Annotated in this window: 45 protein-coding genes and 3 pseudogenes; 19 read left to right on the top strand and 29 right to left on the bottom strand. The window is 69.6% G+C overall.

The window, feature by feature from the left end:
- Positions 1-210: 210 nt before the first annotated feature.
- Positions 211-795: a TetR/AcrR family transcriptional regulator gene (locus FGF04_RS31920; protein WP_149514855.1), complete on the top strand. Its 585-nt coding sequence runs from the start codon at positions 211-213 to the stop codon at positions 793-795.
- Positions 796-816: 21 nt separating this feature from the next.
- Here FGF04_RS31920 and FGF04_RS31915 read toward each other — a convergent pair whose 3' ends face one another.
- From FGF04_RS31915 to FGF04_RS31905, 3 genes are all read right to left on the bottom strand, one after another.
- Positions 817-3,537: an MGH1-like glycoside hydrolase domain-containing protein gene (locus FGF04_RS31915; RefSeq protein WP_149514854.1), complete on the bottom strand. Its 2,721-nt coding sequence runs from the start codon at positions 3,535-3,537 to the stop codon at positions 817-819.
- Between the two features lie 79 nt (positions 3,538-3,616).
- Positions 3,617-4,813: a cytochrome P450 gene (locus tag FGF04_RS31910; protein ID WP_149514965.1), complete on the bottom strand. Its 1,197-nt coding sequence runs from the start codon at positions 4,811-4,813 to the stop codon at positions 3,617-3,619.
- Positions 4,814-4,870: 57 nt separating this feature from the next.
- Positions 4,871-7,846: an AAA family ATPase gene (locus FGF04_RS31905; RefSeq protein WP_149514964.1), complete on the bottom strand. Its 2,976-nt coding sequence runs from the start codon at positions 7,844-7,846 to the stop codon at positions 4,871-4,873.
- A 181-nt stretch (positions 7,847-8,027) separates the two neighbouring features.
- Between FGF04_RS31905 and FGF04_RS31900 the strand changes: the two genes are divergently transcribed.
- Complete coding sequence (locus FGF04_RS31900; protein WP_149514853.1) at positions 8,028-11,051, top strand: LuxR family transcriptional regulator; 3,024 nt, start codon at positions 8,028-8,030, stop codon at positions 11,049-11,051.
- 57 nt (positions 11,052-11,108) lie between these two features.
- On the opposite strand, the gene FGF04_RS31895 is transcribed toward FGF04_RS31900, so the two are convergent.
- The gene (locus FGF04_RS31895; protein ID WP_149514852.1) at positions 11,109-12,065 is read right to left on the bottom strand and encodes a hypothetical protein; all 957 of its coding nucleotides are present in this window, start codon (positions 12,063-12,065) and stop codon (positions 11,109-11,111) included.
- Between the two features lie 658 nt (positions 12,066-12,723).
- On the opposite strand from FGF04_RS31895, the gene FGF04_RS41905 reads away from it, so the two are divergent.
- Positions 12,724-13,500, top strand: coding sequence for a helix-turn-helix transcriptional regulator (locus FGF04_RS41905; RefSeq protein ID WP_328596424.1), 777 nt, complete (start codon positions 12,724-12,726; stop codon positions 13,498-13,500).
- Positions 13,501-13,522: 22 nt separating this feature from the next.
- On the opposite strand, the gene FGF04_RS31880 is transcribed toward FGF04_RS41905, so the two are convergent.
- The gene (locus FGF04_RS31880; RefSeq protein WP_149514851.1) at positions 13,523-14,353 is read right to left on the bottom strand and encodes a hypothetical protein; all 831 of its coding nucleotides are present in this window, start codon (positions 14,351-14,353) and stop codon (positions 13,523-13,525) included.
- Between the two features lie 364 nt (positions 14,354-14,717).
- Positions 14,718-15,032, bottom strand: a complete 315-nt coding sequence (locus FGF04_RS31870; RefSeq protein ID WP_149514849.1) for an SH3 domain-containing protein — start codon at positions 15,030-15,032, stop codon at positions 14,718-14,720.
- Positions 15,033-15,175: 143 nt separating this feature from the next.
- Between FGF04_RS31870 and FGF04_RS31865 the strand changes: the two genes are divergently transcribed.
- A complete protein-coding gene (locus FGF04_RS31865; protein ID WP_149514848.1) occupies positions 15,176-18,145 on the top strand; it encodes an nSTAND1 domain-containing NTPase in 2,970 nt (989 codons plus the stop codon).
- Between the two features lie 169 nt (positions 18,146-18,314).
- Here FGF04_RS31865 and FGF04_RS31860 read toward each other — a convergent pair whose 3' ends face one another.
- The gene (locus tag FGF04_RS31860) at positions 18,315-19,088 is read right to left on the bottom strand and encodes an SDR family NAD(P)-dependent oxidoreductase (protein ID WP_149514847.1); all 774 of its coding nucleotides are present in this window, start codon (positions 19,086-19,088) and stop codon (positions 18,315-18,317) included.
- A gap of 46 nt (positions 19,089-19,134) precedes the next feature.
- Positions 19,135-19,578 carry a Rossmann-fold NAD(P)-binding domain-containing protein gene (locus FGF04_RS31855; RefSeq protein ID WP_149514846.1) on the bottom strand — a complete coding sequence of 148 codons (444 nt, stop codon included), beginning with the start codon at positions 19,576-19,578 and terminating at the stop codon, positions 19,135-19,137.
- Positions 19,579-19,662: 84 nt separating this feature from the next.
- Between FGF04_RS31855 and FGF04_RS31850 the strand changes: the two genes are divergently transcribed.
- The 4 genes from FGF04_RS31850 to FGF04_RS40325 all read left to right on the top strand — a co-directional run bounded on the left by FGF04_RS31850 (position 19,663) and on the right by FGF04_RS40325 (position 21,278).
- Positions 19,663-20,106: an SbtR family transcriptional regulator gene (locus FGF04_RS31850; protein WP_149514845.1), complete on the top strand. Its 444-nt coding sequence runs from the start codon at positions 19,663-19,665 to the stop codon at positions 20,104-20,106.
- 111 nt (positions 20,107-20,217) lie between these two features.
- On the top strand, positions 20,218-20,451 hold the full coding sequence (locus FGF04_RS31845) for a type II toxin-antitoxin system RelE family toxin (RefSeq protein WP_149514844.1): 234 nt from the start codon (positions 20,218-20,220) through the stop codon (positions 20,449-20,451).
- 477 nt (positions 20,452-20,928) lie between these two features.
- Positions 20,929-21,114, top strand: a complete 186-nt coding sequence (locus FGF04_RS31840; RefSeq protein ID WP_149514843.1) for a hypothetical protein — start codon at positions 20,929-20,931, stop codon at positions 21,112-21,114.
- Entirely contained in the window at positions 21,111-21,278 is a 168-nt protein-coding gene (locus FGF04_RS40325) for a hypothetical protein (protein WP_188114320.1), read from the top strand. Before FGF04_RS31840 ends, FGF04_RS40325 begins: the two co-directional genes overlap by 4 nt.
- Positions 21,279-21,410: 132 nt before the next feature.
- On the opposite strand, the gene FGF04_RS31835 is transcribed toward FGF04_RS40325, so the two are convergent.
- Positions 21,411-21,884, bottom strand: a complete 474-nt coding sequence (locus tag FGF04_RS31835) for a hypothetical protein (protein WP_149514842.1) — start codon at positions 21,882-21,884, stop codon at positions 21,411-21,413.
- A 243-nt stretch (positions 21,885-22,127) separates the two neighbouring features.
- Between FGF04_RS31835 and FGF04_RS31830 the strand changes: the two genes are divergently transcribed.
- Entirely contained in the window at positions 22,128-22,655 is a 528-nt protein-coding gene (locus FGF04_RS31830) for a hypothetical protein (protein ID WP_188114319.1), read from the top strand.
- Here the strand turns inward: FGF04_RS31830 and FGF04_RS42160 are convergent.
- From FGF04_RS42160 to FGF04_RS31810, 4 genes and pseudogenes are all read right to left on the bottom strand, one after another.
- Positions 22,568-22,864 (bottom strand): transposase domain-containing protein, encoded by a 297-nt coding sequence (locus FGF04_RS42160; protein ID WP_149514840.1) that lies wholly within the window; start codon positions 22,862-22,864, stop codon positions 22,568-22,570. The genes FGF04_RS31830 and FGF04_RS42160 overlap by 88 nt on opposite strands.
- A gap of 3 nt (positions 22,865-22,867) precedes the next feature.
- The gene (locus FGF04_RS41900) at positions 22,868-22,963 is read right to left on the bottom strand and encodes a transposase domain-containing protein (protein ID WP_149514839.1); all 96 of its coding nucleotides are present in this window, start codon (positions 22,961-22,963) and stop codon (positions 22,868-22,870) included.
- Positions 22,964-23,518: 555 nt separating this feature from the next.
- Positions 23,519-24,196: pseudogene (locus tag FGF04_RS31815) on the bottom strand (nucleotidyl transferase AbiEii/AbiGii toxin family protein).
- Positions 24,193-24,531 (bottom strand): hypothetical protein, encoded by a 339-nt coding sequence (locus FGF04_RS31810; RefSeq protein WP_188114318.1) that lies wholly within the window; start codon positions 24,529-24,531, stop codon positions 24,193-24,195. The pseudogene FGF04_RS31815 and the gene FGF04_RS31810 overlap by 4 nt, the downstream one beginning before the upstream one ends.
- Positions 24,532-25,073: 542 nt before the next feature.
- Between FGF04_RS31810 and FGF04_RS31805 the strand changes: the two genes are divergently transcribed.
- The 5 genes from FGF04_RS31805 to FGF04_RS31785 all read left to right on the top strand — a co-directional run bounded on the left by FGF04_RS31805 (position 25,074) and on the right by FGF04_RS31785 (position 29,296).
- Positions 25,074-25,988, top strand: coding sequence for a hypothetical protein (locus tag FGF04_RS31805; RefSeq protein ID WP_149514837.1), 915 nt, complete (start codon positions 25,074-25,076; stop codon positions 25,986-25,988).
- Between the two features lie 86 nt (positions 25,989-26,074).
- Complete coding sequence (locus FGF04_RS31800) at positions 26,075-26,533, top strand: peptidase inhibitor family I36 protein (RefSeq protein WP_149514836.1); 459 nt, start codon at positions 26,075-26,077, stop codon at positions 26,531-26,533.
- A gap of 418 nt (positions 26,534-26,951) precedes the next feature.
- On the top strand, positions 26,952-27,737 hold the full coding sequence (locus FGF04_RS31795) for a hypothetical protein (protein ID WP_149514835.1): 786 nt from the start codon (positions 26,952-26,954) through the stop codon (positions 27,735-27,737).
- 103 nt (positions 27,738-27,840) lie between these two features.
- Complete coding sequence (locus FGF04_RS31790; protein ID WP_149514834.1) at positions 27,841-28,410, top strand: F-box protein; 570 nt, start codon at positions 27,841-27,843, stop codon at positions 28,408-28,410.
- 424 nt (positions 28,411-28,834) lie between these two features.
- On the top strand, positions 28,835-29,296 hold the full coding sequence (locus FGF04_RS31785; RefSeq protein WP_149514833.1) for a hypothetical protein: 462 nt from the start codon (positions 28,835-28,837) through the stop codon (positions 29,294-29,296).
- Positions 29,297-29,397: 101 nt separating this feature from the next.
- On the opposite strand, the gene FGF04_RS31780 is transcribed toward FGF04_RS31785, so the two are convergent.
- From FGF04_RS31780 to FGF04_RS31765, 4 genes are all read right to left on the bottom strand, one after another.
- Positions 29,398-29,604 (bottom strand): helicase associated domain-containing protein, encoded by a 207-nt coding sequence (locus tag FGF04_RS31780; RefSeq protein WP_149514963.1) that lies wholly within the window; start codon positions 29,602-29,604, stop codon positions 29,398-29,400.
- A 96-nt stretch (positions 29,605-29,700) separates the two neighbouring features.
- Positions 29,701-29,904 (bottom strand): hypothetical protein, encoded by a 204-nt coding sequence (locus FGF04_RS31775; RefSeq protein ID WP_149514832.1) that lies wholly within the window; start codon positions 29,902-29,904, stop codon positions 29,701-29,703.
- Between the two features lie 36 nt (positions 29,905-29,940).
- Positions 29,941-30,480: a GNAT family N-acetyltransferase gene (locus FGF04_RS31770; RefSeq protein WP_149514831.1), complete on the bottom strand. Its 540-nt coding sequence runs from the start codon at positions 30,478-30,480 to the stop codon at positions 29,941-29,943.
- Entirely contained in the window at positions 30,465-31,727 is a 1,263-nt protein-coding gene (locus FGF04_RS31765) for a helix-turn-helix transcriptional regulator (RefSeq protein WP_149514830.1), read from the bottom strand. Before FGF04_RS31765 ends, FGF04_RS31770 begins: the two co-directional genes overlap by 16 nt.
- A gap of 159 nt (positions 31,728-31,886) precedes the next feature.
- Between FGF04_RS31765 and FGF04_RS31760 the strand changes: the two genes are divergently transcribed.
- Genes FGF04_RS31760 through FGF04_RS31750 form a run of 3 tightly spaced genes read left to right on the top strand, consistent with a single transcriptional unit; the run spans position 31,887 to position 32,823 of the window.
- Positions 31,887-32,309: an ATP-binding protein gene (locus tag FGF04_RS31760; RefSeq protein WP_149514829.1), complete on the top strand. Its 423-nt coding sequence runs from the start codon at positions 31,887-31,889 to the stop codon at positions 32,307-32,309.
- Positions 32,310-32,332: 23 nt separating this feature from the next.
- Complete coding sequence (locus FGF04_RS31755) at positions 32,333-32,521, top strand: hypothetical protein (RefSeq protein ID WP_235882604.1); 189 nt, start codon at positions 32,333-32,335, stop codon at positions 32,519-32,521.
- Positions 32,518-32,823: a hypothetical protein gene (locus FGF04_RS31750; RefSeq protein WP_149514827.1), complete on the top strand. Its 306-nt coding sequence runs from the start codon at positions 32,518-32,520 to the stop codon at positions 32,821-32,823. The genes FGF04_RS31755 and FGF04_RS31750 overlap by 4 nt, the downstream gene beginning before the upstream one ends.
- 90 nt (positions 32,824-32,913) lie before the next feature.
- On the opposite strand, the pseudogene FGF04_RS31745 reads toward FGF04_RS31750, so the two are convergent.
- The 8 genes and pseudogenes from FGF04_RS31745 to FGF04_RS31710 form a co-directional block, all read right to left on the bottom strand.
- Positions 32,914-33,378, bottom strand: a pseudogene (locus FGF04_RS31745) (transposase); the annotation flags it as partial.
- 430 nt (positions 33,379-33,808) lie between these two features.
- Positions 33,809-34,219, bottom strand: coding sequence for a hypothetical protein (locus tag FGF04_RS31740; protein WP_149514826.1), 411 nt, complete (start codon positions 34,217-34,219; stop codon positions 33,809-33,811).
- Positions 34,216-34,890 carry a hypothetical protein gene (locus FGF04_RS31735; RefSeq protein ID WP_149514825.1) on the bottom strand — a complete coding sequence of 225 codons (675 nt, stop codon included), beginning with the start codon at positions 34,888-34,890 and terminating at the stop codon, positions 34,216-34,218. The genes FGF04_RS31740 and FGF04_RS31735 overlap by 4 nt, the downstream gene beginning before the upstream one ends.
- A gap of 92 nt (positions 34,891-34,982) precedes the next feature.
- Complete coding sequence (locus FGF04_RS31730; RefSeq protein WP_188114317.1) at positions 34,983-37,010, bottom strand: hypothetical protein; 2,028 nt, start codon at positions 37,008-37,010, stop codon at positions 34,983-34,985.
- The gene (locus FGF04_RS31725) at positions 37,007-37,825 is read right to left on the bottom strand and encodes a hypothetical protein (protein WP_235882603.1); all 819 of its coding nucleotides are present in this window, start codon (positions 37,823-37,825) and stop codon (positions 37,007-37,009) included. Before FGF04_RS31725 ends, FGF04_RS31730 begins: the two co-directional genes overlap by 4 nt.
- 117 nt (positions 37,826-37,942) lie before the next feature.
- Entirely contained in the window at positions 37,943-38,578 is a 636-nt protein-coding gene (locus FGF04_RS31720) for a Crp/Fnr family transcriptional regulator (RefSeq protein WP_268893793.1), read from the bottom strand.
- Between the two features lie 60 nt (positions 38,579-38,638).
- A complete protein-coding gene (locus FGF04_RS31715) occupies positions 38,639-39,151 on the bottom strand; it encodes a Pycsar system effector family protein (protein ID WP_149514823.1) in 513 nt (170 codons plus the stop codon).
- A 915-nt stretch (positions 39,152-40,066) separates the two neighbouring features.
- A complete protein-coding gene (locus FGF04_RS31710; RefSeq protein WP_149514822.1) occupies positions 40,067-40,957 on the bottom strand; it encodes a replication-relaxation family protein in 891 nt (296 codons plus the stop codon).
- A gap of 1,106 nt (positions 40,958-42,063) precedes the next feature.
- Here FGF04_RS31710 and FGF04_RS40320 point away from each other — a divergent pair.
- Together FGF04_RS40320 and FGF04_RS31705 are read left to right on the top strand one after the other, a co-directional pair.
- On the top strand, positions 42,064-42,303 hold the full coding sequence (locus FGF04_RS40320; RefSeq protein ID WP_188114316.1) for a hypothetical protein: 240 nt from the start codon (positions 42,064-42,066) through the stop codon (positions 42,301-42,303).
- 35 nt (positions 42,304-42,338) lie between these two features.
- A complete protein-coding gene (locus tag FGF04_RS31705; RefSeq protein ID WP_149514821.1) occupies positions 42,339-42,650 on the top strand; it encodes a hypothetical protein in 312 nt (103 codons plus the stop codon).
- Between the two features lie 335 nt (positions 42,651-42,985).
- On the opposite strand, the gene FGF04_RS31700 is transcribed toward FGF04_RS31705, so the two are convergent.
- The 4 genes and pseudogenes from FGF04_RS31700 to FGF04_RS40705 form a co-directional block, all read right to left on the bottom strand.
- Positions 42,986-43,657, bottom strand: a complete 672-nt coding sequence (locus FGF04_RS31700) for a hypothetical protein (RefSeq protein WP_149514820.1) — start codon at positions 43,655-43,657, stop codon at positions 42,986-42,988.
- A 508-nt stretch (positions 43,658-44,165) separates the two neighbouring features.
- The gene (locus FGF04_RS31695; protein ID WP_149514819.1) at positions 44,166-45,128 is read right to left on the bottom strand and encodes a S46 family peptidase; all 963 of its coding nucleotides are present in this window, start codon (positions 45,126-45,128) and stop codon (positions 44,166-44,168) included.
- Between the two features lie 172 nt (positions 45,129-45,300).
- On the bottom strand, positions 45,301-47,874 hold the full coding sequence (locus FGF04_RS31690) for an NACHT domain-containing protein (protein ID WP_149514818.1): 2,574 nt from the start codon (positions 47,872-47,874) through the stop codon (positions 45,301-45,303).
- 34 nt (positions 47,875-47,908) lie between these two features.
- Positions 47,909-48,194 (bottom strand): annotated as a pseudogene (locus FGF04_RS40705) (helicase associated domain-containing protein); the annotation flags it as partial.

The following is a 48,194-nucleotide window of genomic DNA, read 5'->3' as shown; positions in this document are numbered from 1 at the left end:
GAGGAAGACGGCGCCGTGCGTAGCGGCGGCGGCCCGGAAGCGTGCAGGATGCAGGCAGGGCGGGCCGCTGCCTGCGGGCACGGCTGTCCGCGCGGGACGTCAGCCGGTAAGGTGCACCTAACCGGACAACTGTCCGCTCCCCGAAAAACGTAGTGGACACCTGTCCGCTTAGCAAGGACGTTATTCGGCCACACCCCACGAGGAGGACGAGTGCAGCAGAAGAAGGACGCACCGCTGCGCTCCGACGCGCAGCGCAACCGCGAGCGCATCCTGGAGGTGGCGGTGGCCGAACTGACCCGCTGCCCGGACGCCCCGCTCAGCGTGATCGCCAAGAAGGCGGGGGTCGGGCAGGGCACGTTCTACCGCAACTTCCCCAACCGCGAGGCGCTCGTCCTGGAGATCTACCGTCACGAGATGCAGCAGGTCGCCGACGCCGCGGCCGAGCTCCTCTGCACCCACGAGCCCGACCGGGCCCTGCGCGCGTGGATGGACCACCTCGCCCGGTTCGCCATGACCAAGGCGGGCCTGGCGGACGCGATCCGGCAGGCCACCAGCGCGCCGGGCGGCCCCGCCAAGCCCGGCCACACCCCGGTGACGTCCGCGGCGGAACTGCTGCTGCGGGCCAACGAGGAGGCGGGCACCATCCGGCCGGGGCTGACCGGGGACGACTTCCTCCTCGCCATCGCCGGCCTGTGGCAGCTCGACCCCCACGGGGACTGGCAGGGGCGCGCGGACCGCCTCCTGGACCTCGTCATGGACGGCCTGCGCGCGGGGGCTCCCGGTCCCGGCCGCTGAGGGCCGGGACCGGCGGCGCCGTCAGGACAGGGGCTCCTCCCGCAGGGCGCCCCAGTCGTCGGCGCCGACCAGGTGGAAGAGGGTCGCGGTGACGGCGGCGAGGCCGGTCCAGCCGGTCTGGTGGGAGGCACCGAGCCCCGCGCCGTTGTCGCCGTGGAAGTACTCGTAGAACAGCAGCAGGTCCTTCCAGTGCGGGTCCTTGGCGAACTTCGCCTGGGCCCCGTGCACCGGGCGGTGCCCGTCGGGGCCGCGCAGGAACGTCGCGGTGAGCCGGTCGGAGAGCTCGTGGGCGACCTCGTAGAGGTTCATCCGGCGGCCCGAGCCGGTCGGGCACTCCACGGTGAAGCCCTCGCCGTGGTAGGCGTGCAGGTTCAGCAGGGCGCGGATCAGCAGGATGTTGACCGGGAACCACACCGGGCCGCGCCAGTTGGAGTTGCCGCCGAACATGCCCGAGTCCGACTCGGCGGGCAGGTAGCCGACGCCGTACGTCTGCCCCCGCACCTGGAAGGTGTACGGGTGCGCGGCGTGGTGGCGGGAGAGCGAGCGGATGCCGTACGGGCCGAGGAACTCCTCCTCGTCGAGCAGCCGGGCCAGGACGCGCCGCAGCCGGTCCTCGCCGAACAGGGCGAACAGGTGCCGGCCGCGCACCCCGGGACCCGCGGTGTTCGAGGACACGACGGCCTGCACGGCGGGGTGGCGGTCGATGAACTCCCGGGCTCCTTCGATCAGTTCGGGGAAGCGCACGTCGGTCCAGCCGCCGACCACACTGGTGGCGGCGAGCGGGATCAGCCCGACCAGGGAGCGCACCTTGAGCCGGACCGCCTCGCCGTCGGGCAGCCGCAGGACGTCGTAGAAGAAGCCGTCCTCCTCGTCCCAGAGGCTCTCGTTGTCCTTGCCGACGCGGTTGGTGGCGACCGCGATCCACGCGAAGTGCTCGAACAGCGCCTGCGCCTGCTCCACGTACACCGGGTTGTCGGCGGCCAGTTCGATGGCGATCTCCAGGAGGTTCTGGCAGTAGAGCGCCATCCAGGCGGTGCCGTCCGCCTGGTCGAGGTGCCCGCCCGTCGGCAGGGGCGCGCTGCGGTCGAAGACGCCGATGTTGTCCAGGCCCAGGAAGCCGCCCTGGAAGACGTTGTTGCCGTCGACGTCCTTGCGGTTGACCCACCAGGTGAAGTTCTTCATCAGCTTCTGGAAGGCGTTCTCCAGGAAGGCGCGGTCGCCGTGCCCGGTGCGGTGCTTCTCCAGCTCGTAGACGAAGAGCGTCGCCCAGGCGTGCACCGGCGGGTTGACGTCGCCGAAGTTCCACTCATAGGCGGGGATCTGGCCGTTGGGGTGCAGGTAGAGGCGGCGCAGCAGCAGGTCGAGCTGGCCCTTGGCGAACCCGATGTCGACCATGGCCAGCGCGAGGGTGTGGAAGGCCAGGTCCCAGGCGGCGAACCAGGGGTACTCCCAGGTGTCCGGCATCGACATGATCTCGTCGTTGACCATGTGGTACCAGGCGCTGTTGCGGATGCGGGGGTCGGCGCCGAGCGGGTCGACGCCGTGCTCGGCCAGCCAGCGCTCCACGTCCAGGTGGTAGTACTGCTTGCTCCACAGCATCCCGGCCAGTGCCTGCCGCACCAGCCGGCGCTCGTCCTCGCCCATCCCGTCGGGCGCGATCCCTTCGTAGAAGGCGTCGGCCTCCGCCCGGCGCGCGTCCATCACCGGCCCGAACTCCGCCCAGGGGTCGGCGAGCTCGCCGTCGGTCAGCCGCAGCCGCAGGCGTACGCTCCCGCCGCCGGGCACGGTGAGCACGCTGTGCAGGGCCGCCTTGGTGCCGGTCCCGGCGGGGTCGACGGCCGACGTGTCCCCGTGGACGACGTACCGGCCGATGCCGTCCTTGACGTACGGGGAGGAGTTCGGGGTGCCGAAGATCCGCTCGTCGTTCGTCTCGTTGCCGGTGAACAGCGCGGGCGCGTCCGCGTCGCAGTACAGCCGGCGGGTGCCCAGCTCCTCGTGCTCGGCGAGGATCCCGCCGGGCATCCGCCGCAGCTCCGGTACGGCCGTGCCGCCGGCCCACGACCAGGTGTGCCGGAACCAGAGGGTCGGCAGCAGGTGGAGCGCGGCCTCCTGCGGGCCGCGGTTGTGCGCGGTGATCTCCACCAGCAGGTCCTCGGGACCGGCCTTCGCGTACTCGACGAACACGTCGAAGTAACGGTCCGCGTCGAAGACGCCGGTGTCCAGCAGCTCGTACTCGAAGTCGCGCCGGCCCCGGGCCCCGTTGGTGGCGACCAGGTCGCCGTAGGGGAACTCGTCCTGCGGGTACTTGTAGAGGAACTTCATGTACGAGTGGGTGGGCGTGTTGTCGAGGTAGAAGTAGTACTCCTTGACGTCCTCGCCGTGGTTGCCCTCGCTGTTGGTCAGGCCGAACATCCGCTCCTTGAGGATCGGGTCACGGCCGTTCCACAGGGCCAGGGCGAAGCAGAGCCGCTGCTTCTCGTCGCTGACACCGGCGATGCCGTCCTCGCCCCAGCGGTACGCGCGCGAGCGCGCCTGGTCGTGGGTGAAGTGCGACCAGGCCTCGCCGTCGGGGCTGTAGTCCTCCCGGACCGTCCCCCACTGGCGTTCGCTCAGGTACGGCCCCCAGCGCCGCCAGGGCGCCGTGCCCTCGTCGGCCTCGGCCAGCCGCCGCCGCTCGGCGTCCGGAGCGCCACCGGCGCCGTCGCCGCCGCTGCCACTGCCACTGCCACTGTTCGTCGTCATCGCCCGTCCTCCCCAGCCGTGCGGAACGTACGACCAGACTCGGACGATTCGCACCAGACCGCAATGAGCCGGACGGAGATCAACCGGGCGGCGCCGCCCGGTGCCCGGAGCGGTCCCACCGGACGTGCAGGGCCGGGGGTTTGCGGAAGACCAGGCCGTGCGCGGCGGCGGGGCGGTCCGGGTCCAGGCGCAGGGCGGGGAGGCGTTCGAGCAGGTGCCGCAGGGCGATGCGGGCCTCAAGGCGGGCCAGGTGCGCGGCGAGGCAGTAGTGCGGGCCGTGCGCGAACGCCAGCTGCAGACGCGCGTTGGCGCGGCGGACGTCGAACCGGTCGGGGTCCGGGAAGACGTCCGGGTCGCGGTTGGCGCCGCTCAGGGAGACGGTGACCAGGTCGCCCCGGCGGATCGCGGCCGGGCCGAGGACGGTGTCCCGGGTGGCGTAGCGGTCCACGACCGCCGCGCCGGGTTCCAGCCGCAGCGACTCCTCGATCGCGCCGTCCAGCAGGTCCGGATCGGCCTGCACGAGGGCCAGTTGGCCGGGGTCGCCCAGCAGGTGCAGCAGCGCGTTGGTGATCATGCCCTCGGTGGTCTCGATGCCGCCGAACATCAGGATCGCGGCGTTGGAGGCCACCTCGGGCACGCTCAGCCGCCCGGCGGCGGAGCCGAGGAGCGAGGAGGCGTCCCGGTCGGCGACGGTGGCCTCCACCGCCGCCCGCAGCTCGGCGTACGCGGCGGTCCCCGCGGGCCCCGCCGCGTGTCCGGCGGTGATGTCCGAGACCGACGCCACGATGGAGTCGTACCAGGAGAGCACCGTGGCCGTGCTCGTGCCGGCCAGGCCGAGCGCCTCGGTGACGACGGCGACCGCGAGCGGCCCGGCGAACGCGCGCCGCAGGTCGGCGGCGCCGGCCGGTGCCAGGTCGGTCAGGAGGCGGTCGGTCTCCTTCTCGATGAAGGCCGCGAAGCCCTCGTGCACGGCCCGGGGCCGGAAGGGGGCGGTGAAGGGCTCGCGGTGGCGGGCGTGCGCCGCGCCGTCCAGGGACAGCATGCTCGGGCCGACGACCTGCGCGGTGGAGAAGCGGGGGTCGTCGYCCGTGAAGGCCTCGTCGTCCCGCATCACGCTCAGTGCGAGGTCGCGGCGGGTCACCAGCCAGCCGCCCAGCTCGGGCAGCCAGGAGACGGGCTCGTGCGCGCGCAGCAGCGCCAGGCGCGCGTGGGGGTCCCGGGTGAGTTCGGCGAGCGTGGTCGCCGCGCCGAGCGGGAAGGAGCCGGCGGCGCTCATCGCGCGGGCCGGGCGGGGGAAGGGCAACCGGTCACGGCACAGGCTAACCCGGCCGCCTCAGGAGCCGTCCGGGCCGTCCCTGAGACCGACCGGGTGGTGCGGGGTGAGGACGGCCGTGACGACCTCGGTGCGGGAGCGCAGCCCGGTGCGGGTGAACAGCCGGGTGAGGCGGTTGGCGACCGCGTCCTCGCTGAGCCGCAGCACCGCGGCCACCTGGCGGTTGGTGAGCCCTTCGGCGATCAGCGTCGCGAGCAGGCGCTCGTTCTCCACGGTGGCTTGCCGGCGCCCCGGCACCGCGGTGCCGGCCTCCCGCATCGCGGCCCGGGTGCGGAAGCGCGACAGCGCGGCGCCGGCCGTCCCGAACAGCTCGTACGCCTCGTGCAGCAGCCCGGGCGGGCCCGCGCCCGCACCGGCGGCGGCGACCAGGGTCACCGCCGTCTCGAACGGCTGGCGGCGCGCGCGGGCCAGCTCCACCGCCTCCCGCAGCCTCCGGTGCGCGGTGGCGGGGTCGTCCGGCCGCAGCACCCGCGCCGACGCCAGCAGGTACGTCAGCCGTGTCCTGCCCCCGTCCGGCAGTCCTGCGAGCCGCTCCAGCCGGCCGAGGCAGGCCGCCGCCTCCCCGGGGCGCCCCTCCTCCGCGTGCACCTCGGCCAGCGAGGCCCACAGTTCGCCGGTGCCGGCGACGTGTCCCCGGGCGTCGGCCGCGTCCAGGCCGCGGCGCAGCGCCCCGGCGGCGCCCGCCGGGTCGCCCAGGGCCCGCAGCACGTCGGCCTCGACGGCGTCCAGCGCGTACTCCAGCGGGCCTCCGGGGCGGCCCCGCGCGGCGTCGAGGAGACGGCGGGCGCTCGTGGGGCGGCCCCGGGCCAGCAGGACGGCCGCGGTCCGCGCGGGAACGAGGTGGGCGGCCGCCGTGGGCGTGGCGGTCCGGTCGTTCGCCAGCATCCAGCGGGCCGGCTCCAGTGCCTCGTCCCACCTGCCGCGCAGGTGGTGCCAGAGGAACAGGCTGTGCGGGGCGAGCACGTCGGCGGTCAGGCCCCGCTCGGCCAGCAGGGCCTCCGCCGCGCGCAGGTCCCGGCCGCTGAGCAGTTCGTCGACCATGGTGGTCGCCAGCGCGTGGACGTGGCCGGGATCGAGGTACGGCGCCTCCGGGAGGGCTAGCGCGGCCCGGAAGCGCTCCGGCCGGCCCAGCGCCAGCTCCGCGACGGCCCGGAAGTAGGCGGGCTTCGCCCGGGTACGGGCTTCGGCGCCCCACACCGGCTCGGTCCGCGACAGCAGGTCCAGTACCTCGTGCCACCTCTCCAGCCGGCCCAGGGCGAGCGCCCGGCCGGTCACCGCGACCAGGTCGGGCAGCGGCAGCTGCGCCCACCACCGCTCCGTGGTCAGCCGGGACAGCGCCCGCCGGTCCAGGTCGTCGGCCGTCGCCGCCGTGAAGAGGACGGCGACGTCCTGCAGGGACAACGGGTCCAGGACGTCCGCCAGGTCGCGCAGGACCGACTCCGCGATGGTCCGCGCGGTCCGGTGGTCCCCCGCGTTGTAGGCGGCCTTGGCGTACCGGTGCAGGGCCGTCACACGGTCGGCGGGCCGCTCGACGAGGTGGCAGACCGCCCGGCACCACCGGAGCACCCCCCGGCCCTCGGGGTCCGGGTGCAGCCGCCGCGCCGCGGCCGTCAGTTCGGCGACCGCGCGGTCGCGGTCGACGAGGGAGCCGGCCTCCGCGACCCGGTCCGCCAGGTGGGCCACCGCGTCCGGCTCGTCGAGCAGGTCCACCACCGGCGGCCCCTCCCCGTACGTGCCGCCCGCCGCGTCCCGGGCCGCCCACAGGGCCTCGGCCGCGGTGGCGGACAGCCGGCCGCGCTCCAGGGGCCCGAGCCGCTCCCGCACGGCGTGCGCTACGAGGGGGAGACGGTTGCGCCCGCCCGGTCCGTCCGGTTCCGGTCCGTCCGGTTCCGGTCCGTCCGGTCCCGGTCTGTGCGTTCCGTGCGGTCCGTGCGGTCCGTGCGACCTCGGTCTGCCCGGTTCGCCCGGGGTGGGAGCGGGTCCGGGCAGGTGCTCGACGATCTCCGCCGCGACCAGGTCCCGGAGTCCGTCGCCGACGGCGCCGGCGGACAGCCCGGTCGCGGCCGCGATCAGTTCCGCGGTACGTCCGCCGAGCGGCCACAGGATGCTCAGCGCCCCGGCCACCGTGCGGCACGGCTCGCCCAGCGCCTCCAGCGCCGTCACGAACCGGTCGTCGTCCGGCAGGACCGGCGCCGGGGTCCGCGCGCCGACGAAGGCGTGGCCGTCGGCCACCCTGACCGCTCCGTCCCGCATCCAGCCGGTGAGCAGCGCGTCCACCGCCCCGGGGACGCCGAGGGTCAGCTCCCGTACGCGCCGGGCGAGACCCGTGTCCGGCGTGGCGCGCAACCGCCGGGCCACCATCGCGGTGGTCGCGTCCGGTCCGAGGGCGGGCAGGACGATCGTGTGGGCGTCCTGCAGGCCCGGCCCGCCGCCGCGTCCCACTGCGGTGGCCAACAGGCTTACGCCAGGAGGCAGTCGGGGGAAGTCGGTCTCCTGGAGCAGGGCGAGGGACTCGGCGTCGGCGTGCTGGAGGTCGTCCAGCACCACGACCACGGGCACCGCTCCCCCGGCCTGCGCCAGAGCGGCGCGCAGCAGTCCCGCCATCGCCGCTCCGTCGTGCTGCTCGGCGGCCCGTACCGCCTCGGTGACGGTCCTGGCCTGCCGCCGGTGCTCGGTCAGCGCCATGACCAGCCGCAGCGCGAGCAGCAGCGGCCGGGTGTCGTCGCCCGGCACGCAGTCCAGTGCGAGCACGGTCGCCCCGGCGGCCCGCAGCCGTTCGGCGACGGCGTGCGCGAACGCGGTGCGCCCCACGCCCCGTTCACCGCGTACGAGCACGAGACGCGGCCCGTCCGGATCGCTCAGGCGGCGGTGGGCCTCGTCCGACTCCCGCTCACGGCCGACCGGTCGGGTGTCGGCGTGGTCCGGGCCCACGGCCACACCCCCGTGGAGCGAGGGTGATCCGGGCGGGACGGTCATGTCCACCGTGCTCTCTTCGACTCGTGCGCCGGGCGGGCGACGGCGCACCGCGCACCGGGGCGCCGTCGGCCGACCCTGTGTTCGAACCTTCGACCGGCGACCGTCATTATGGTCGACGGCCTGCGGCCGTTCCCTCACGGCCGACCGTTCGCGGGCGGGCCCCTGACCAGGAGGAGCGGGCGTGCGGGACGGCGGACCTGTCGGCGGACCTGTCATCGGCAGGGACAGCGAACTCCGGGAGGTGGCGAGGACGTTGCGGTCCACCGGCGCCGGGGCCCGCACCCTGCTGGTCGTCGGCGCGGCCGGGACGGGCAAGACCGCCCTGCTGGAGCAGGCCCGGCGAGCGGCGGCCGAGGAGGGCGCCAGGGTGCTGCGGCTGCGCTGCCACGACGACGGGGGCACGCCGCCCGGTGCGGTCGCCCTGGCGGAGGCCGTGCACAGCGCACTCGGGACGGTGCACGGCCGTCGGGGCACGGCCCCCGGCGGTCCCGGGACCGCCCGCCGCACACCGCCGCCGCAACGGCAACGGCACGGCTCGCGCGGGTCTTACGGCTCGCACGGGTCGAACGGCTCTCAGGGCGAGTTGTCGCTGCTGTCCGCCCTCGGCGAGGTGCTCGCGGACGCGGCGCGCGACACCCGCTTCGCGCTGATGGTCGACGACGTCGAGCGGCTGCCGGTGCCCACGGCATCCGCGCTCGGCCTGCTGTTCCGCGTCTTCCGTCCGGCCGGCGTACCGATGGTGGCGGCCGGGCGGCCGACACGCTCCGGGACCGGCGGTTCCTCCCAACTCCCTTCAGCCGTCGACCGGTTGCTCACCCTGCCACCGCTGCGCCCCGCCGACGTCGAGGCCCTGGTCGTACGGCGGCTCGGCCGCCCGGTCGAGCCCGCGCTGGTGACGGCGATCCTGGGCGCACTGGGCCCGATGGCGGGCGTCCCGGAGGCCGTGCTGTCGGTACTGGACTCCCTGGACGAGCACGGCGCCCTCCTCGAACTCGGCGGCCACGTGTGCCTGACCGGCCCGGAACAGGCGCTGCGGCTGACCACGGACGTGGCCCGGCTGGGTCGGCTCTGCCTGCCGGGCGGCCCGCCGGACCGGGCCTCCCTGGAGGCGGCCGCCGCGGTGGCCCGCACCCTCGAACACGCCGAGATACGGCTCGACGACCTGCACCGGCTGAAGCCGGGAGGTCCCCGGCGGGCGGGCCTCGTCGACCGGGCCGTGACCTCGCTGGCCGGCGACGGCATCCTGACCGTGGACGGGGACGGCCGGGCGTCGTTCGCCGTCCCGGCGCTCGCGGCGGCCCTGCGCGCGCTGCCGACCCACCACGACGTGTCGGCGCTGCACGCCCTCATCGTCCGCTCGCTGACCGACCGGCTCGGTGCGCGGGCGGCCGGGGGCGGCCACCCCCGCCTGGCGGAGCACGTGACGGCCGCCGGGTCCCTGCTGGACGACGCGCTCGCGGTGGACGTCCTGCTCGCGGCGGCCCGTACGGACGCCAGGTCCGACTGGCCGCGCTCGGTGCGCGCCTACGCCTCGGCGCTGCGGCGGCTGGCGCCGCACGATCCGAGGACACCGCATGTGCTGTGCGAGTCGGCCGAGTTGAGCCTGCGGCACAGCGACCACCCCGGTGCGCTGGCGCTGGGCGGACCGCTGCTCGCCCGGCTGGACGCCCGGCTGGATGCCGCACCCGTTGGGGAGGACCGGGACCTGTCGGCGTACGTCACCGGGGTGTGGGCGCTGGCGGCGCTGCACGAGCACCGGTTGCCGTACGGCCCGGGCGGCGGTGCCCGGGGCCCGCGTGCGCTGGAACGCCTGCCGGTCGCAGCCGGGTTCGCGGCCCTGGGCGTGGCGTACGGGACCGGTGCGGGGACGTTCCGTCCGGGGAGCGGGGCCGGGACCGGTCCGGCTCCGGCATTGGCCTCGGTCCCGGTCGCGGCATCGGCATCCGTACCGGCTCTTGGACGCGTCTGCGGCTCCGGGCCGCTGCCCTCGCCCGCCGAACTGCGGCTGGCGGCCGCCGCCGCGGGCGACCGGGCCGGCCTGCTGGACACCTTGCGCGCGCTGCCGCCCGACGCGTACGGCGTACACGACCTGGACCGGCTGCGGAACGCGGCCGCGCACGCCGACCTGGCCGACGCCCTGGCCACCGTGCTCGGCGACCGCTACGCGGGGGCGGGTGACAGCACCGCCGCGCGGTACCACGCCATGCTCGGCTCCTACCTGGCCGGTGACTGGGACGGGGCCCTGGCGTCCGCCCGCCGGATCGAGGCGCGCAGCCGTACGCGCGGCACCGGGGCGGGCCCGTCCCAGGCGGCCCGCGCGCTGGCGGCCGAGATCCACTGCGCACGCGGGGAACTGGGGCACGCCCGGGCCTGGCTGGACCTGGTCCCCGGCACCGTGGCCCACCCGCTGGTCGCCTGGGCGCGACTGGGCCTGCGGTACTGGTCGGGTCAGGGCGTGCAGGCCCTGGAGAGCGCGCGGGAGGACGTACGGCGGGCGCGCGGGAGCGGACTGCTCGCGGGCGTGGAGAGGGTGCTGCTGCGATGTCTGACCTACGCTCTGCTGGAAGACATGCCGCGGCTCATGCGGGAGGCGCTGGACGAACTGGAGTCCCTGCACGCGGAGGCGGACTCCCCCATGACGCGCGAGGCGGTGGTCCTCGGCCGGGCCCTGGTGCACGGTGACGCGGACCGGGCGCTGGCCGTCCTCGGGTCGGTACGGGAACGGGGCGACGTGTACATGGGACTGCTCTGCCTCCTGTCCCTGGTGGAGATCGGCGAGGACGAGGACGAGGACCGGCACCTGGCGGAGGCCTCCCGCATCGCGCAGGAACTGGGCATCGGACGCGCCACCCGTACGACGCTCGGGCACATGGCCCGGCGCCGCAGCCTCGTACTGCCCAGGCTCCGCCCCGCCGGGGAGCCGTTGAGCGAGGAGGACGTCAGGCTGACCGCGATGGTCAGCGACGGGGCGACCAACCGGCAGATCGCGGCGCGGCTGGCGTCGAGCGAGAAGACCGTGGAGCGGCGGCTGACGCGGTTGTTCCAGCGCGTCGGGTGCCGCTCACGGGCGGAGCTGACCGCGGCCTGGCTGGACGGGAGCCTCGCCGACCGCGGCCTGGTGCCGGCCGGGGCACTGGCCGGGGCGCCCGGCACGGACGCGCGTGCGTACGGCGCCCCCGAGCGCGGGCCGTCCGCGAGCCGGTGACGGAACGCACGCCGTCACCGGTCGGAGGGCTTTCGCGGGCGGGCTTTCGGGGGCGGGTCAGAGGTCGGCCGGGCCGGCGAAGCGGGCGGTGTGGGTGTCGACGGGTACGCCGAGCCGTCCGGTGTCCAGGGAGCCGTCGGTGTTCACCGCGAGGTGCCAGACCGCGTCGGTGATGTAACCGAGGACCAGCAGCACGTCGGTCGCGCGCAGCGGGGCGTCCGCCCATCTCTCGTCGCGGAACTGGGCGGCGGTGACCACGAACAGTCGTCGGCCGTAGGTCCCGGCGGCGTCCGCGTTCTTGCCGCGGTCCATGGCGCCGTTGCCGTCGTTCCTGTCACTCTTGTCGTTCTCGTCGTGGGTGAGCGCCTCCTCGCGGGTGGCCGCGGTGCGCAGGCGGGGCGACCGAGTGACCACTCCGTCCGTCACCGAGGGGGTCGTCGCCGAACCCACCAGGACGACCGTCGCCAGCCGCCCGACCGGTCCCGAGACGATCTCGCTGATGAGGGCCTGCGCCAGGCGCAGCACCTCCATGTCGTCGCCGGTCAGGGCGATCGTGCCCGGGAGCTGCGCGAGGTCGACCAGCACGCGGTCGCCCCGGTGCAGGCCGAGGGTGACCGTCAGGGAGTACGGGTGCGCGGGCCCGTCGCCCCCGGTGCCGGTGCCGGTGCCGGTGCGGCGCAGGTTCTCCGGGTCGAGCAGCCATTCCTTGCCGGAGACGTCCGACGTCCAGGGCGAGGGCGCCGCCGTGTCGGCCTGCGCGAGCTGCAGGGTCATCCGCCGTCCCGAGTGCACGACGGTGTGCAGGTCGGGCAGCGGGCGCCCGCTGCGCGCGCGTCCCTCGGCCACGGCCTGCAGCCCCAGGGCGACCGTGTCGAGCACCTTCCGGTCGGCCCCGGGCCCGGCGGTGCGGGCCGCCGGTGCGGCGGAGGGGCCGCGCCTGCGGCGGGTGAGCACGACGGCGGCGCCCAGCAGCGCCAGGCCCAGCACCACGAACAGGACGAGGAACGTGATCATGCGACTACCTTTGTTGCTAGAGGGTGGCAGGAGTGGCCCCGGGCCGAACCGCTGGTGAGCCGTCCCGAGGACCGGTCAGCGCTGTTCCCCGGGTCGCGCCGGACCACCGGTGGACTCCGCGCGGACCGGGCGCACGCGCTCCGCTCCTGCGCGGTGCGCCGGCCGGGTACGGAGGCGTACGGAGGCATGCGCGGCCGTCCGCCGGGACGGCCCACCAGCGGTTCGGCCCGACGCACACTCCGCATCCGGAGCACACCGGAACGCGCCGGAACGCGCTTCGCGGCCATGATCGTCCGGCTCCGCGTCGCCGTGAAGGGATCGCCGCGAACCTTGCCGGTCCGTACAGCGAGTTCTCGCGCACCTCCTTCGCCCGGGGCCTTCCGAGACCTTCGGGGACCTCTCCGGGATGCCCGCACGGCCGGACCGGCGGGCCGAGGGGGCAAACCCGCAGGCGGCGGACGCGCACGGGCGGGTCGGCGACTCGCGCCAGGTTTCCCTCGGTTGTGGGGCGTCCGGCCCGTGGCACGGAAGTCCGGGCCCCGCGGGTGGCACGATCGGCCCCGAACCGCGCGGACGGCCACATTCCTCATGGACGCCCACATTCCGTATGGGTGACGGCACTTCCCCACGGGCGCGCGGTCGGGAGTCGGGAGGGCGCATGCCTCAGCAGGTACTCAACGGGACCGTGCGCGTGGTCATCCACGCGTCCACCCCGCACGTCCGCGCCGGGCTGGCCACCTTCGTCGCCCTGGACCCGCGCCTCGACGAGCTGCCGCGGGACAGGATCCGGGAGGCCGACGTGATCGTGGTCGTCCTGGACGTGGCGGACACCTCCGCCCTGGACCTGCTCCCGCGCCTGTGCGACGAACCCGGCGCGCGCTTCCTCGTGGTGGTGGGCAGGCAGTGGCGGGCCGACGCCGCGGCCGCGCGAAGACGGGGCGTGCGTGCCGTCGTCTGGTGGGACTTCTGCAGCCCGGACGTCTTCACCCGCTCGGTCCTCGCGGCGGCCGGCCGCGCGGACCGCGCCGACCGCGTCGGCCGTACGGCTCGCACCGGTCGCCCCGGCCTTACCGGTCACTCCGGTCGCCCCGGCCTTGGCGGTCGTACCGTCCGCGAGACCGGGGCCCCGCCGGTGCGGCTCGCCGGGGACTCCGGGAACGCCCGGGACGCCGGGGATGCCGGGGACACGGACGGACGGTCCGTCGCCGCCCGGCCCCGGACCGCGCCCGCGCCCACGCCCGCGCCCGAACTCACCTCCCGCGAGGTGGACGTGCTGCGCCTGATCGCGGAGGGGAAGCAGGTGGACGAGATCGCGGCGGCGCTCTCCTACTCCGAGCGCACGGTCAGGTACATCCTGCACGGCGCGATGAAGCGCACCCGGACCCGCAACCGCGCCCACGCGGTCTCGTACGCGATACGCGCCGGTCTGATCTGACCGGTCGTCACTCCCCCGTCCCTCAGGCCGATCCGACCCGCTGGATGCTGTCGCCGTTGTTGCCGATCGCGACGTAGGTGGCGATGCGCCGGAAGTCGTTCATCACGCCGAACATGCTCTTGTCGGACGGCATGAGGACCTGGAGCGAGGTGGCTCCCGTCGACTGGACCTGGGCCAGGAACAGCTGCTTGTAGGCGTTGTAGACCTTCGCCGTGTAGCTGGGTTCCTTGGCCGCGTTCGTCCGGTGGTCGTTGGTCAGCGCGATCGAGGCCAGGTCCATGAGGTAGGTGTCGATGAGATCGGTGACGTCCTTGGCCTTGGCGCCCTCCTCGCCCGCCTGCACGTCCTGTTCCAGGATCCTGGCCATCTCCAGGACGATGTCCCGGTAGATGCGGTGCCGGGTGCTGCTGGGGAACGCGGCCATGATGTGGTCGGCCTGGCCCGCGCCCTCGGTGCTCATCATCCGCGGCTGCGCCAGATGCGTCAGCCCCGGCACGGCCAACGGCATCTCGGCGATCATGTTCTCCTCGTCCGGGATGCTCGTGTCCCGCGAGGCCAGGGGATGCAGGCCGATCTCGTGCGACAGCATCCCCATGATGTAACCGATGTCGTACTTCTCGAAGTAGTAGCTCGCGAGGTTGATGTCGACGCCGGCGTCGCCGTGGTCGATCACGTCGGCCGGGGTCTCCGTCGTCCGCACGTGCAGGGTGATGCGGACGGGGCGACCGCCGACGTAGTCCCGGATCGTGCCGTGCTTGCGCAGCAGGTCGATGATCCGCACCGCCTTGTCGCGGTACGCCTCGTTCGTGTGGTTGAGGTTGGTGAACTCGTAGTTCCCCGACGAGAACGGCACAGGGGCCGTCGCCGGCGCGGCGGGCGCCGCGTCCGGGAGCTGTGGGGCGGGGTCCTGCGGGAGGAGAGGAGAGGAGGGGAGAGGAGAGGAGAGGAGAGGAGAGGAGAGGAGAGGGACAAGGGCAGGGGCAGGGGCAGGACCTGGACAGCCGCGGTGTCCGTGAGTGGACATGCCGGCCGGTGCCTGCGCGACCGTGGGTGTGTGCCCTGCGGGAGCCGGAGCCCCGCGGCATGTGCTCCTTGTCCGGKAGCCACAGCCCGGACGGATCCGGATTCCGGCCCGTGGCACCGGCTGTCGGCTCCGGGAGGGCGGGGTGCCGCCACACACGGTGACGGCACCCCGCAGTACCTGTGGGACGGTCTCGTCAGCAGCCGTCGAGGTAGGTGGTGTGGATCCACACGCCGGTGCGCCCGTTCACCAGGTCTCCCTTGACCCAGTCGCCCTTCGTCTCGAGGTGGTTGAGCTGCTGGCCCTTGTTCACCTTGCCCAGAACCGCGTACTCGGGGCCGGGACCGCCACGGAAGTTGACCCCGTCGTCGTTGACGGTGCAGACGATGGCCCGCTGCACGGCATGGGCCGAGGTGGCGGACTCCGCGGCCTGCCCGGTCTGTGTGAGGGGTCCGGCAATCAGTGCCATCCCGCTGATCACGAGGGACGCGGCCAGCATTCGCTTCTTCATGGGATTCCTCTTTCCGTTCGTCCGGTCCTCGGTGCGGGACCTGATGCACCTTTTGTAGCCGCTAATCTGTTGTTCAGAACCGGTCGGCCGACGGTGAACAAACAGATGCCGAACAATCCTTTTTACCGAGCTGGGGTGGGCGTGTGCCACGGGGGGAAAGTCCTTTGGACCCGGACGGCGGTCCGCTGTTCGAATTCGCTGCACGTTTGCGGAAACTGCGGGAACAGGCCGGTCGTCCCACCTACCGGGATCTCGCACGGAACACGCACTACGGGATCGCGACGCTGTCCTCGGCTGCGGGGGGACGTCAACTGCCCAGCTTGGCCGTCACCCTCGCTTATGTCCGCGCCTGCGGCGGTGACGAGAGGGAATGGAAGCTGATCTGGCAACGGACAGCTGACGCGTGCACCGGCACGTACCCGTCGGCCGAGGTGGGCGCGCAGGACGGGAAAAAGGGCGCAGTGCAGCCTCCCTATGCCGGCCTGGCAGCGTTCCGGCAAGCCGATGCCGGCTTTTTCTTCGGCCGGGAGAAACTCACCGGCATCCTCGTCGAACACTTGAAGAAAAAACGGCTTCTTGTGCTGTTCGGGGCATCAGGCTCCGGTAAGTCGTCCGTGCTGCACGCAGGTGTGCTTCCCGCGTTTTCCGGTGCTTCCTCACTGGTCCTCACACCCGGCCCGCATCCGCTGGAGGAATGCGCCGTCCGGCTGGCCGCCCGGGCCGGCACCTCTCCTGAGCCGGTGCGCAGCGCACTCATGGCCGAGCCGCACGCCCTTCACCGGATCGTGCGCAGCATCATCGCCAAGCAGCAGGAGGCAGGCTCCGCAGCCGACGAACTGCTCCTCGTCGTGGACCAGTTCGAGGAAGTGTTCACCGTCTGCCGCGACGCGCGGGAACGGGAACGGTTCGTCGATGCGCTCCTGCACGCGGCACAGGCTCCCGACAGTCGCACGCGGGTCGCCATTGCCGTACGGTCCGACTTCTACACACACTGCACACGGCTACCCGGCCTTGTCGACACGCTGCCCCACACCCAGCATCCCGTCGGCCCGATGACCACCGAGGAACTCAGGGCGGCGATCGTCCAGCCCGCCGCCCGCTCCCGGCTCATCATCGAAAGTGCCCTGCTGACGGCCCTCACTGCCGACGCCCACGGCAGGCCGGGCGCGCTGCCCCTGCTGTCGCACGCGCTGCTGGAGACCTGGCGCCGACGGCGGGGCAACACCCTCACCCTGACCGGATACCGGGCGGCGGGCGGTTTCGAGGGCGCACTGACCCAGACCGCGGAGGAGTTCCACCGTCTCCTGAACGACAGCCGGCAGCAGGCCGCGAGGCGGCTGTTCCTGCGGCTCGTCGCACTGGGCGAGGGCACTGAGGACACCAAACGCCGGGTACCGCGCCGGGAACTCGACAGCAGTCCCGACACGGAGTATGTCTTCGAGCAGGCCACCCGTATCCGGCTGCTGAGCGCCGACGGCGACCATGTGGAGATCGCCCACGAGGCACTGATCCGCTGCTGGCCCCGGCTCGCGGGCTGGCTGGAGGAGGACCGCGACCAGGAACGCGTGCACCGCGCGCTCACCGAGGCCACCACGCTCTGGGAGTCCCTGGACCAGGACCCCGACACCGTGTACCGCGGAGTGCGCCTCACCGCCGCGAAGGACCTCCCGCCGCAGGCGCTGACCGCCCGGGAACGCGCCTTCCTCGACGCCGGCGAGTCGGCGGCACGGCAGACACAGCAGCGAGACCGCCACCGACTACGCCGACTACGCCGCCTGGTCACAGCGCTGGTCGTCCTTCTCGTGTCCGCCGTGGCAGCTGCCGGTTTTGCCGTACAGGCACAGAACACCGTCACCCGGCAGCGTAATGAGACCGTGGCCCTGCGGGCCGCCGACGAAGCCGTGCGCCTCAGCCCGTACAAACCGTCACTGGCCGTCCAGATCGCCCTGGCCTCCTACCGCCAGACCGCACAGAAAGACACCCGGGACGCCCTGCTCAGTGCCCTGTCCGTCGCGTCGATCGGCCCCAGGATGACCAGCCCCCAACAGATCGGGCACACAGCGGCCGACCACACACCGGCCGGGCACGCACCGGCCGTGACCGCCGACGGCCGCACGCTCGCCATGGCCGACGCCTCGCACATCGTCCTGTGGAACATGGAGAACCCACGCCGGCCCCGCCGACTCGGCGTCACCGACGCCGGCGCAGCCGGCCTCGGCCCGATCCAGTTCACCCCCGACGGCAACACGCTGCTCGGTGCGGACAGCAACCGTGTGCTCTGGCTGTGGGACGTGAGCGATCCCCGACACCCCACGCTGCTGTCGAAGCAGCCGACGGGGCACACCGATGTCGTCTACTCCGTCGCCGTGCGCCACGACGGCCGCACCGCCGCCACCAGCAGCTACGACGACACCATCCGGCTCTGGGACATCACTCACCCGGCACGCCCCCGCATGCTCGACAAGCTCACCGGGCACGCCCGCAACGTCAAACCTGTGGCCTTCAGCCCCGACGGAAAAACCCTGGCCTCGGGTTCCGACGGCCACGACGTCCGCATCTGGGACGTGGGCGACCCACACCACGCTGCCCTCATCGCCGTCCTTAAGGGGCACCGAGATGCCGTGGACGCCCTCGCCTACAGCCCGGACGGCCGTACCCTGCTGAGCGGCAGCGACGACCACACCGCAAAGCTGTGGGACGTCAGCGATCTTCCCCGCCACCGTGAGCTGGGCGAGCTGGCGAGACACGCCGACATCGTCACCAGCGTGGCCTTCGCCTCCCACGGCCGCACGGCGGTGACCGTCGGCGTGGACGGAGCGGTGAACGTCTGGGACGTGAGCGACCGCACACACCCCGCCCAGCTGGCCCACCTCACCAACCCCCGCGGGACGGTCAAGGAAGTGCGCTATCTCAAGACAGACGGCACGTTCCTGACCGTGACCGCTCACTACAGCGTCCAGATCTGGTACACCGACCTCGACCGGGCCCTCGCCGAGGCCTGCGACCACATCCATGGCACCATCAACCGCGCCCAGTGGGCCCGCCACTTCCCCCTTCTCGACTACACCCCGCRCTGCCCCGCCGCACGTGACCCGAACCGGCCGCAACCCTGACTGCGGACAGTGCGGCACCAATCCGACTGAGAAGCTGTGAACGAACCTCCGCCTCATCCGCTGCGCCGACGTCCTCGCCGCATTCGGCGACTTCTACCGCATCCACGCCCGCGACAAGTTCCCCGGACCACGGTCGTGGCACCGGGGACGTGCCGGGTCCGGGCGAGCGTCAGACGAACTCGGCCTGTCCGCTGGCGGCGCTCGCTCCGCCGTCGACGGGGAGGATGACGCCGGTGAAGAACCGGGCGTCCGCGGAGGCGAGGAAGGCGACCGCCGCGGCGACGTCGTCGGGGGTGCCGTGTCCGGGGAGGGCCTGACGCGTCGCGGCCTTGGCGAGCCATGCGTCGACGGGCGGGGTGTCGGCGAGTTCGTCGGCGACGGTGAGGGTGGGGGCGACGGCGTTGACGCGGATCTCGTGTCCGCCGAGGTCGAAGGCGAGGCCGCGGGTGAAGTTGACGACGGCTCCCTTGGCGGCGTTGAAGGCCGAGAACATCCGGTCCCCGCCGAGGCCGTTGGTCGCGGCGATGTTCACGATGCTGCCGCGGCTGTACTTGAGGTGGGGCAGGGCGGCCTGGGCGCCGAGGAAGGTGCTCTCCGCGTTGGTGGCCATCAGGTGGCGCCAGTCCTCGCTGGTGAGGTCTTCGAAGGCGCGGGGGAAGTTGTTGCCGGCGTTGGAGACGAGGACGTCGATGCCGCCGAAGCGATCAGCCGCCTCTTGCATGGCGGCGTCGAGGTCCTCGCGGCGGGTGACGTCGGTGGTCACGGCGAGGGCACGTTCGGGGCCGAGTTCGTCGACGAGCGCGTCGAGTAGGTCACGGCGCCGTGCCGCGGCGACGATGTTGGCGCCTTCGGCGGCGAAGCGGCGGGCGATGGCGCCGCCGATCCATCCGTTGGCGCCGGTGACGACGACGGTCCTGCCGTTGAACCGGGCGTGCGCGGTCATGGAATCTCCTGAAGGGGGTGTGCTCAGGTGCGGGCGCGCGGCCAGGTCAGAAGGCCTGGCGCAGGGTGTCGGCGAGGGGGCGCAGTTCGCGGTCGACGAGGCGGGCGAGGTCGTCGGAGTCGGTGTGCATCTCGCCGCGGGCGAGGGAGGCGTCGGACGCCGCGAACATCCGGGCGGAGTCGGGGTCCAGGCCGGAGCGCTGGAGTTCGGCGGCGTACTGGGCCTCGGTGAGGTCGCGGTGCACCAGGGAGGTGCCCGCCACCGTGTTGATGGTGTCGGTGAGCTCGGCGAGCGTGAAGGACGGCCCGCCGAGCTCGTAAGTGCGGGACTCCATGCTCTCGGCGGTGAGGACGGCGGCGGCCGCGGCGGCGAAGTCGGCGCGGGCGGCGCCCGAGATCCGGCCCCGCCCGGTGGCACCGGTCACCTCGCCCGCGTCGAGGTAGCCGGGCAGCAGGCGCGTGTAGAACTCGTGGTACCAGGCGTTGCGCAAGATGGTTGCGGGGATGCCGCTTTCGGCGAGGATCCGCTCGGTGGCCGCGTGCTCGGGGGCGAGCGGGTTGCTGCTCGTATCCGCGTGAAGGATCGAGGCGTACGCGATGTGGCCGACGCCGGCGATCTGCGCGGCCTCGATGACGTTGCGGTGGGCGCTGCCGGCGCCCGCGCCACCGCGCAGCAGGGCGACGCCTGGACGGCACTCGTCGACTACCTGGAGGAGACCATGCGCCTACAGGCCACCAACCGCGGCCTGCGCGCCCTGATGTGTCCCGCCGGCTCGGACTACTCCTCCGTGCAGGCGTGCAGGGCCGTCGTCGACCCCTGCCTGGAACAGGTGGTCGAACTCGCGCACCGGCAGGGAACCCTGCGTCCCGACATCACCGCACGGGACATCACGTACCTGCAGGTCGCCCTCGTCGGCATCATGGACGCCACCGCGGACGCCCCCGACGCCTACCGGCGCCACCTGGCCCTGTTCCTCGACGGCGCACGACTCCACCCGGCAGCAACACCCGCGTCGTAGCGAACGCACTTTCGCTGCCCCCTGTCGCAGGTGACGCGGACGCCGACGACGTTGCGGTACACAGTGCCGCGTTCGTCGTCGCAGAAGGGGCGCTCGCGCAGCGACAGTCCGATGGGACGAGCCGCCATCGACGCGGCCGCCCGGTTTCTCAAGGACGACACCGAGGGGCTGCGTCAGCCCATGGACGCCGTCGACCTGCTCGCCGACCAGCCCCGGCCCGAGGGCAGCACCGCCTACGGCTCTCCCGACCTGCGCCGGATGCACGTGGGGCGCTACCGGGTCATGTACGAGATCACCGAGGCCACCGTCACCATCGTGGTCATCCACATCGGCCGCCCCGGCTGACACCAGTAGCAGACGGTGAAGGGCCGGACCGCGCTCGGTCCGGCCCTTCACCGTCTGCCGCGCCGGGCCCCTGGCCGGTGCCTTGCTTTCGGCCGGTGCCCGCCAGTTGCTCCTGTACATCGCCGCCCCGGTCCGGTCTGTGACGCCGACCGGGCAGAGCGGGTTCGCGCGCCGACTGCTGGCCTGCTGAGCGCGCCTTCCCGCCGACGGCTCGGGATGGGAACCGACTGGTGGTCGAGGAGTTGCTGAAGGATGTGGTGGACGCCGGGCAGGCCGGTCACATGGTCCTGCAGGTAGTGCCGGAACGCGCGCGCACCACCCACGGCGTCGCCGCGGCTACAGGCGCCGGCTCGGCGCCCGCCGCGGCGCTGGCCGAGCTTGAGCTGGGGGATACGGCCGCCCGGCCAGGTGCTGATTGTCTGCCCGGCCGTGATGTGGTGCGTCTGCTGCGGGAGTTGGTGGCGACCGTTTGCCCCGGTGTCGCTGAGGGCGGTGCGGTTCCGGCGGGCCCGGGCTGTCCGGTATGCGCTGGCGGGGCTGCTGCGCCGCGACGTCGAGGCCATGGCGCTTGCGGCCCGGCTTCTGGTCTTCGACGTCGTCCTCACCGAGGTCCGCCTTGACGGCTCGGCGGTCTTCGCCGGACCGCCGAGCTGCGCGATGTGATGGACATCGCCGGCCGCGACCCGTGGTCCTTCCCGCCCTTCGACAGCCGCGACCGGGAAGGCGAGGACGTCCGTGCGGCCGCGGTCGGACACCTCACCGCTGTCTACTGGATCAACCGTGTGGCCGGGCGCCTGTACGTCATCGACATCATCTGGCTCGGCTGAAACGGACAAATGCCATAACAGCCAAGCTGTCTTGGCGCGCCGATGCTGAGGGCTGCTGACGACTTGGAGGCCTGCCCTGTAACGACCCGGCCCGGTTTCAGCGGGCTCTTGCAAAGAATCGAGACCAGGAAGTCAGGGCAGGAAGAACCAGGTATAGACGGATCCTGAGAGAGCGACCACGACGCTCAGGTACATCACCCATTTGGTGAAGTCGTGGCCAAGGTACTCGGGAGAGGCCGCCCGGCTCTCAAGCTCTCTTTGATGCAGGCGGATCTTCTCGGTGCCCAGTGCATCGGCGAGACGGTCCTGCAGTTCGGCGACTGCGTCGGCAGCCAGCGCCGCCGATCGATGGCACCGTGTGGCTTCCTGCTCAACCGCAATGAAGATACCTGCCGTCCCCGCGCTTACGAAGCCGGCCAAACCGAACATCTCCGCCTGGATCGCGGCGCCATACAAGGCCCCCGAAATGGCGAGACACAACACGAGAACTTGAAGCAGAGTCAACGCTCGGCTTCGGCGGTTCTCATACCAGCGCCACGCATGGTCCAGCGCGATGGCCAGAGTCTCGCGCTCCCCCTCGGTCATCACCACACGGTCCCAGAGCACGAAGGCACGGTCCACAAGGCCGAAAGGGATTGCTGCGGCCCATCCGACAGCCGTTACTCGGGATCACTCGACAGCATGCGAGCTGCGCCCGTGCGAAGCAGCGCATGAGGGCCGCTCCCCTTCAGGTCTGGGCACCCCATCGACCGGGTCCGCCCGATCTGTGCTTCGGCCTCGCCGCCAACACCCGCAGCTGCCAGGCCCCGGGATACACTGCCCCGCCCACCCCGACCGGAGGTCATCTCAGTGTTCCCCGCACGGGTATTCGCCGTTGCCCCGCTGGCTCTGGTGATTCTCGCCCTGTCCGGCTGCTCTTCCTGGGGCTGCACCGACACGCGGGCGGAGCGCGGTAAGGCGGGTGCCAGGGTGCAGGTCGTGGACACCGATGGGCAGCCTCTCGGCGTCACCGCTGCGGTCGTCGACTGGAGCCTTGGGCCGCACCCGCAGGTGCCCTCCGAAGGTGACCGGGTCCACTTCCACTTCCGCTTCGACGGCGCCGATGGATATTCCGACCCCGCAGTGGACGCCTGCGCGGTCGACAAGGAGCGTCTGGCGCTGGGCTGTCAGACGGTTTCCTCGTCCCAAGCGTTCGGGCCGGCCGACGATCCCCTCACGGGCGACGACTGGCTCGCCGTCGAGCACCCTGAGCAGGTTGCCGGAGTGTTGCTGATCCCCAATGACCAGTCCTACGACCGACGCACCTGTGAAGTGGACATCAAGGACGGTGGCGGGATGCATCCTCCGGAACCACCCAGCAGGGGGGACCACCTGTAGGGAGGCCAAGGCGGTTGAGCACGAGCCACGGGTCTGCCGGCTACCTGCCGGAATACCGTTTCCAGCATCTCTTCACCGAGCCGGACCCGCGCCCGGCACAGCGACGATCGGTTGACCCGGGCCAGGGCTCGGCTGCCGGGCATGCCGCTGGTCAGCATGCGTATCACCTCTTCGTACGACTCCCGGGCGAACAGACACAGCCCGAGCACGAATTACACGACCAGCCGGGCCGCAAGCAGTCGGCGCCGCAGCTCACCCCGCCCGTACTTGGCGACAGCCGTGTCCACGACCTCCGGCGTGAACACCATGGTCAAGATACCTGTACGCGACGGGCACCCCGGCCCCCACGGGCAGGTCAACGGACCAGCCAGCTCAAAAGCAACTGCATTGGCTCTAGACCGGTGCGGCACTCTGCCCGTGAGCAGGACAGCTCGAACGGAAGCGTGGATGGCTTGAAGATCGCCCGGTCGGCCGAGTCTGTCTGCCTGCGGCCTGGGCACTCGTGGGGCTGCGTGTCCCCGGGGTGAGGGGCTGCAGCGAGGTAGGGCTGCGCACGTGAGAGAGGAGGGCGGCGGCCGTTCCCGAGACGGCCGCCGCACCTCCTCTTGGGTGCGTCGAGCACCCGCATTCCGGACCAGACGCAGCGGCCGGGCGGCGGTGTCGCCCGGCGAAGGCCCAGGCCGGTTCTGCCGGTTGACGTCCACGGCGGCTCCAGAGCGTGTGAAGGCGTGGGCGATCTGGCTGGGGGGCCTTTCGGCTGTTCGAGAACTGGCAGGAGCCGCCGGTGCGGCCCCGGCGGCCAGGGCGACGAACAGCGCCTCCGCCCGCCGGCGGCGGCCTTCTCACCTTCGACAGTCTGCAGGTCAGTCGTTGTCGAGGTGGCCGGTGTCTTCGTGGAGACGGACAGCGAGGTCATCAGCCCACTGCAGGGCCCAGGCGCGCAGGGCGGTGATCGCGGTGCCGTCGAGGCCGTAGGCGGTGAAGGCGTCGTCGTCGGTCCGTTCGGCGCCGGCGAGGTTGGCCTGGAGGTCTTCCCTCTCAAAGCGTCCGCGGGCGTGGCGGCGGCGACCTCCTCAAAGGTCGGCGGTGGTCCAGCGCTGTGAGGCGGCGAAGACGTCGATCAGATCCCGTGGTGCGCCGCGGTCGACCAGGGCGCGGACCTTGGTGCCGATCACGTCCTCTTCGGCCAGGACGGGTCCGTAGGCGGTGTGGGCGACGGGATGCCAGAAAGTCTCTTTGAGGATGTCGACCTCGCACTCCTGCCCCGTGGCCGGGTCACTCACGGTGAAGCGGGCGGACAGCGGGGCCGTCTCCAGCGCCCGCACCCGCCACCCCCGCTCGACCGGTCCGTCGTGCACAGGTGCGGCGATGTCGGCCATCGGCGCCGGGTTCTCGGTCGCCACGTCCACATCCTGGCTGGGCCGGGACACCAGCCGGTGCGCCCGCACTGCGTAGCCGCCAGCCAGAACGAGGGGGTAGGGGGCGCCGAGGGCGATCACGTCGGCCGGCAGCCGCGCATGCAGCTCAGGCAGATCCTTCACACCGCCGGCCGGCCGCGGGCGGCGAGCTGGGGGAAGGCGTCCTCCCACACAGAGCGCACAGTGCGCCCCACCAAGCGGCGCAAGGTCGGCCACAGCTGCAGCAGGAGCTCGTGGTGGAGGTAGCGGGGCAGGCCCTCGCGCAGGCCCTCGTGCAGAACGGTGCGGTAGAGCCCCATCCGCTGACGCGGCTTGCCCAGGTCGTAGGCGCTCATCCCCGACCACACCACATGCACCGGCAACTCGACCACACCCGCCACCGGGCCGCGCAGCTCCTCCAGGGCGGCGGGCAGCCGCTGCCGGAACTTCTCCAGGTAGAGCGCAAGATCCTCCGCCACGTCCGCTGGGTCAGAGCTCAGGCTGACACGGGCGGTGATGCCCCCGGCAGCCGACGGCTCACCTCCGTCAGCACCCTGGAATTTTACAGGTTCCGCCCGCTTCTACCGCGTGTGAGGATCGCTCTCGCCCCACCTCAAAGGCACACAACCCCCGCGAGAAGAGCGAGAGACAGATGAACAGGATGCCCAGTTAGGAATGCATGTCCGGGCTTCCTGCACCCTGCCGGCAAGTCCCGCCAATGGTGGGAAAGTTGGCGTCGGGGCGGTGATTCGAAATCGCAGCAGAGCCCTGGACAAAGCCTGAAACCGGGAAAGCCAGGAACAGCGTCCGGCCTCCCCGCCGAATGCCGGTTGCCGGATTTCGACAGTAGGCAGAGATCTCACTCACCTGAGTGACGGTTGGGCGGAGGCTGTTATATGAGTACTCCGCGAGATTTCCCACGCCAGGAATTCCTGTGATCAACAAGCATATGGACGGGGCGCGAGAAGCGTCGATGGTCTGAAAACACACGTCGTTCGCACCACGCCCAGGGAGTCGCCCGATGCCACGCTGGACCTTGCTCCTCCTGACCGCCACGGTCCTGACGGCGACCCTCACAGGGTGCGCGGACGGTACATCGTCCGCGCCGGACGCCGGCCCGGGTGCCGGTACTGGCCGGCGTGTCTCGGACGACCAGGAGCAGACCCTGCACCTCGCCGAGCAGCTCCTGCTCAAGGAGTGCATGGAGAAGCGCGGATACAAGTACTGGGTCGAGGAGCGGCAGGCGGCCGATGGGGCGAGCCGGTTTCCGTACGTCGTCGACGACCCGGCCTGGGCCGCCCGGCACGGATACGGCACCGACCTCGACCGCGAGCAGCAGCAGAAGGCCGCACGCGACCCCAACCAGCAGTACTTCCGGTCCACGCCCGCCGACCGCGCACCGGCTCTGCTGAGCGCGGTCAACGGGCCGAAGGCGGAGGGACTTTCCGTCCGCCTGCCGAACGGCATCCAGGTCACCCACAGCGACCGAGGCTGCGTCGCGGAGGCGCAGCGGGCGCTGTACAAGGACCTGTCGGCCTGGTTCCGGGCCACCCGTATCACCACCAGTCTCGGCGGCATGCGTGTCGCCATGGTGCTCAGCGACAAGCGCTACCTGGCGGCTGTCAAGCCGTGGGCGCATTGCATGAAGGCGAAGGGTTACGCATATCCGAGCCCCGCCGAGGCCCGCGCGGCGGCCACCCGGCCCGACAAGGTGTGGCTGCACGCCAAGGAGGTGCGGCTGGCATCGGCCGAGGCAGCCTGCGCGGGGTCCGGATCCACCTCCGGGTCCGGTGACCTGTCGACCGTTGCGAAGTCCCTCGACGCCGAGTACCGGGCCGAGTTGCGGCGCCGCTACCCCGGGCCGACGGCCGATCTCGAACGCCTCAAGCGCGAGGCGCTGCCGCGTGCCCGGACGATCGTCGCGCGCGGCGACTGACATCGCGCGCTCCCCACAGACCACCACGGCACCGACCGTGGTCGCACCACCCCGCCACGTCACTCATCACGAACGAAGGAACACCTATGTTGATCAAGCGTGTCCTCACCCTCGCCGCCTCGGCCGCGGCCGCCGCGGTCCTCGTCTCCCCGGTCACCGGCGCCAGCGCCGCGGAGTCCGGCTCGCAGGGCACTGGATCGGCCCAGCTGGCGTCCGCCGACGGCTACCTCCACGTCTACACCCAGCCGAACGGCCGCGGCACCGAGTGCAAGTGGGAGGGCAACTCCAACAACTGGGGCGCCTGCCGCAACCTGACCTCCGACATCTGGAACAACGCCTACCTGGGCGGCAACGACGCCGTCGATCTGTACACGGCCCCCGACGCGGGCGGCGCGCACGCCTGCATCGACGGGGGCGACCGCTGGAGTGATACCACCAGCGGCCAGTACCGCTTCACCTACGGCGCCGGCCTGGAGGGTTTCGGGCAGAGCGTCAACAACAACATCTCCTCGCACCGCTGGGTCAACTACTGCAGCCAGCACTGACCGGTCCGCGAGCCCGCCCCGGCGCCCCGACACGGGTGCCGGGGCGGACCCGTTCGTACAACCGTGTCCGCGTGTGCTGTCAGGAGATTTTCCACGCAGAACGCACGTGCACGGGTGACGGGTTCTTCTGGTGGGCGCGAACCTCAGATGACTGGCCGGACATGATGGTGCCTGAAAATGCGGCTCCTGTTGCTTGAGGTTTTTTTGAGAAAGGGCGATCCGGCGATAAACGGAATGCGCAGCCTATTCGTTACGCATCCCACGCCGCGTACGCCAGCACATGCTCTTATCGATGGTTTTGCGCCCTCTGCCTCCTGCCGGATCTCTTTCATTTTTTGTTTACCAGCCCTCGTTACGTTCATGGACCAGCGGCTGCCACAGGGCAGCTGCCAGGACATGAAAGCGAAAGGGAACCGGCATGGCGCAGGAAACGACGTCGTTCGCCAAGTACGACAAGAAGGGCTACGAGTCGCAGGTCGCGGCCCTGCGGCTGAACGGTGAGGCCGTCGTCACCAACATCAAGAGCATGAAGCGCACCTTCCTGTCGGTGAGCCTGGAGGGCTCGAACGTCGCGGCCAGCATCGACGGGACGATGCAGTACGACAAGGACGACCTGCGGGGCTACTACTGCGACCAGGTCGACGTGACGATGTCCCTGGACAGCCCCGCGTTCACGCTGCGCACGGACAGCCCGCAGACCACCTCGGGCGTCTCGTCGGTGACCTCCAGCTCCCAGTTCCAGCTCGACGTCAACGCCGGCACCTTCGGACCCGTCCCCACCACCGGGGTCAGCACCGGCCTGGTGATCGGCACCTCCTTCAGCCGCAGCCTGGAGGACTGGAAGGCCGTCAACCTCTCCGACGGCAAGAAGATGAACCAGAGCTACCGCATGGCCGCCTCCGAGGGCGCCGCCTACGAGACGCCCACCGACCTGATCGACATGAGCGCCAAGGGCCAGCTCGAAGGCTGCCCCCTGTTCCACGTGCCGGACCTGTCCCTGGCGAACATGCCGCTGATGAGCACCGGCATCTTCGCCACCGACAAGATCCTCGGCCCCTCCACGGTCAACCTCACCGTCACCGTCACCGGGCACTTCGTGCGCATCGAAAAGACCTTCGAACTCTTCGTCGTCAAGCCCGACGTCCTGCGCAAGCCGTGGACGTGGTCCTACAAGTTCCCCGTCACCATCCCCGCAGCCGACTGACCCGCTGCGCGCCCGCCGCCAGAGCCACCGAACCGCGGCCACCGGCCCACGCCCGGGGAATACACGACCGGCGCGGACGCCGCATGGCCGGGAAGGACCTGACATGCCCGTCGACCCGTTCCCGTTCGAAAAACTGCCCCGCGACACGCAGAACACCGTCGTGGAGTTCCTCAGCGCGAAGACCATGAGTGACCTCCGGGTGACCTCGAAGACCATGAAAGGGGCCGTCGACCTCTATCTCAAGAAGATCCTCGACAGGCAGGAGGTGCGCGACAGGAACATGCAAGTAGTGAAGGGGGTACAAGGCCCTGAACTCTTAAAGGGCCTCGGGTCGGGCAAATACATCACCGATCCAGTACCCGAGAGAGTGCTCCTGACGTACCTCCAGAAGCAGGCGGCAGCCGACGGAAACTGGAAAAACGCCTCCGACCAAGCACGGCCCCTTGCGCAGGAATGGCTCTGGCTGCCGGAAGAGGCAAACAACGGCAGCGCATACGCGCTGGACAGAATGAACCTGATCAACCACGCCTTCGGCTGGTTCGATGCCAACGGCTACCTCCACAACGAGGACGGGAGGACCCCGTACCGGTACTTCGATCCGTCGGCCGACCTCATGACCCGCGTCAACGCCTGGGCGAACGCCGACGGAACCCTGAAGCCTCCGCCCTCCTGATCGGCAACCTGCGAACCGTCGCCCTCATGAACACATGAGAATGCAACAGCATCTGCTCCAGCACACCGAACAGGAGGCTTCTGCCCGCTGCCTGGGCAGAAGCCTCCTGCTCCATCCGCAACCCTTCTACCGCCTGCCACCACAACCGAAAGTGAGCCGAAGCACGGAAGTTGTCACCAGGGGAGCCAGAAGAACCGGTGTACAGGACCGTCGAAGCGGCCTGGTTGTCACCAGCGAAGCACGCGGCTTGTCACACATGCTCACTCGGCAGCCCTTCTGTCACCAGGGGCGAAGATCGACAGCCTCTGGCTCCCCGAGGCGGTTCCATGCGGCGACACTTCACCACAACCGCGTCCTGCTCCTGTGAGTCCTACCACTGAGCGCCGGCAGGAGTCGGCTACCCCGGGGGATCAGGACGCGAGGCATGCAGAAGTACGCGATCGTCCAGCACATCACACGATTCTTTTGGCCTTGGCATGGTGCGAGGCGACAGCCGCCCACGTCCGTCCGGCGACTGGTGGGGCTCTGGCTATTCGCGCTTGCCTTCGGGGCCGGTTTCACCGCGCTCGGCTGGGATGATTTCGACGGCAGCTTCCTCATGGCGCTGCTGTTCCTCTTCTATATCGTCGACGACATCAGCGACGGGGTACCGCACCGCTGGCCGGCCGCACTGGCCGCGGTAACAGTCCTGTGGGGCGCCGCCCGGCTCACCAGCGCCGTCCTGCCCGACTCCCTCGACAATGCCTGGGCGCAGAGTGTCGCCGCCGCTGTCGGTGTCACGCTCGGGTTGGCAGTGAGCGCCACGATCACACGGCTTCCGGAACGCCGACCACATCGGTCCGTCGAGGGACACGACTCCGGGTTCGGCGGACAAGACTCTCGGTAAAAGACATAGCCGCCGACCTCGGTGACAACAAACCTGCCTTTGTGACACCTATCGCGTTTCGGCTCACGCGGGTACGGGACAGCCCTTCATCCAGCCCGCTGCTACCAGCGTATGCCCAACTCATCCAGTACCGCCCGCCGTTCGGGGCTGAGCTTGGCAGCCCGGCGCCGGCTGCTGTCCAGGAACGCTCCGAGCTTGATCTCCTCGCCGTCCACCACCTCGATGTGCTTGCGGGGCGGGCGCAAGTGTCCTTCGCGGGAGTGGAACTGCCGGGCGGTGGCGAGGGCGCCGCGCCCATGCCAGGCAATACGCCCTTCCTCCGACCGGTCGCGCCGGCGGGCCGTGGAGTTTCGCCCGCTGAACGTCCGCCACCACCACCGGCTTCGCCGGGAAACACTCCTGCTCTAACCCATGACACCGATGATGCCGAGCAGGGGCATCCCGAGGCCGGTATTGCCGATGATCACGGCCAGGGTGCTCGGCTCGACCGGGCACCCGTCTGGGACCCGCATCCCACCGCTGCTACCAGGGTGGTGTGCGCAATACGTGGCCTCATAGGTGATGTGGAAGAGGATCCGGCCCAGAACGATCAGTGCTGCACCGGACATGAGTACAACTGCTCTGGAACTCGCTGTTCCTTCTTCTCAGCTCAGGGGAAGCTCAGCGAGCATGACGGCGTACACCGGCGAGTCGGCGAAGGGCTGACGGTCACCGACCTTCCGAAAGCCCCATCCCGCGTACAGAGCCTGTACGCGGGGGTGTTCGAGGTCGACGAGCAGGACGACGAGGTCCTCGCCCCGGCCCTCCAGGAGCGCGCGGGTGACCAGCTCGGCCGTCCCGGTCTTACGCCACTTCGTACGGACGGCCAGCTCCGAGTAAGAGAAGGTCCGGCTCTTTTCCGGGGCTTCCTCCAGGTGCTCGCGCCACCACTCCCGGCCCTCCACCGCAGGAGCGCCGTACGCGAACGCCACCGGCTCCTCGCCGTCGTACGCAATCACACAGGCGAAGCCGGGGTTACCGCCCCAGTGGTCCACGAACCAGGGGAAACGCTGGTTGAACTCGTCGTCCATGGCATCCGCGTAGGCGTCTGCGTGGATGTCGATCAGGGCCTGGCGGATCTGCGGGAGGTCGTCGTGGGTGAAGTGACGGACGTCCAGCTCGGCGGCGTTCAAGCTCGCCTCCATTCGGATCGGTAGCGGTCTCCCCACTCTCGGGCGATCCCCGCATCCGGCGCAAGGGTGATCAAGTCGCGGTGATAGTCGCCGAGCAGGGACCGGACCCGTCCCGGCATGAGGTCGCCCTTCATCAGTTCGAAGACCCTGGAGGCGGTGGCGCACGCTTGATCGATGTCGTGCTGGTGGAGCTGGGCCAGGGCGAGCCGTCCGGTGGCCAGGGCACGGTTGCGCCGGAAGTGCTTCGGGATCGTCCCCAGGGCCTTGTGAGAGGCGGCCTCGGCCACATCCGAGTCACCGATCCGGTCCCGGATGATGGCGGTCATGGCCATCAGCTCGGCAGGACCGTAGAAGGCCACCCAGGATGCCCGGGGCTCCTGCTTATCCGCCTTCTCCAGGGCCTCCCAGGCGTACCCCAGGGAGCGGACGGCAGGCTGACGGTCCTTGGAGTACGCGTGGCCGACGGCCGTACGGGCGTGCGCGAGGGAGGCGAAGAACGGATCCCGCTTGGTGATCGTCGTGGACTGAGCGGCCAGGCCGGAGTCGATGGCCTCCGTGGCCTCTCCTCGCAGGCGGGCGAGCATGAAGTAGGAGTTCCACACCCGGAACTCCACGACAGGGTCCTGGCCCATCCCGGCGAGATACAGGGCCTTGCCGAGCAGCGCGTACGAGCGGTCCATGTGCCTGGCATCCAGGGCGCTCCAGGCGGCTGTGGCGGTGTAGTCGGCGGCCACGGAGAAGAGCCTCTGACGGATGCGCTGGGTGGCGGCCTTCTTCTGCTTGTCCAGAGCCTCGGCGGCTCCGGCGAGGGCTGCTTTCTCCAGGCCCTCGTGGCCGCCCCTGGTGTCGTCCAGGGCCATCAGGGCGTCCAGGCCGCTGCGGAGCCGGATGACGTCCGAGGTGCCGACTTGTGGAGGCGCACCGACGAAGGGAACGGCGATGGCGGCGGTCGTTCCGGTGGCGGCAGAGAAGAATTTGCGGCGCCTCACGTCATGCTCCGGTTCGCTGGCGGGACGGGTGCGGGCCGGAGGGCGGAACCCCAGCTCCTCGGCCGTACATCCGAATAGTGCCTCCAGGGCCGCGCGTTGCCGAAGGTGCGGCCACCGGGTTTTTCCGGTCAGCCAATTACGGACAGTGCGGTCACTGACGGTCCCCTCGCGCCCTGCGCGTATGAGCCGCGTGTTCACCGCATCAGCCAATTCAGCCTGTTTCAGACCGCGCTCCTGCATGGCGCTGCTGAGGGCTTCGTTGCCGGTCACGCACCCACGGTAGTGACTGAATCCCCTTCAGTGAGGGGAGATCGCTCAGAAATTTCCGGTCGGAGCGGATCCGCACGCACCGGACTTTTCCTGCCACTCAGGAGCCGGGAGCCGTTCACTCGGGTGAGGCCCCATCACACCCGCATCCCCGAGGTTCTGATGACCGTGACCGCAACACCGCGTCCTACCGGATATCCCGGCTACTCCCAGACCCTTGAACCCCTGCCGGAGAGCGCGGGCATCGCCCGGAGTCTGGTCCGTACGGCTCTCGCGGCATGGCACCAGCACGAGCTGATCGACGACGCCCAGAACATCGTCACCGAGCTGGTCGCCAACGCTGTCGACCACGGCCACTCCGCCAGAATCCGGGTCGTCGTCTCCCGGCCCTCCCACAACTGGATCCGTATCGGGGTCATCGACCGTGTCCGGACCCTGCCGCGTATGCGGACGGACTCCAACGGCGATCAGATCCGGGGCCGGGGGCTCGTCCTGGTCGAGGCACTCTCGGACCGCTGGGGGACGGATCTCCACCGCTGGGGCAAGACCGTGTGGGCCGATCTGAAGTGCGAGCCGGCTGCGTGACCGAGAATCCGGCAGGCGCATGGGTGGGGGACCAGGTATGGGACGAGGCCGCGGAAAAGGAAGGGGTCGTCACCGACGTCAAGAACGGTGTGTACGAGCTGCGGCCCCTGAACCGGACCTGGGGCGAGACGTGGACAGTCCGGGACGGCACGAAGCTGACAGTCACGGTGCCGCGCGAGGAACGCCTGAGGCGGCGCCGGGAGGAGGCGTGAACCCCTGGCCCGTGCCGGTCTCCCGGGATCGTCTCGGCGTCCTGATCGCGGCGTACGAGTACGAGTTGGGCTCGTGCTTCCGGTGCATCCGCAAGGGGATCCAGGTGACCCGCTTCGGCGAGATCGTGAGTGAAGAGGGCGAGACCCCTCTGTACGCGTGCCGGGAGTGCGTACAGGAGCTGCTCTCCATACACGAGCGGAACATGGACCGGACGGGGCACCGGCCCCGGATCGTCCAGCTCCCCAGAACTTCTCGCGGAGCCGAGGCCACCCGACCCCAGGAGGTTCCTCCCGGTCCGTGAGGAGAGAGAAGGCCCCAGCCGCTGTCTGGACGGTTGGGGCCTTCTCGCGTATCCGGAAAATCTCAAGTGAGTACCTCCTAAGACGGTGTCCTACGTGGTGAGGCGGACGAGGCGTTTGTAGCAGCACAGGGCGGCGGCGAGTCCGAGAAATGCCAGGTAGTTGCGGGGGTTGCGCTCGTAGCGGGGGCTGAGGCGGTGGTAGCCGGACTGCCAGGACAGGGTGCGCTCAACGACCCAGCGGCGTCCCAATCGTTCGCTGGACTCGATTCCCTTGCGGGCGATGCGTACGCCGATGTGTTTTCCCCACAGCCATCTGAGCAGATGGGGAACGTTGTACGCCTTGTCCGCATGGAGTCGCTGAGCCTTGAAATACCGGCCGCGGCAGGGGTCGTGTTGCGTTTGGTGACCCACGATCATGGGCTTCAGGCCCTCACTGTCGTGGACGTCGCCAGCCGAGATCCCTACGAGGAGGGACAGTCCGTTCGCGTCCGACAGGACGTGCATCTTGGAACCCGGCTTGCTCCAGTCCACGGGACTCGGACCTGTGTGTTCGCCTGGTGCGTGATGAGCATGGCTGGCGCACCTGCCGCCTGCGCTGAAACAGCCCGCCGTACCGTTGGTCGGCCAACTGCGCACTGCTTGGCCTGCTCTGCGCAATCGTCCCTCGCCCGCTGCGCATCGGGTGTGCAGCTTGCGCAATTGCTGCGCAGTGGAGGGTGGGCACGTGCAGACTCCGTCCTGCACATGCCCGAGCCGAATGTACCCGGCCCCTGTGCGAGGCTATGACCTGCGCTGGTGAGAGCAGTGGTAAGCCTCAAGAGGGGGCCGGTAAGGCTGTCGGTAAGGGTTCACCGCGGCGACGTTTGCGCAGCGCGGTCACGAGTGTGCAGGACGGCTCGTGCTGCACAGTCGGTTGCGCAGTGTTGCACAATCGATTGCTGTCTGTCCTTGGCGCCCTGCTGACACGTTCAATGTGTTGCCGGCATCAGGACTGTGGTGTGTCGTCGGATCGGGGTTGGGAAGCTGGAGCCCACTGCGGGCTGCGTTCGGGTGGCAGGCTCCAGTCGAGGACGTGGAGGCCTGTGCTGAGGACGAGGCTGGCTTCGAGGCTCAGGAGTTGTATGGGGGAGCGGCCGTGGCGCTGCAGCCAGGTGCGCCGGCGTTGCTGTTCGTCGTGGCTTAGTTCTTGCCAGTCGTCGTAGTGAATGCCAGGCGGCCCGCCGGAGTTCTCACGGACCCAGATACGCACGACTGCAGCTTCGTCTGGTATGGCGTGCAAGGTGATCAGCGCCCAGGCGGTGTCATAGGGCAGGGCCGGTCCGTGCCGGTGCATGAGCAGGTGGGTGCGCAGTTGCCGTCGGGGTGCCAGGAGCCATCGTCGGGTGCGGACGTTCATGTGGGTTCGCTCCTGGGTGCGGGTTGGCTTTGGAAGGCGGCTGCGGCTGCGGTGAGCTCGTCGTGGCCCAGCGCGCGGAGGGTCTGGATGAGGGCGGTGAGGAAGAGGTCGCGTTGCTGTGGTGCGTGCAGGTCGCTCAGGAGCTGGTCGGTAAAGCGCCGGATGTCCCTGCGGATGTCGTCTTCCTCCGCTTCGGCGTCGTGCGGTGACGGCAGGTCCTGGAGCGCCTCTTTCAGTGCGTCGCATTCACTGAAGCGGTCGGGGAACTGGGCGATCCACCACATCCGGCGCAGATCGCGGTCGGCGAGGAGGGTCTGGAGGTGGGTGAGCCGGCGCAGTTCTGCCTCGTGGGCAAGGTCTTGCGCCTGGCGGCGGCGGATGTGTTCCTGAGCTAGGGCACAGTCGTGGGCTGTGGTGTCGAGATGTACGGTGCCGGTGACTTCCAGCCCCTCCATGGGGCAGCTCCAGGTGCCGATGGCTGTGTTGGTGGCGTCTTCGGCGGCCGGCAGGTTCAGTACGCAGTGCTTTCGCAGAATGGCTGCGGTCTGCTGGCGCAGATGATTGCGTGCCATGGCGGCAGGTTCGTGGTGGGCTGGGGTGCTGGCGGGGGTCCTGCGCCAGGCGCCGGTGATGCGGACTGAGAACAGGGCGCCGGTGTGGGTACTGGCCATCCGCTCGCCTTGCACGGCGAGCGGATAGGCTGCGACGCCGTCAGCCCCGCCTGAGAGGGGCGGGGCGTCCGCGCGGCGCCACGGCAGCAGACTCACGCCGGCGCGAGGTCGTCGGTACTGCTGGTATTCGGCACAAGGGCAGGCGTGGAGGGCAGAGCAGGCATCTGTTCGGTGAGCAGCTGGTCGAGCAGCTTCTTGCGCCGTGCACGCCCTAGCGGTGAGGTGTCGGGGGAGCCCACCAGGAGTTCTGCGGCACCGGCCTGGTGGAGGTTGCCGCGTAGCACCGCAGCCACTACAGGCAGGACCTGCTCGTCCGACAGCTTGGCCGTGTCCAGCCAGGCGGCGAGCTGCGTATGAGCGGCCACGGTTGTCGTCGCCTCCCGCAGGGCGGCACGCCAGCCGCGCACGAACAGGTCACCAGTGCGGACGTCGCCTTCGTGATCAGCAGGTTCCTGCTGCGTAGACAGGGAAAAGAGACTCTCGCTGCTGATGTCGGTCAGGGCCAAGAACGTGGTCGCTCCGGCCCCGGCCGTGGTGTCGTTGGCGGATTCGGCCCAGTTGACGATCTCCGACAGGATCAGCAGGCGCTGTTCGGGCGCGTCTACCAGGGCCTGCACCGCGTCTGCGACTGCCTTGCGGGCCAGGCCGTCGGCCCGTGAGGCCAGTACCCGCAGTCGGGTCAGGGCGATCCGTGGATACTCGCGGCCGAGTCGGCCGGCACAGATCTCCGCGACAGCTGTGAGCGTCTCCTCGCTGGAAGTTTTTGCCTGTGCCCATGAGTAGAGCAGCTTGCGGGTCCCTACCCCGGTGTCCGGGTGAAGCGCCATTTTCTCCAGCACCTCCACAGCCAGTTGCCGGTGTGCGGCGCCGGTGTCGATCCATTTGCTGACCACCCCCTGGACGGTCGACCCTCCCGGCAGCAGGGACAGCCGCACCATGCAGTCGGCGATGCGCCGCAGGTGCCGCACGGCGGCACCGTGCGGTGCGCTGATCTGCGAGGCCCACGTCAACAGCACGCTGCGCAATTGCGGGCGCTCCTGCCAGACATGCCTCAAGACCGCTTCGGACAGGCCGTGTCGGTCGGCATCCAGCGAGATGCGCTCGTCGTCGACCATGGAGGCTTTGACGGAGTCCAGTCGTTGCTGCAGATCGCGGCCGGCCAGTGCGCCGCCCGCCGGCAGCATGCCGCCAACTTCTGTAAAGAGCCGGTCAGCGGCCTCCAGTACGACGTCGGCAGGAACGTTTTCCAGCAGGGCAGCTGCGATCAGCAGCGCGCGTTCGGAGATGTCCTCAGGGGTGCTGTGCTGCTTGAACCACTGCGCCAGGTGGTCGCTCCAGCCGGTGAACTCCTCCCGGACCGCATCCTGGCCGCCCTCGTCGGCGTCCGCGACGAGCCGGGCGAGACGAGCGGCATCAGCTGGCGAAGCACCGTTGGCCAGCAGCATGTTCAGCTCCGGACGCGTCAGCCAGTCCACCCGGTCCTCGGCGTGACGGCGCAGGTGGGCCTGGGCGATCTGCACCGCCGGCGGGCGGACCAGGGTGACCACTGGCACCCTGGCCATGGGCCCGGGGTTCCAGTTGCCGATGCCAGCCAGAATGATCAAAAAGGTTTCGTTCTCTTCAGCCACCTTCTGGTAGTCGGCGAGCCCGGTGTAGAAGTCCTCATCCAGTTCCTGGCTGCGGGTCAGATCCAGAACGAAGCCGTGCCCTTTGGTGGTGGGGATCTGCTCGGTGCGGGGCTGGTCCCAGTCCAGCGACAGCCAGCGGATCCGCTCGGCTGGCACTCCCGCACCGCGCAGCACATGCAGGGCAGTCGTGCGTCGTCCGACACCGGCCTCGCCCCGCAGTACGACCACTGGACTGCGCCGGAAAGGACGGGTCAGGACGCTGATGGTCTGCGTCGCCTGTTTGTTGCCGCTGGGGCCGACGGCATCGACGAAGGCATGTTCGGCCAACTCCATCTCGGCCGCATCTACGCGGGAACCGCGCAGGTACTGCCAGCCCCGCACATAGCGGTGATGATGCTCGGTGTAGTCGCGGCCGACCTGTGTCACGCGCGCGTGGCCGCTGGCTTCGGCACTTTGCGTGTGGCCCGTCGCGGGCTCTTCTGCGGCGCTCACGACTGCTGCTCCGGGCCAGTGTTGTAGTCGCGGCCGACCTGGATCAGCCGGGACTTGCCGGTGGCCTTGCCGCGCTGACGTACCGGTGCCGTTGCGTCGTCCTTGACGACTGCGGAGCTGTTCTCGCCCGGTGGCATGCCGGGCCCCTCCGTGTCGGTAGGAAGTGTCTGGCCAGGGTCGGTGTCCAGGTAGGGGTCGAGGACGGACGGGGGGAGCCCAGGAACATGGAGCCAGCAGGCCTCCTGGAACCCGTCCTTGCCCTCAACGCGGGCCGTCGCCTGGCGAAGGTTGCGTGATGTGAGCGTCTTGGTGCGCTCTGCGCGGACCGTGCGCCGGAACACCGGGTCGGAGACCACCGCGGCGAGATACAGCCCGTTGTCGACGGCGGCGGTCATGGCAGCACGGACGGCGTCACTGTCGACAAGCCTGCAGGCGTCGTTGGCTGCGTCCCCGCGGTGTTCGGGCGGAGCAAGCGGGCCGACATGGATGCTGGCGCGCAGCCGGATGGTGGGTGAGCTGGCCAGCCGCGTCTGCTCGCGGCGCTCCAGCGCCAGCCTGAGGTAGCCGAGCAGAGGATCGACCAGCCGGGCCGCGTGCCGGGCAGAAAGAACGAAGATGGCCCCATCGCCACGGTCTTTGACTGCGCTGTCGAGCAATGCGGCATCGTCGATCCCGCATTGGACGAAGACTGTGGACAGGATGTCGTCGAGGTCGGCCCGGGTGGGTGCCATCTTCGCCTCGGGGATCTGGCTGTAGTTCTTCATATCGACCACCAGCAACGCATGCTCCGGCGGAACATCGTCGGCGTCGGGCACAAAGACAGAATTCACGGCACGGCCCTTTCCAGCTCACGACAGCGGAATGAGCCCTCATGGTGGCTGCGCCCCGCCGACGGTGGTGCCCAGTAGTGGGCAGCTCGGTGGTGCCGTCGGTCACCCCTGGGTCAGGGCGTGGGAACGGATGGAGGCGATGTCCCGCACAACCAGCCCACCAGCAGCCTCCGTCGCAAGCCACCCCCGCTCGCGCCAGGGCCGCAGAGCTGTTCCCACAGCGTTGCGGGAAGCGCCGATCATCTGCGACAACTCCGTCTGCGTCAGCCGCACGATGTAGCCGCTGCCTGCGGCGGAGGCGGCCTGCAGCAGTCGGCTCAGCGCGGACGCCAAGCGCACCGCCACCGGCGCGGTGGCCATCTCCAGGCGTACCGTCTCCGCCTCCCGCACGCGGGTGATGGCATGCCTGAGCAAAACGGTCACCAGATCGTGTTCGTCTACGAAAGCAAGAAAGTCCGCAGCCGGGATGATGTGCACACAGCAGGTTTCTGCAGCGATCACTGACGCGGTGCGCGGCTGAGAGTCCAACACCGCCAACTCGCCCAGCAACTCGCCCGCTCCTCGTACGGCCAGCAGCGTCCGTTCCCCGGCCGTGCCTGTCAAAGTGACGAGAGTGGAACCAGAGTCCAGCAGGATCACATGCGTCCCCGGATCCCCCTGGCGCAGTAGCACACTGCGTGCCGGCCGGACTCTCTTCGGTGCCAGATCACGTAGTGCAGACCACAAATGTTCGCCCATCACAGTGATATGCGGCTGATGCACAGTCCCCCCATACATCTCGTTGCCATACGGATGTTCTCAAGATGACATGTAGGTGATCAACAGCCCAATTTCGGCCACCAGTAGCGCAATTGACACCAAATCCGCAGCGAGACGCACGGCCCTGAACTTCCGCCGCGCCAACACAGCAATCACCGCCAGCCGACGCTCCTCCATGCATCGGTGGCCCTCGTAGCCCAACCCGGCCAGCGATGCCACCAGCTGCCTTGCGTCCGTGCTGCGTCCCGCTGTCAGCAGCCCATGTTGTGCACCACGACGAGGCAGCATCGGACGGAGAGCCTGCAACGCTGCCCCCAAAGCTGCGATCAGCAGCAATGACGCCGCCGACAGCGCCAGACCAAGAAAGGGCGAAGCATCAAGAACGGGCACCGCCGTCACGCCAGCTGCCCCAAGCCCTCCGACAGCTCCACACAGCGCAGTAGCCTTTGTATCCGCCCGCTGCAACTCCACCGTCATGTCCGCGCTCATGGCGCGCAGCCGCGCGAGCTGCTGAGCGTTCACGTCTGTCACGTTGCTGTCCCCGCTCTCCATGCGAACTCCCCTTCATGGCGTCGCAGCCGAAGCTGTCCCCTCGTACCGATGCCTCGACTGTCCTTCGCCTCAGTGCCCGGCGCTGCCCATCAACGGGCAACGTCCAGGCGCCGTTAATCACTGAGTCGTTTTAGGCAGGTCTGTGGGACCTGGCCGCCATGCACGACGCGCCAAAGATTCCCTTCGCGCCCGCAGGCCCGGTAAGCCGGCCCGCTGCTCTGCGTGAGGCCGACCGCGACGATGCGGGACCGTACGACCTTGCCGCGCGCCGCTTATCTCTTACACGGCGCAGCAGCTGGTGCGTGCGCGGACATCACGCTCGGTGTGCTGGCAGTTCGGGGATGGCTACAGAGAAAGCCGGACATGAGCGCACCGGTTGTGACCTGCGGTGGGGAGCGTAGTGGTAAGCGTCGGCGGGGACCGGTAAGCCCGGTGGTAAGAGTTCACCACGGTGCTGTCCGTGCAGCGCGACGGGGGCTGCGCAATGGGGTCCCCGAATGCGCATGGGTCCGCGCATTCGGCTGCACACTCGCTTGCGCAACGCTGTGACCTGCATGGCCGGGGACGATGCAGTGTCCGGCTGGCCACGCCCGGGCGCCTGGAAGCGGCGTGCAGGGGCGGGGAAGTAGCGAGCCTCCCGGGGGCCCAACCTGGCGCCGGGAGGCTCGCGCACGCATGTCACAGCATGGGCACCGAAACACGCTTCGTCGACGTCAACGACGTCGCCTACACCCCGGTCACGGCCTGCCCGCAGCCGCCATGGCCCTGCGCTCGCTGACCCCGACCACGGGTGTGACCTGCCGTGGTCGGGGTCATGGTCGGGGCGACCACGGCCGGTGGAGGCCGACCGCCCTGCCCGGTGGGGGCCGACCGGTCTACCCGGTGGCCCCCACCGGGCAGGCTGGCAGGGGTGGTTCAGGTCTTCCAGGGACGGAGCCAGCTCACCCGTCGGTCGGGGTCCTGGGCGGGCCTCCACACGGCCGCTGACGGTCCCTCGCACAGCAGGTCGGCCATCGCTACCGACAGGACGGGAACGTTGCGCAGGAAGCGGTCCGGGACCGTTTCCGCGGTTGCTGCCCACAGGGCCCGTACCCGGTGCTCGATGCCCGCGGGTCCGGTGCCGTCCAGGACGAACAGCACCCGCGGGAAGACCGGATACCGCTTGTGCCAGGCCTCCTGCCCCTGCTGCGCAACCAGCTGCTTCCCGTAGTGGCGCCCGCCCGGCAGGGGGATGTACCGGTACAGCCGCGCATAAGCGCCGACCTTCGCGGCCAGGCGCTCGGGTCCCATGGTGGTGCGGTCGACCTCCACGAACGCGCGCACCATCGCCCCGTCGGCTGCGCGGTAGTACAGCAGCGCATCGGGGATCACCGCCTCCCCACTGCCGAGCGAATGATGGACCTCGGGAATCCAGTCCAGGGGCTCGCATATCTCGCCGCGGCGCCGGGCGTCCTGGACGAAGGCGAGTCCGACCTCGGTCACCGTCAGGCCGTGGCCGGTCTTCAGCCGCACCGCGGTCCGGTCCCCGGCATACCGCCGTAGCGGCAGGTCGCGTAACTCCGGCCAGGTGGCCGCGATCCGCGCCCCGTACCCGGTCGCGAACCACACCCGCGTGCGCCCCGCCTGCGCCAGGGTGATGCGGTCCACCAGACCTTCTTCGCGCAGCTTCATCAGCCGGCGCCGTGTCTGCTCGATCCGCACCCTCGGCGCGGTGAGCAGATGCAGCTGCTCGGTCGTCGCCATCCGGTACTGCGCCAGCACCGCCAACGCCAACCGGTCCCCACTGCTCCCGTCGATATTGACCATCGTTGCCTCCGTGACACGGCAGCACACCCTCATAGGCGCTGCGCCTCCGTGCCACGGCAGCAGGTGACCCCGACCGGTTCTCTTACCAAAAAGCCCCGACCACGGTCACGATCCGACAACACCACCCCCGACCAGGCCCATAGCCCCACCACCAACCGGTCCGACAACTGTCTGCACCCGCCGCGGCAGCCGACGGCGAAAGTGCAGGTGACCACGGGTGGTACGCCGTGGTCGGCAGGCCGACAACCCCCTGTGTGCACCTCTCCACCCCGCCCGGACCAGAAAGAAGACGGGAAGAGCGGAGCGGGACGGCACACCCAGGGGGACCGGTGCCCGCGCTTGCTCGTTGCGCGTCGGCTCCTGCCTCCGCGCCCTACATGTCGGACCAGACCGACGGGAGAGCAGTGGGTGGGCAGCGGAGCTCCGGCGACGCCAGTTCACACGTGTGGGTGGTGACAAGCGACCGAGCAGGCGGGACGCTCGGCAGAAAACCAGTGGAAGCCCGGTCGTTGAGCGCGGCCGGGCCGCGCGCCGACAGGCGACCCACCGGCGACGGTGTCCCGCCTCCGGAAGGGACCGCCAGCGCGGGACACCGTCTCTTCACCCAGTCACAGCCATGCCGCACGCTTTCAGCCCTCTCCGTCCTCGCTGCTCTTCATCGAGCGTAGCCGCCAGGCCCGCGAACTCCCCCCAGCACCGGGGAGGACATGGAGTACCCCATCGGGTACTCCATGGGGGAGGACAGCGGGTAGGGCATCAGGTAGGACATGGGGTACCTCGCTCTCACCGGGGCTCAGACGTTCTCCCAGACCAGAGCACCCCCACCGGTAGCCCGAGACGCTGACATCCCCCTCAGCGCACCCCCACACCCCACCAGGTCCGAGGAAAGAAGGAGACGGACGGGCGGGGTGTGGGCGCGCGCTGAGGGAGATCAGGGCCCACCCACCAGTTGCGCGTCGGCGCGGCCTCCGCGCCCGCCCGTCCGCGGCTGCCGGGATAGACACCCGCGTTACTGCGGCAGTGAGCCACACAGGGAACGCCGACGGGAGCGAGGTCAGGTCGGCGTTCCAATGCATGGGCGCGGGCCGGCGATAGGCTCGCATCCCATGACAGATGATCTCCAAGCTCAGCTGGCTGAATATGACCGGGCTGTGGCGCTGGCCCATGAGACCTACCGGGGCATGAATTCCGACGAGCGGGTTGTCCGAGCCGTAGCCGGACAGCAACTTGCCGAACACGCCCCGAGCGACCGTGCCGATCCGACGTGCACCGGATGTGAGGGTGCTGCCTGGCCCTGTGAAACCGCCCGGGGCGCCATGAAGTACGTCGATCCCCGCTGGAACTGAGAAAATTACCGGTCTTCTTCGGGCATGCTGGACGTATGGCATCTGAGGCAGAGAGCAAGCTGACCGACGTCTACGGCTGGCCGGTCGAAGAGGTTGACTTCGGCCGTGAGGATGAGCCGGACGTCGATGGCTGCGTGATCGTGAAGTATGAAGGGAGCGGTGTAGCCGCGCGGGTGGCCGCCAGGCCCGGCTTGAGCGAGGAGCGCCGGGCCGGCTTCGCGGCATGGGCGCTGCAAGTCCTGGAGCACTTCATCGAGCACGGTCCCGAGTTCGACGGGTGGCAGAAGCGCTCGGATGAAGGCTGGCAGCTCTGGGGGCGCGTACACGAATTCCCGTCCCTGGACTGACAGCTCGGTCGGCAAGGGCATGCTGTGCGAGTCGAATAGGCCCGCGATAGACAAAGAAATGTCCATGGCACTGAAGGCGGGCGGCAGTGAGGTTGGTGTTCCACCACTCGTCTTGTGGCCTGCGTACCGGCACCACCACCTTGCCCTCGCCCGGCGCCTTGATGTCGAGGGTTTTGAGCAGGTACTGCTGTGCGGGTGTCAGCCGATCCCAGCTGGCCTGCTGCATGGTAATCCAGGTTCCGAGGTCCTCATCCTGGACGACCAGTTCGCCCGCCGCGGCCGGGAAGGAAGGTGCGGCGGCCGTTCCCGAGTCCGCCGTTGCATTTCCCGTGAACTCAGTCACCCAAGCCGCGTTCAATCGCCCGCATTGCCTCTTGCGTTAGCTGTCCAGTCTGATCCGCAAGAGTCAGCACCGTGGTGACTTTGGTAAAGGAGACAATGACGCGATCAAGTACCTGCGCATCACGCATGCGCCGGAGGAGATTTGGACGCCGCATGAGAGCGCCCTGCGCCGCATCAGCCGCCGCTTCCACAGGGTGACGGCCTCGCAACCGCGCCTGCTGCACCGCAACGAGCACTTCGTTGAGCCGAACCAACAGAAAATGCTTGTCCGCTTCCTCAAGATCTGACGCGAAGACGGCCTCAACAAGATCATTAATCAGATTTGTCAGGACCTGCCCCTCGGCCTCGGTCAGCCCAGCCTCCACCCGAGCACGCTGCAGATCGTAAGCACAGCTTCGAAGACTGTATATCGCAGCACTGCCCTCCGCATTACCCCCGCTGCTGAAGTGCCGCCACACCTCCGACACTGGATGAGCGGGAGTATTTGATGCCTCCAAAGCACGCTCAACACCGGCCAAAGGCTCAAGCAGATGCTCCCGGTAGTGGGCATCGGGAACCACGATTCCCACCGCTTCACGAACCTGCCGAGGGAGCGCCATTGCCGCACCTAGCCGACAGAGAAAATCAGAACTGCCAACAGCTAGAGATGACCCTTCGTAGTCCATCGCCTTAGCCCAGGCAGCCCAGTTGCTGGCTCCATGGCCCAACTCCTTACCCGCTCGGCAGAAGTCGACAAGAAGGCCATGAAGCCTCTCGGCTGGATTATCAATGCACTCTGTCACCCCATCAGCGTAGGGGAGCGGTCTGACAGCGACATCACAAAGCTTCTACCAGCGCATCCCCAGCTCATCGAGTGCTGCTGTCCAGGAGCGGTTTTTCTGATCAGTGTTCGGTGGGTTGACCTGGGTTGATCAGTTTGGGGGAGCGGCTTCGGTCGATTGGTGTGGAGCTTTGCGGCGGGCGGCGGTTGTACGTGTCGGCTTGGAGCGGACTCCTGATCTGCGGGTTGTCAGGTAGCGGGTCTGCTGATCAGGTCGGGTGGATCTGTGAGGGCGAAGCAGCACGTTCAGTGGTCATGGGTATGTGCTGAGCATGGTTTTGGAGCTGGTTCCTTCTTCGTGCCGGAGTGTGCTGCTCGGTTTCCCGGGGGCCGAGAAGCTTCGAGGCTGGGTGTCAGATGGGACGATGCGGGGTGGCGTCCCACAGAGAGGCTGTTCCGGGGAGGATTTGGGCGGACAGCCGCGATGGTCCGGGTCCCAGGCTGACGGTGGTGCGGGTGAGCAGGCTTGTGTCCATCACGAGTGGGTCGTCGATCTGGATGAGTTCGCCGGTGTCGAGCCAGGGGTCGTAGGGAACTGTGAAGTGGGCGCGCCGGGGAGTTCCGGGTTCGAGGTCGATGTCGGTGGCGTGTTGCAGGAGGAGCGGGCGGCCGTGGATGGTGAGCTGGCCGAAGACGTCACTCGCGGCGAGTTCCACTAGGCGGTCTGCGGCGTCGAAGGCGTCGGTGAATTCCTGGGCAGGACCGGTGAGCTGCTCGATCTCCTCGGTCAGTACCGTGCAGCGGTAGTTGTGCCGCTCCAGGGCTTTGCTGGGTTCGTGGGCATCGATGACGGCGTCGGAGAGACGCTGTCTGAGGCGGGCACGCGTCTGGCGCAGCGCGTTCCGGCTGGATTCGTCCAGGGCCCGCCGAGCGGCAGCGAGCCGCTGCCATTCCTGACTCGTCTGTAGCGCGCTGGCCAGGGTGCGGGCGCTCTCTTCGAGGCTCCGTGCCTGGTCGGGTGTTGCTTGCAATTGGCGGGCAGTGCTCGGCGGCAGCCTTTGCATCTGGAGGCCGGCGGCGCGTTCGCCGGGCTGCCAGGCAAGACGGAAGGTGTACTCGGTGGTGGTCAGTGCGGTTCCGGGAGCGAGCTGCGGCGCGGGCAGCTGCGGGTAGCCGGGCATGCGGGAGCGCAGCCAGGCGATGGTCGTGCGGTGTGCAGCCTCGATCCGTGCCGCTGACTGCAGCCAGGCTCTCCACGTGTCCTTGTCGTACGGCGCGTCGAAGTAGGGGACTTGCTCGAACAGATGGACTGTCTGGGTCAGACGCATGGGCGTTCCGGCGATGTCGGCGTCTGCGGCCTGCATCTGCTGCAACATGCCCGGTACTCCGCTGCTGCGGGTGGGTGCGTTACGCGGCAGCTGACGAGCGAATTCCTGTACAGCTGGCAGGGCTGCCCAGACGCCAGCCTGCTGTGTTACGGCTTGCCACACAGTCGTGTCATTCATGATCATTCATCCGTTTCCGTGGGCCTGAGTGCTGTGTGCGCTGCTACGGATTCAGCCAGGAGCTTGTCGTGAGGGCTTCGATAGCCTCTCGGACACGCTGGGCGGCCGTGGAGCGCGGCGGACTGTCCAGCAGGTGCTCGAGAGTGGTGCAGCCCCAGCTTTCCCCTGGCGGGAAGGAGGGATCATCACAGGTCTCGACGATGACGATGCCGTCACTGTGCCGGTAGTCGACGGGCGTGTGCACGCTTAGTGAGTCCTGCTCCGGACGACCGATGACTGCGTGCAGCCCGAGCGGGCCTACCTGGGCTTTCAGCGCTGCGGCGTGACCGGGCGGCGCGGCAAGGTCGATCAACTGGTTGACCTCCAGCGCTGTTTGCTCGGTGTGCCCGACCAGTGCTTCTACTGCCGTCTGCCCAGAGCTTGGGCGGCGCGGGGAAAGAGCTGCGGGCTGGCGAAGGCGGGTGAGCAGTTCCTGACGCCACAACCTTGTTGCGACCGCCAGCGGGCCGGCCTCCTTGTCCATCACTGCGGCCTGACACGTTTGGGCGAGTTCGAAGGCGCGAGCCTCATCGACCCAGGCCGATTCTGTTCCAGGAGGCCGCAGCGCCAGCGCTCGTCCGTCTTTCAGCCGACTCATCACCACGGCCTGGTCCTGCGCTGCGGAGAGATGGCACAGCAGTGAGGCGACATGGTGCGGCGCTTCCAGGCCCAGTGGCCTGCGGTCGTGGCCGGCCAGGGCCACCGCTGTGAACGGCAGATCACGGGTCACCAGCGCAGCCATGGCCTCGTCGACTCCTCGCATCTCTGCGCACAACAGCATGCGCTGGTCGTCACCAGCAGAAAGCCTGGGGGGAAAGGGCTCTGCTCCGCTGGCGTGTGCGGCTCCAGCGAGGTAGTCCGCGAACGAGTCGTGCATCGGGACTACGGTCTGGTCCCAACCCAGTGAGGTAATCAGGCCGCAGCGGCGGGCTGTCTCGTCAAGGGTCGACACGTCAGCCGGCAATCCGGCAGACCGAAGAGCGGATGTGGCCTGACTGAGCATGTGGTGCCATTCGTAGACGTCCGCGTATCGGCGGCCGCCATTCAGCAGATGCGCATAGACAATGCCCAGCGCGGTACGCACAGCCGACATGCCTGTCGCGCCGCTTCGAGCCGCCAACTGCTCGATGAAGGCACGGTAGAGGCCTGCCCTTCCCCTCGGAACATTCTGTTCGTCCAAGAGCGCCATAGCCATGGAGAACAGCAGCGGATTGCCCGCGGCATCACCCAACATCTTGTCGAGGGCTGCTACGACAGCACGGGCCGTGTGCGGCGTACACGATCTTCCGGCGGCGGCGGTCGCTCGTTCGGCCAGCTCGACCCGCCGCCCGTGCTCCAGCGGTACCATCCGAAATATCTCTGGAGTCACGCTGCTGGGCAGCATGGCCCGTAGCGCTGCCATATCGCGCCCCACCAGCACAATGCGCGCTCCGTGCCCAGCGGATACAGGTGCGAGCAGTTCTTCCTGAAGGGCACGGCGCGTCAGTTCTGCGACCTCTGCGGCGCCGTCGATGACCAGGGTGACGGTGCTGTCCGACAGCGCCTGAGTACCGGTGGCGGTGGGACATGCCTCTTGGAGCACGGCAGTGAGGCCGTCGGCCGTGAGCGCCCCCAGGCGTCCAGGAAGATAGCTCTCGGCGTGCGCCGTAATCACGATCCTGCCGTCAGCTGCGGCCTGCTGACGCAGAATCTGCACGGCAGTGGATTTCCCCGTCCCCGTACGGCCAGCGAGTACGACCGGACCACTTCCGCCGAGCAGCTCGCCGACGCGCAACTTCTGTCCGCCGCCCGATGCGTACTGTCGCAGGATCGACGGGTCTCGCATCTGGATGCCAGCGACGGCAGGTGTGATTACCTCTTGCTGGATGCAGGATCTTGCCGCCTCCAGATAGCGCTCCCGTATGGCTGCCCACCGCTGGGCAGGCGATTGTTCGGCGGGAACGCCCAGAAGACCGGCGATGAGCTGGCGGTCCATCTCGCGAAGCTGCGGCTCAGGGTTGCTCGCGAAGTCGAACAAGACGCGGAACAACCGGTCGACAGCTTTGGTGGCCTGCTCTCTCAGGTCCTCCTCCGTTCGGGCGGAGGGAAGCATTGCAGCCACCTGGCGCTCGGCACGTGCCAGCAGAGCACTGGTGTTGTACGGATCCTGGCGGATCCTCGCCTTCCCGAGTGCGATGTAGACAGGATCGTCGACGCCCGCACCGAGCAGTTCGGCAAGAAGACCGGTGCGCCCTTCCGCGGCGGCCTCGAGAGCCTGCTGTACCCGTCGGCCGCTAGGACCGAGTCTGCCGTCAGTGAGGAACTCGAACGATGCATGAGCAGCGTCGGGGAGCACTGCCCAACGTTTCAGAACAGCAAGCAGCGCGGCCTCGCCCCATGTGTAGTCGGGCGCGCGCACTTTGACCTGGATGGCGTGATGCAGCGTTCCGTCACGGGTGAGGAGCTCGATATCGACAGCGTCGTCCGTGCCTTCGACGCGGACACTTCCCAGAGCGGGGTCGTCCAGAAGCCCGATCGCCTCCAGGACGCCTTGTGCCTGCTGATAGGCGATACCTCGGACTGTATCTACGCCGCTCACGAGCTTATGTTTACACGCCCTTCTGACAGTCCACTCACGCTGTGACGCCGATGTGAGTGAGGAGGTGTTGTTGGTGGGGGTGGAGGAGTGGCCAGGTACGTTGCTGCCGTTGGAGCCATTGGCGGATGGCGGAGGTGTGGGGGTGGGTGCGTGCGTGGTGGTAGGTGCGTTGCCACAGGATGTCCCAGGGTGGGTTCCACCCGGGGTCGATCGTGGCGAGTGCTTGCTGGGTGGGGGAGGGGCTGCTGCGTTTTTTGGCGAGTTGGCGTTGTCGGTGGAGCCACTTGCCGAGGGGGAAGCCGTCGTGGACGGTGTTGGCC

It is taken from the genome of Streptomyces apricus (genome assembly GCF_008369065.1).
GTDB lineage: Bacteria > Actinomycetota > Actinomycetes > Streptomycetales > Streptomycetaceae > Streptomyces > Streptomyces apricus.
The sequence above is the reverse complement of the archived record's forward strand: the minus strand, read 5'-3'. Positions and strand labels throughout refer to the sequence as shown.

Excerpts from the sequence above, each read along its gene's own strand:
- FGF04_RS31915 (WP_149514854.1), bottom strand. The coding sequence starts at position 3,537 with ATGACGACGAACAGTGGCAGTGGCAGTGGCAGCGGCGGCGACGGCGCC.
- FGF04_RS31905 (WP_149514964.1), bottom strand. The coding sequence starts at position 7,846 with ATGACCGTCCCGCCCGGATCACCCTCGCTCCACGGGGGTGTGGCCGTG.
- FGF04_RS31895 (WP_149514852.1), bottom strand. The coding sequence starts at position 12,065 with ATGATCACGTTCCTCGTCCTGTTCGTGGTGCTGGGCCTGGCGCTGCTG.
- FGF04_RS41905 (WP_328596424.1), top strand. The coding sequence starts at position 12,724 with ATGCCTCAGCAGGTACTCAACGGGACCGTGCGCGTGGTCATCCACGCG.
- FGF04_RS31870 (WP_149514849.1), bottom strand. The coding sequence starts at position 15,032 with ATGAAGAAGCGAATGCTGGCCGCGTCCCTCGTGATCAGCGGGATGGCA.
- FGF04_RS31860 (WP_149514847.1), bottom strand. The coding sequence starts at position 19,088 with ATGACCGCGCACGCCCGGTTCAACGGCAGGACCGTCGTCGTCACCGGC.
- FGF04_RS31845 (WP_149514844.1), top strand. The coding sequence starts at position 20,218 with ATGGGACGAGCCGCCATCGACGCGGCCGCCCGGTTTCTCAAGGACGAC.
- FGF04_RS41900 (WP_149514839.1), bottom strand. The coding sequence starts at position 22,963 with ATGGTGTTCACGCCGGAGGTCGTGGACACGGCTGTCGCCAAGTACGGG.
- FGF04_RS31805 (WP_149514837.1), top strand. The coding sequence starts at position 25,074 with ATGCCACGCTGGACCTTGCTCCTCCTGACCGCCACGGTCCTGACGGCG.
- FGF04_RS31800 (WP_149514836.1), top strand. The coding sequence starts at position 26,075 with ATGTTGATCAAGCGTGTCCTCACCCTCGCCGCCTCGGCCGCGGCCGCC.
- FGF04_RS31795 (WP_149514835.1), top strand. The coding sequence starts at position 26,952 with ATGGCGCAGGAAACGACGTCGTTCGCCAAGTACGACAAGAAGGGCTAC.
- FGF04_RS31790 (WP_149514834.1), top strand. The coding sequence starts at position 27,841 with ATGCCCGTCGACCCGTTCCCGTTCGAAAAACTGCCCCGCGACACGCAG.
- FGF04_RS31785 (WP_149514833.1), top strand. The coding sequence starts at position 28,835 with ATGCAGAAGTACGCGATCGTCCAGCACATCACACGATTCTTTTGGCCT.
- FGF04_RS31775 (WP_149514832.1), bottom strand. The coding sequence starts at position 29,904 with ATGTCCGGTGCAGCACTGATCGTTCTGGGCCGGATCCTCTTCCACATC.
- FGF04_RS31770 (WP_149514831.1), bottom strand. The coding sequence starts at position 30,480 with ATGGAGGCGAGCTTGAACGCCGCCGAGCTGGACGTCCGTCACTTCACC.
- FGF04_RS31760 (WP_149514829.1), top strand. The coding sequence starts at position 31,887 with ATGACCGTGACCGCAACACCGCGTCCTACCGGATATCCCGGCTACTCC.
- FGF04_RS31740 (WP_149514826.1), bottom strand. The coding sequence starts at position 34,219 with ATGAACGTCCGCACCCGACGATGGCTCCTGGCACCCCGACGGCAACTG.
- FGF04_RS31735 (WP_149514825.1), bottom strand. The coding sequence starts at position 34,890 with ATGGCCAGTACCCACACCGGCGCCCTGTTCTCAGTCCGCATCACCGGC.
- FGF04_RS31720 (WP_268893793.1), bottom strand. The coding sequence starts at position 38,578 with ATGGGCGAACATTTGTGGTCTGCACTACGTGATCTGGCACCGAAGAGA.
- FGF04_RS31715 (WP_149514823.1), bottom strand. The coding sequence starts at position 39,151 with ATGGAGAGCGGGGACAGCAACGTGACAGACGTGAACGCTCAGCAGCTC.
- FGF04_RS31710 (WP_149514822.1), bottom strand. The coding sequence starts at position 40,957 with ATGGTCAATATCGACGGGAGCAGTGGGGACCGGTTGGCGTTGGCGGTG.
- FGF04_RS40320 (WP_188114316.1), top strand. The coding sequence starts at position 42,064 with ATGACAGATGATCTCCAAGCTCAGCTGGCTGAATATGACCGGGCTGTG.
- FGF04_RS31705 (WP_149514821.1), top strand. The coding sequence starts at position 42,339 with ATGGCATCTGAGGCAGAGAGCAAGCTGACCGACGTCTACGGCTGGCCG.
- FGF04_RS31700 (WP_149514820.1), bottom strand. The coding sequence starts at position 43,657 with ATGGACTACGAAGGGTCATCTCTAGCTGTTGGCAGTTCTGATTTTCTC.
- FGF04_RS31695 (WP_149514819.1), bottom strand. The coding sequence starts at position 45,128 with ATGTTGCAGCAGATGCAGGCCGCAGACGCCGACATCGCCGGAACGCCC.